61 protein-coding genes, 2 pseudogenes and 1 riboswitch (2 of these 64 only partly in view) are annotated in these 57,484 nt (G+C 41.6%); of the genes and pseudogenes, 60 read left to right on the top strand and 3 right to left on the bottom strand.

Features of this window, described 5'->3' with window-relative positions; all coding sequences use genetic code 11:
* The 28 genes and pseudogenes from JMF81_RS02865 to JMF81_RS02730 form a co-directional block, all read left to right on the top strand.
* On the top strand, positions 1-135 hold the 3' end of the coding sequence (locus JMF81_RS02865; protein ID WP_201309952.1) for a sensor histidine kinase. The gene continues 1,191 nt to the left of window position 1, outside the view; the window shows 135 of its 1,326 coding nt (coding positions 1,192-1,326); its start codon lies off the left edge, out of view; it ends in the stop codon at positions 133-135.
* Positions 128-796, top strand: coding sequence for a response regulator transcription factor (locus tag JMF81_RS02860; RefSeq protein ID WP_201309951.1), 669 nt, complete (start codon positions 128-130; stop codon positions 794-796). The genes JMF81_RS02865 and JMF81_RS02860 overlap by 8 nt, the downstream gene beginning before the upstream one ends.
* A gap of 3 nt (positions 797-799) precedes the next feature.
* On the top strand, positions 800-2,116 hold the full coding sequence (locus tag JMF81_RS02855; protein WP_201309950.1) for an ABC transporter substrate-binding protein: 1,317 nt from the start codon (positions 800-802) through the stop codon (positions 2,114-2,116).
* A 129-nt stretch (positions 2,117-2,245) separates the two neighbouring features.
* On the top strand, positions 2,246-2,680 hold the full coding sequence (locus JMF81_RS02850) for a PTS sugar transporter subunit IIA (RefSeq protein WP_201309949.1): 435 nt from the start codon (positions 2,246-2,248) through the stop codon (positions 2,678-2,680).
* Between the two features lie 12 nt (positions 2,681-2,692).
* The gene (locus JMF81_RS02845; protein ID WP_201309948.1) at positions 2,693-3,190 is read left to right on the top strand and encodes a PTS system mannose/fructose/N-acetylgalactosamine-transporter subunit IIB; all 498 of its coding nucleotides are present in this window, start codon (positions 2,693-2,695) and stop codon (positions 3,188-3,190) included.
* An 18-nt stretch (positions 3,191-3,208) separates the two neighbouring features.
* The gene (locus JMF81_RS02840) at positions 3,209-4,066 is read left to right on the top strand and encodes a PTS mannose/fructose/sorbose/N-acetylgalactosamine transporter subunit IIC (RefSeq protein WP_201309947.1); all 858 of its coding nucleotides are present in this window, start codon (positions 3,209-3,211) and stop codon (positions 4,064-4,066) included.
* Between the two features lies 1 nt (position 4,067).
* Positions 4,068-4,904: a PTS system mannose/fructose/sorbose family transporter subunit IID gene (locus JMF81_RS02835; RefSeq protein ID WP_201309946.1), complete on the top strand. Its 837-nt coding sequence runs from the start codon at positions 4,068-4,070 to the stop codon at positions 4,902-4,904.
* 15 nt (positions 4,905-4,919) lie between these two features.
* A complete protein-coding gene (locus JMF81_RS02830) occupies positions 4,920-5,204 on the top strand; it encodes a hypothetical protein (RefSeq protein WP_201309945.1) in 285 nt (94 codons plus the stop codon).
* Positions 5,205-5,315: 111 nt separating this feature from the next.
* A complete protein-coding gene (locus JMF81_RS02825) occupies positions 5,316-6,128 on the top strand; it encodes a Cof-type HAD-IIB family hydrolase (RefSeq protein WP_201309944.1) in 813 nt (270 codons plus the stop codon).
* A gap of 70 nt (positions 6,129-6,198) precedes the next feature.
* A riboswitch (FMN riboswitch) is annotated at positions 6,199-6,313 on the top strand.
* Between the two features lie 254 nt (positions 6,314-6,567).
* On the top strand, positions 6,568-7,653 hold the full coding sequence (gene ribD / locus JMF81_RS02820; protein ID WP_201309981.1) for a bifunctional diaminohydroxyphosphoribosylaminopyrimidine deaminase/5-amino-6-(5-phosphoribosylamino)uracil reductase RibD: 1,086 nt from the start codon (positions 6,568-6,570) through the stop codon (positions 7,651-7,653).
* Positions 7,635-8,285: a riboflavin synthase gene (ribE, locus tag JMF81_RS02815; RefSeq protein WP_201309943.1), complete on the top strand. Its 651-nt coding sequence runs from the start codon at positions 7,635-7,637 to the stop codon at positions 8,283-8,285. Before ribD ends, ribE begins: the two co-directional genes overlap by 19 nt.
* 51 nt (positions 8,286-8,336) lie before the next feature.
* A pseudogene (gene ribA, locus JMF81_RS02810) lies at positions 8,337-8,912 on the top strand (GTP cyclohydrolase II); the annotation flags it as partial.
* A gap of 20 nt (positions 8,913-8,932) precedes the next feature.
* On the top strand, positions 8,933-9,400 hold the full coding sequence (gene ribH / locus JMF81_RS02805; RefSeq protein ID WP_201309941.1) for a 6,7-dimethyl-8-ribityllumazine synthase: 468 nt from the start codon (positions 8,933-8,935) through the stop codon (positions 9,398-9,400).
* A 12-nt stretch (positions 9,401-9,412) separates the two neighbouring features.
* Positions 9,413-10,960, top strand: coding sequence for an FGGY-family carbohydrate kinase (locus tag JMF81_RS02800; RefSeq protein ID WP_201309940.1), 1,548 nt, complete (start codon positions 9,413-9,415; stop codon positions 10,958-10,960).
* 137 nt (positions 10,961-11,097) lie between these two features.
* Positions 11,098-11,829 carry a GntR family transcriptional regulator gene (locus tag JMF81_RS02795; RefSeq protein ID WP_201309939.1) on the top strand — a complete coding sequence of 244 codons (732 nt, stop codon included), beginning with the start codon at positions 11,098-11,100 and terminating at the stop codon, positions 11,827-11,829.
* Positions 11,830-11,964: 135 nt separating this feature from the next.
* The gene (locus JMF81_RS02790; protein WP_201309938.1) at positions 11,965-12,741 is read left to right on the top strand and encodes a glucose-6-phosphate isomerase family protein; all 777 of its coding nucleotides are present in this window, start codon (positions 11,965-11,967) and stop codon (positions 12,739-12,741) included.
* 11 nt (positions 12,742-12,752) lie between these two features.
* Positions 12,753-14,483, top strand: a complete 1,731-nt coding sequence (locus tag JMF81_RS02785; protein WP_243282523.1) for a class I mannose-6-phosphate isomerase — start codon at positions 12,753-12,755, stop codon at positions 14,481-14,483.
* A 79-nt stretch (positions 14,484-14,562) separates the two neighbouring features.
* Positions 14,563-15,930: an MATE family efflux transporter gene (locus JMF81_RS02780; RefSeq protein WP_201309936.1), complete on the top strand. Its 1,368-nt coding sequence runs from the start codon at positions 14,563-14,565 to the stop codon at positions 15,928-15,930.
* Between the two features lie 76 nt (positions 15,931-16,006).
* The gene (locus tag JMF81_RS02775; protein WP_201309935.1) at positions 16,007-16,741 is read left to right on the top strand and encodes an NAD-dependent protein deacylase; all 735 of its coding nucleotides are present in this window, start codon (positions 16,007-16,009) and stop codon (positions 16,739-16,741) included.
* Positions 16,738-17,103, top strand: a complete 366-nt coding sequence (locus tag JMF81_RS02770) for a NusG domain II-containing protein (protein ID WP_201309934.1) — start codon at positions 16,738-16,740, stop codon at positions 17,101-17,103. The genes JMF81_RS02775 and JMF81_RS02770 overlap by 4 nt, the downstream gene beginning before the upstream one ends.
* A 9-nt stretch (positions 17,104-17,112) precedes the next feature.
* Positions 17,113-17,607 (top strand): Gx transporter family protein, encoded by a 495-nt coding sequence (locus tag JMF81_RS02765; RefSeq protein ID WP_201309933.1) that lies wholly within the window; start codon positions 17,113-17,115, stop codon positions 17,605-17,607.
* A gap of 23 nt (positions 17,608-17,630) precedes the next feature.
* Positions 17,631-18,725 carry an FAD:protein FMN transferase gene (locus JMF81_RS02760; RefSeq protein ID WP_243282522.1) on the top strand — a complete coding sequence of 365 codons (1,095 nt, stop codon included), beginning with the start codon at positions 17,631-17,633 and terminating at the stop codon, positions 18,723-18,725.
* A gap of 124 nt (positions 18,726-18,849) precedes the next feature.
* Positions 18,850-19,404: a helix-turn-helix domain-containing protein gene (locus tag JMF81_RS02755; RefSeq protein ID WP_201309932.1), complete on the top strand. Its 555-nt coding sequence runs from the start codon at positions 18,850-18,852 to the stop codon at positions 19,402-19,404.
* Between the two features lie 544 nt (positions 19,405-19,948).
* Positions 19,949-20,836: a LysR family transcriptional regulator gene (locus tag JMF81_RS02750; RefSeq protein WP_201309931.1), complete on the top strand. Its 888-nt coding sequence runs from the start codon at positions 19,949-19,951 to the stop codon at positions 20,834-20,836.
* A gap of 83 nt (positions 20,837-20,919) precedes the next feature.
* A complete protein-coding gene (gene treR / locus JMF81_RS02745; protein WP_201309930.1) occupies positions 20,920-21,633 on the top strand; it encodes a trehalose operon repressor in 714 nt (237 codons plus the stop codon).
* Between the two features lie 205 nt (positions 21,634-21,838).
* Complete coding sequence (locus JMF81_RS02740; RefSeq protein WP_201309929.1) at positions 21,839-24,508, top strand: glycoside hydrolase family 65 protein; 2,670 nt, start codon at positions 21,839-21,841, stop codon at positions 24,506-24,508.
* Between the two features lie 12 nt (positions 24,509-24,520).
* The gene (gene pgmB, locus JMF81_RS02735; RefSeq protein WP_201309928.1) at positions 24,521-25,171 is read left to right on the top strand and encodes a beta-phosphoglucomutase; all 651 of its coding nucleotides are present in this window, start codon (positions 24,521-24,523) and stop codon (positions 25,169-25,171) included.
* 213 nt (positions 25,172-25,384) lie between these two features.
* Positions 25,385-26,476, top strand: coding sequence for an aldo/keto reductase (locus JMF81_RS02730; protein ID WP_201309927.1), 1,092 nt, complete (start codon positions 25,385-25,387; stop codon positions 26,474-26,476).
* Positions 26,477-26,580: 104 nt separating this feature from the next.
* Here JMF81_RS02730 and JMF81_RS02725 read toward each other — a convergent pair whose 3' ends face one another.
* Positions 26,581-27,483: a LysR family transcriptional regulator gene (locus JMF81_RS02725; RefSeq protein ID WP_201309926.1), complete on the bottom strand. Its 903-nt coding sequence runs from the start codon at positions 27,481-27,483 to the stop codon at positions 26,581-26,583.
* Between the two features lie 165 nt (positions 27,484-27,648).
* Here JMF81_RS02725 and JMF81_RS02720 point away from each other — a divergent pair, with 165 nt between their 5' ends.
* The 7 genes from JMF81_RS02720 (at position 27,649) to JMF81_RS02690 (ending at position 35,901) form a co-directional block, all read left to right on the top strand.
* Positions 27,649-29,388 carry an ABC transporter ATP-binding protein gene (locus JMF81_RS02720; protein WP_201309925.1) on the top strand — a complete coding sequence of 580 codons (1,740 nt, stop codon included), beginning with the start codon at positions 27,649-27,651 and terminating at the stop codon, positions 29,386-29,388.
* On the top strand, positions 29,385-31,250 hold the full coding sequence (locus JMF81_RS02715) for an ABC transporter ATP-binding protein (RefSeq protein ID WP_201309924.1): 1,866 nt from the start codon (positions 29,385-29,387) through the stop codon (positions 31,248-31,250). Before JMF81_RS02720 ends, JMF81_RS02715 begins: the two co-directional genes overlap by 4 nt.
* 115 nt (positions 31,251-31,365) lie before the next feature.
* Positions 31,366-31,851: a flavodoxin gene (locus tag JMF81_RS02710; RefSeq protein WP_201309923.1), complete on the top strand. Its 486-nt coding sequence runs from the start codon at positions 31,366-31,368 to the stop codon at positions 31,849-31,851.
* A 196-nt stretch (positions 31,852-32,047) separates the two neighbouring features.
* Positions 32,048-33,451 (top strand): uracil-xanthine permease family protein, encoded by a 1,404-nt coding sequence (locus tag JMF81_RS02705; RefSeq protein WP_201309922.1) that lies wholly within the window; start codon positions 32,048-32,050, stop codon positions 33,449-33,451.
* A 127-nt stretch (positions 33,452-33,578) separates the two neighbouring features.
* Positions 33,579-34,373: a MerR family transcriptional regulator gene (locus tag JMF81_RS02700; protein ID WP_201309921.1), complete on the top strand. Its 795-nt coding sequence runs from the start codon at positions 33,579-33,581 to the stop codon at positions 34,371-34,373.
* Between the two features lie 2 nt (positions 34,374-34,375).
* On the top strand, positions 34,376-35,191 hold the full coding sequence (locus JMF81_RS02695; RefSeq protein ID WP_201309920.1) for an ABC transporter ATP-binding protein: 816 nt from the start codon (positions 34,376-34,378) through the stop codon (positions 35,189-35,191).
* Positions 35,188-35,901, top strand: a complete 714-nt coding sequence (locus JMF81_RS02690) for an ABC transporter permease (protein ID WP_308805582.1) — start codon at positions 35,188-35,190, stop codon at positions 35,899-35,901. Before JMF81_RS02695 ends, JMF81_RS02690 begins: the two co-directional genes overlap by 4 nt.
* Here JMF81_RS02690 and JMF81_RS02685 read toward each other — a convergent pair.
* Entirely contained in the window at positions 35,884-36,765 is an 882-nt protein-coding gene (locus JMF81_RS02685; protein WP_201309919.1) for a LysR family transcriptional regulator, read from the bottom strand. The genes JMF81_RS02690 and JMF81_RS02685 overlap by 18 nt on opposite strands.
* 120 nt (positions 36,766-36,885) lie before the next feature.
* Here JMF81_RS02685 and JMF81_RS02680 point away from each other — a divergent pair, with 120 nt between their 5' ends.
* The 12 genes and pseudogenes from JMF81_RS02680 to JMF81_RS02625 all read left to right on the top strand — a co-directional run bounded on the left by JMF81_RS02680 (position 36,886) and on the right by JMF81_RS02625 (position 46,372).
* On the top strand, positions 36,886-37,113 hold the full coding sequence (locus JMF81_RS02680; RefSeq protein WP_201309918.1) for a hypothetical protein: 228 nt from the start codon (positions 36,886-36,888) through the stop codon (positions 37,111-37,113).
* Between the two features lie 23 nt (positions 37,114-37,136).
* Entirely contained in the window at positions 37,137-38,105 is a 969-nt protein-coding gene (locus tag JMF81_RS02675; protein WP_201309917.1) for an alpha/beta hydrolase, read from the top strand.
* A gap of 163 nt (positions 38,106-38,268) precedes the next feature.
* Entirely contained in the window at positions 38,269-39,186 is a 918-nt protein-coding gene (locus tag JMF81_RS02670) for an AEC family transporter (protein ID WP_201309916.1), read from the top strand.
* A gap of 136 nt (positions 39,187-39,322) precedes the next feature.
* Entirely contained in the window at positions 39,323-40,252 is a 930-nt protein-coding gene (locus JMF81_RS02665; RefSeq protein ID WP_201309915.1) for an AEC family transporter, read from the top strand.
* Positions 40,253-40,383: 131 nt separating this feature from the next.
* Positions 40,384-40,725, top strand: a complete 342-nt coding sequence (locus tag JMF81_RS02660) for a nucleotide pyrophosphohydrolase (protein ID WP_201309914.1) — start codon at positions 40,384-40,386, stop codon at positions 40,723-40,725.
* Positions 40,726-40,742: 17 nt separating this feature from the next.
* Entirely contained in the window at positions 40,743-41,576 is an 834-nt protein-coding gene (locus JMF81_RS02655) for a TrmH family RNA methyltransferase (RefSeq protein WP_201309978.1), read from the top strand.
* A 34-nt stretch (positions 41,577-41,610) separates the two neighbouring features.
* Positions 41,611-42,183, top strand: coding sequence for a hypothetical protein (locus JMF81_RS02650; RefSeq protein WP_201309913.1), 573 nt, complete (start codon positions 41,611-41,613; stop codon positions 42,181-42,183).
* Between the two features lie 54 nt (positions 42,184-42,237).
* A complete protein-coding gene (locus JMF81_RS02645; protein WP_201309912.1) occupies positions 42,238-42,489 on the top strand; it encodes a hypothetical protein in 252 nt (83 codons plus the stop codon).
* A gap of 542 nt (positions 42,490-43,031) precedes the next feature.
* The gene (locus tag JMF81_RS02640; protein ID WP_201309911.1) at positions 43,032-43,859 is read left to right on the top strand and encodes a helix-turn-helix domain-containing protein; all 828 of its coding nucleotides are present in this window, start codon (positions 43,032-43,034) and stop codon (positions 43,857-43,859) included.
* A 5-nt stretch (positions 43,860-43,864) separates the two neighbouring features.
* Positions 43,865-44,737 (top strand): annotated as a pseudogene (locus JMF81_RS16740) (DMT family transporter); the annotation flags it as partial.
* A complete protein-coding gene (locus JMF81_RS16735) occupies positions 44,732-45,634 on the top strand; it encodes a penicillin-binding transpeptidase domain-containing protein (protein ID WP_308805583.1) in 903 nt (300 codons plus the stop codon). The pseudogene JMF81_RS16740 and the gene JMF81_RS16735, both read left to right, overlap by 6 nt.
* Before the next feature lie 93 nt (positions 45,635-45,727).
* Positions 45,728-46,372 (top strand): CatB-related O-acetyltransferase, encoded by a 645-nt coding sequence (locus JMF81_RS02625; protein WP_201309910.1) that lies wholly within the window; start codon positions 45,728-45,730, stop codon positions 46,370-46,372.
* 68 nt (positions 46,373-46,440) lie between these two features.
* Here JMF81_RS02625 and JMF81_RS02620 read toward each other — a convergent pair whose 3' ends face one another.
* Positions 46,441-47,349, bottom strand: coding sequence for a LysR family transcriptional regulator (locus JMF81_RS02620; RefSeq protein ID WP_243282521.1), 909 nt, complete (start codon positions 47,347-47,349; stop codon positions 46,441-46,443).
* 113 nt (positions 47,350-47,462) lie between these two features.
* Between JMF81_RS02620 and JMF81_RS02615 the strand changes: the two genes are divergently transcribed.
* The 13 genes from JMF81_RS02615 to JMF81_RS02555 form a co-directional block, all read left to right on the top strand.
* On the top strand, positions 47,463-48,581 hold the full coding sequence (locus JMF81_RS02615) for an aldo/keto reductase (RefSeq protein WP_201309908.1): 1,119 nt from the start codon (positions 47,463-47,465) through the stop codon (positions 48,579-48,581).
* A gap of 128 nt (positions 48,582-48,709) precedes the next feature.
* Entirely contained in the window at positions 48,710-49,453 is a 744-nt protein-coding gene (locus JMF81_RS02610) for a LytR/AlgR family response regulator transcription factor (RefSeq protein ID WP_330611441.1), read from the top strand.
* On the top strand, positions 49,450-50,751 hold the full coding sequence (locus JMF81_RS02605; protein WP_201309907.1) for a sensor histidine kinase: 1,302 nt from the start codon (positions 49,450-49,452) through the stop codon (positions 50,749-50,751). Before JMF81_RS02610 ends, JMF81_RS02605 begins: the two co-directional genes overlap by 4 nt.
* 145 nt (positions 50,752-50,896) lie before the next feature.
* Entirely contained in the window at positions 50,897-51,073 is a 177-nt protein-coding gene (locus JMF81_RS02600) for a hypothetical protein (protein WP_201309906.1), read from the top strand.
* Position 51,074: 1 nt separating this feature from the next.
* Positions 51,075-51,782, top strand: a complete 708-nt coding sequence (locus JMF81_RS02595; protein ID WP_201309905.1) for an ATP-binding cassette domain-containing protein — start codon at positions 51,075-51,077, stop codon at positions 51,780-51,782.
* Positions 51,766-52,974, top strand: a complete 1,209-nt coding sequence (locus tag JMF81_RS02590) for a hypothetical protein (RefSeq protein WP_201309904.1) — start codon at positions 51,766-51,768, stop codon at positions 52,972-52,974. The genes JMF81_RS02595 and JMF81_RS02590 overlap by 17 nt, the downstream gene beginning before the upstream one ends.
* Before the next feature lie 180 nt (positions 52,975-53,154).
* Complete coding sequence (locus JMF81_RS02585) at positions 53,155-53,850, top strand: metallophosphoesterase family protein (protein WP_201309903.1); 696 nt, start codon at positions 53,155-53,157, stop codon at positions 53,848-53,850.
* 74 nt (positions 53,851-53,924) lie between these two features.
* Positions 53,925-54,152 (top strand): hypothetical protein, encoded by a 228-nt coding sequence (locus JMF81_RS02580; protein WP_201309902.1) that lies wholly within the window; start codon positions 53,925-53,927, stop codon positions 54,150-54,152.
* A gap of 78 nt (positions 54,153-54,230) precedes the next feature.
* A complete protein-coding gene (locus JMF81_RS02575; protein ID WP_201309901.1) occupies positions 54,231-54,638 on the top strand; it encodes a (deoxy)nucleoside triphosphate pyrophosphohydrolase in 408 nt (135 codons plus the stop codon).
* A 151-nt stretch (positions 54,639-54,789) separates the two neighbouring features.
* Positions 54,790-55,155, top strand: a complete 366-nt coding sequence (locus JMF81_RS02570; protein ID WP_201309900.1) for a helix-turn-helix domain-containing protein — start codon at positions 54,790-54,792, stop codon at positions 55,153-55,155.
* Positions 55,156-55,158: 3 nt separating this feature from the next.
* Positions 55,159-55,962, top strand: coding sequence for an ImmA/IrrE family metallo-endopeptidase (locus JMF81_RS02565; RefSeq protein ID WP_201309899.1), 804 nt, complete (start codon positions 55,159-55,161; stop codon positions 55,960-55,962).
* Positions 55,963-56,898: a hypothetical protein gene (locus JMF81_RS02560; protein ID WP_201309898.1), complete on the top strand. Its 936-nt coding sequence runs from the start codon at positions 55,963-55,965 to the stop codon at positions 56,896-56,898.
* 69 nt (positions 56,899-56,967) lie between these two features.
* Positions 56,968-57,484: the 5' end (the start) of a hypothetical protein gene (locus JMF81_RS02555; RefSeq protein ID WP_201309897.1), read on the top strand. It continues 1,196 nt past the right edge of the window; 517 of the gene's 1,713 nt are visible here — the first part of the coding sequence; its start codon is at positions 56,968-56,970; its stop codon lies beyond the right edge, outside the window.

Raw genomic sequence — 57,484 nt, 5'->3', positions numbered from 1 at the left:
ATCAAAAGCGGTTTCGGACTGATTCATATCCGGGAACGTATCCAGATGCTGAATGGAGAGGTAACCTATGATGGCAGCCATGGATTTCATATAGTTGCAAAAATACCAATACGATGGGGTGAAAATTATGATTAAAGTACTGATTGCGGATGATCAGGAATTGATTCGTCAGAGTCTTCAGATCGTCCTGGAAACGAAAGAAGGAATTGAAGTTGTAGGCACAGCGAAGGATGGACGTGAGGTCATTCAGTTAGTACGCAAGGAAAAGCCGGATGTAATTTTGATGGATATACGTATGCCGGAGATGGACGGTGTCCAGTGTACGAAAATCATCAAAGATATCTATCCAAATATTAAAATCATTATCCTGACGACGTTTGATGATGATGAATTTGTGTTTAGTGCTTTGAAACATGGAGCCAGTGGATATCTGCTGAAAGGAATTTCCATGGATGAGCTGGAAAAGGCCATTCACACGGTTTATAAAGGCGGCGCCATGATCAATCCGGAGATTGCGACTAAGGTAGTGGAGCAGTTTTCAGAGATGGCTCAAAGTAACTATGATGTTTCAATTGAGGCACAGAACGTGGAAGAGTTGACCGATACAGAGTGGGAGATCATTAAATTTGTCGGACGGGGGATGTCTAATAAAGAAATATCCGGCGCAATGAGTTTATCGGAAGGAACCGTTCGCAATTATTTGAGTACGATTTTAAATAAGCTGGATTTAAGAGACCGGACACAGCTGGCAATCTGGGAAGTGCAGTCCGGATCAGGGAAATACAGGAGAAAATAAAGTATGAGCAAAATGGCGGTTTGGTGGAAACGTCTGATTATAGCAGGACTGCTTCTGAGCATAGCAGGGATTTTTTTAATTGTTGCGCCAAAGGAGGAAAAAGTTACGCTGACCTTTGGAATGTTTGCAGGAAATCAGTGGGATGTGCCGGATGATGACTGTTATAAGATTATTGATGAGACCATCGAAGAATTTGAAAAGAAATATCCAAATATTGAAATAAAGTATGACAGTGGAATCTTAAAAGAGGATTATTCCGAAGATCTTTCTCAGAAGGCATTAAAAGGAGAACTTCCCGATGTTTTTATGGTGCTTCCGGAAGACTTCAACATATTTTCTTCTATCGGTGTCTTAAAAAATCTGGATTCTTTTATAAAAAGTGATGCTGGGTTTGATCCGGATGCCTATTATGAAGGAAGCTATGATGCCGGAGAATTTAATGGGAGTCAGTATGCTCTTCCATATGAGAGCGTTCCAACTCTGATGTTTGTCAATAAAACGCTGCTTCAGAAGGAAGGAATCAAGATGCCGGAAAATCAGTGGACTTGGGATGATTTTTATAAAATTTGTCAAAAAGTAACAAAAGACACAGACGGCGATGGAAGAATCGATCAGTTTGGGGTTTATAATTATGACTGGAAAGATGCAGTATTCAGCAATGGAGGAAGATTATTTAATCAGGCTGGCACAGAATGCAATATCACAGCAGATGCAGTGGAAAATGCGATTCTTTTTACCAGAAAGATAAAGGAACTGTCCGGTTATCAGAATCCTACGTCCAATGATTTCGATACGGGAAAGATTGCATTTCGTCCAATGAAGTTTTCGGAGTTTCGTACATATAAGCCATATCCGTGGAAGATTAACAAATATTTTGAATTTCAATGGGATTGTATTCGCCTGCCGGCAGGACCGGACGGCAAAAATGAGACCAGCATGGATCATCTGCTGATGGGAATCAGCAGCGAGACAAAGAATGATGAGATGGCCTGGGAATTTCTGAAAATGCTGACATATAACAAGAACACACAGCAGAAGCTGTTTCAATATTCTCAGGGAATTTCTCCGTTAAAAGAGGTTACGGATTCAGAAGAGACAGAGAAAATTTTTCGGGAAGACATGGGAGAAGATACCGTAGTAAAAGTAGAACTTTTAAATGAAGTAATGGAGCAGGCGGTGGAAACTCAGAAATTCCGGAAATATGATACAGCACTTCAGTTTTTGGATAATGAGGTGGACAGGCTGATGGAAAATGATGAAAATTTTGATGAGAATATTTTAAATATAAAGGGACAGGCTGATGAGATGCTGAATGAGTAAAATGACATTTGTCATATAAAAAGTGGCATTTGTAAATTGTAATTGATGACAATTTGCAGATGTCCTTTTTTTATGGAATTGGTAAGATGACATTGTCAATAAGAAATACGAAGAAGAAAGGAGAAGAGGATGAAAAATCTTGTGTTAGTCAGCCATGGAACGTTTGCTGAAGGCTTGAAGAGCGTTATGCTGATGCTTGCGGGAGAACAGGCGAAAGAGATCATCGCTGTTGGACTTGAAGATGGAATGAGTGCGGAAGAATTTGCAAAGAAATTTGCAGATGCTATCAGTCATATCAAAGAAGAGGATGAGATCATTCTCCTGGGGGATCTGATCGGAGGTTCTCCGTTAACAAACGCTATGGAGCAGATTTCCAATAAAGGAATGCTGGATAAGACCGTGATCTTTGGAGGCATGAATCTGGCAATGGCTTTGACAGCAACACTTATGAAAGACGCGGTAGATATGGACATGCTGAGAGAGAACCTGATCAACGAGGCAAAAGATGCAGTAAAAGAATTTGTAGTAGAACCTCAGGATGAGGATGATGAGGATGATATCTAAGGAGGAAAAGAAATGTCAGTATCATTTTTAAGAATCGACGACCGTATGATCCACGGTCAGACAGTAACAAGATGGTCTTTGGAGTATCCATGTGACGGATTAGTAGCTGTAAATGATAAGGCAGCAACCACACAGGCATTAAAAATGGCATATAAGAGTGCCAGCTCTAAAAAAACATTTGTATGGACATATGAGGCATGGAAGAAGAAATGCCAGAAAGTATTGGACAGCAAGGATAATTATTTCCTGATCACAAAAGATCCAATTCAGATGAAAAAAATCCTTGTAGATGATGGATTTGTTCCAAGTGATGTAAAGAAGGTCATTGTAGGTCCTTGTAATGACCGTCCGGGAGCTGTAAAACTTGGAAATAATCAGTCTATTACCCAGGAAGAAGCAGAAGCTTTGGAAGCAATTTATCAGGCAGGATATGAAGTAGAATTCGCTTTGATCAAGGAAGCATCCATTGGAACCTGGGATAAATTTAGAGGACAGTTTGGTTTTAACTAAAAGAGAGGAGAATGAATTATGACGATCAGTTGGTTACAAGCGGCAATCTTAGGTATTTTTGCCTGCTTATCAAGTATGCCTGGAATGGGAGGTACCTCTATTGGTAACTACACATTAGGAAGACCATTAGTTGCGGGTCTTGTCTGTGGTATCGTTCTTGGTGATATTCAGGCCGGTGTATTAGTAGGTGCCGCAATGCAGGTTGTATATATTGCGCTGGTAACACCAGGCGGAACCGTATCTGCCGATGTTCGTGCCGTATCTTATATCGGTATCCCGCTGGCAATGTTAGCTTTGAATTCTTACGGATTAAGTGCTTCCTCTGAAGAAGGAATCGCAATGGCAACATCTTTCGGAGCCATGGTAGGAACTCTGGGAACTGTATTATTCTATGGAACAGCAACCATCAACCTGGTATGGCAGCATATCGGATGGAAAGCCGTTGAAAAAGGAAACTTTAAGAAACTTTATCTTGTAAATATGGGACTTCCTTGGATTTCACATATTCTCTGCAGTTTCATTCCTGCACTGGTTATGTGTAAATTAGGAGTACCGGTTGTAGAAGCAATCAAAACAGCTCTGCCGATGGACGGACTTGCAATGAAAACACTGTTTACAGTAGGAAGCATGCTCCCTTGTGTCGGAATTGCGATCCTGTTAAAACAGGTTGTAGAAAAAGCGGTAGATTTCATTCCATTCTTCTTCGGATTCACATTAGCAGCAAGTATGGGACTGAATCTGGTATCTGTAACTGTTGTTGCAGGAATGTTCGCAATCATTTACTACAACATTAAGATGATCGGAATCAGGGCAAAAGAAGCAGCGTTAGCTTCCGGAGGCTCTATCGATGATGATGACGATGAGGAGGAAATATAATATGGCAGAGAAAAAGCTATCTAAAAAAGCGTTAAATAAATCATTCCGTAACTGGTATTATGGAAATCTGACATGTTTCTCACAGGAACATATGCAGACATTTGGTTATCTGTGTGCAATGCTTCCTCTGGTGGAAGAATTATATGACACCAAAGAGGAACAGAAAGAAGCAATGAATACATACACCGCTTTCTTCAATACAGAGCCTCAGGTCGGAGCCGTGATCGTAGGTATCACAGCAGGTCTGGAAGAAGCAAAAGCAAATGGAAATGACGATGTAGACGCAGAGACGATCAATGGTATCCGTGCCGGACTGATGGGACCGATTGCTGGTATCGGAGATTCCCTGGTTGTTGGTACTTTGATCCCAATCTTACTTGGAATTGCCTTAGGATTGTCCACAGGCGGATCTGTTGTAGGTCCGATCTTCTACATCATTGCATGGAACCTGATCGTAACATTAGGAATGAAATTCCTGTACACAAAAGGTTATGAACTTGGTGGAAAAGCCGTTGACGTGCTGGTCGGTGAACGAGCGACGGCAATCAGAGAGTCTATCGTAATGCTTGGAACCATGGTTGTAGGATCTGTAGCATCTACATGGGTATCTGTAACAACATCTTTCCATCTGGTAAATGACGCAGGAGAAGAATTCCTGAATCTTCAGAAACAGTTAGATTCTGTATATCCGGGATGCCTGACAGCCGCATTTGTTATCTTCTGCTGGTGGCTGATGGCTAAGAAGAGAGTTTCTCCGGTTGTTACCATGCTGATTTTAGTTGTTATCGCATTCGTTGGAGTTTTAGTTGGATTCTTCAATCCAGGATTAAAATATTAAGAAAGGAAGGTCACAATGACAGTGCAGACGAAACAGCAGCAGTTAAAAGAAATCGAATATCAGACAAAAATGTTAAATAACCTGAAAAAATGGATGCGTAATCTCATTATTTTATCCTCCATCGGAGTTGTAGTCGCATACTGGGCATTAAATCTGCAAAGTGGAATGCCATATCAGATCATAGGGGTGATCGGGGTGATTCTGGCTGCTGTGAGCGTTGTGTTCTGTGCGGTCACAGGCCTTGCTTTTAAGAATGGGAAAGCAAATGTAGAAAAAATCATCAGGATTGTAGAACAGTGACAGATGAGTTCTTTGAACCAAATGATATAAATAAGGGAAAGCAGCGGATCGATTTACAAATTCGCTGCTTTCTTGTAAAATAAAACCAATGAAACAAAAAAGGAGGAAGACATGCTGTACGGTAAGGAATATAAAGCTGTATTCAGCGATATTGACGGGACACTTTTAAACACATCACATCAGATTCCGGAAAAGACCAGAGAGAAAATCATGGATATGAACTGCCATGGAATTCCGTTCGTTCTTGTATCTGCCAGGATGCCGAAAGGAATGAGAGCCATAAGGGATGAACTGGGAAGCCGTAATCCGATGATCTGTTACAGCGGAGCTCTGGTTGTAGATGGGGACGAGAAACCAATCTACAGTGTAGCGCTGAAAGACGGGGAAGCTCAGGAAATCTGCAAAGCGATTCCTGAAATCACACCGGATGTTTCAGTCAATGTATATTCTAATGACAGATGGATGGCAGAAGATCTGAAAGAATACTGGGTAGATCAGGAGATGAAGATTACAGGAGTCAGGGCGGAAGAAGTATCTTTCCAGGATGAAGAGGTAATGAAAGAGGTCCACAAGATTCTTTGTATGGGGCCGGCAGACAGCATCACAGTTTTGGAAAAGAAGCTGCAGGAAAGATTTCCGGATATCCGTATTTATAAATCCAAGGATACATATCTTGAAATCATGTCCATGAAGGCATCAAAATCTGACGCGGTCCATATGCTGGAGCATGTGTTCGGGGTTACAAGAGAAGAGATCATCGCATTTGGAGATGGTCACAATGATATTGACATGATACAGTATGCCGGTCTTGGTGTTGCCATGGGAAATGCTTCACAAGAGGTAAAGAAGGCAGCAGATTATGTGACGGATATAAATGACAGAGAAGGACTTCGGCAGGTACTGGATCAGGCTTTTTCACTCTAAGTGGAAGTTTTGGGAAAAAACAGGGGTTGACAGTATAGAAGAGTCGTGCTATTGTTATACGTGAATTGAATAGTATCTTCAGGGCAGGGTGAAATTCCCTACCGGCGGTACAGCCCGCGAGCCGTAAGGCATGATCCGGTGAGACTCCGGAGCCGACAGTATAGTCTGGATGGAAGAAGATTGAGAAGCGCAAGGCAGATCATATGTCCTGGAATTATTTGTAATTCCAGGATTTTTTTATTCCATAGGAAATCGTGTTGCTATGAAATAAAGATGATCCCTGAAAGCGCGCTGTATATAACTTTATGATGCTAAACTGGCAGAGGAATAAAGAACAGATCCTGAAGATAATTTGGGATCTGTTCTTTTTTTTATCATAAAAAGTTCCTTTTAGAACAGAAAAAGATAAAGGAGATGAAGGCATTTGGAACGAAAATTTATGGAACGGGCAGTCTGGATTGCCAGGAGAGGAGCCGGATGGACCAATCCAAACCCGATGGTAGGAGCCGTCATTGTAAAAGAAGGTGAGATCATTGGAGAAGGATGGCATGAAAAGATCGGCGGACTCCATGCGGAGAGAAATGCTTTAAAAAACTGTAAAAAGGATCCCAGAGGGGCGGATCTCTATGTGACTTTGGAGCCATGCTGCCATTATGGGAAGACGCCGCCTTGCACAGATGCAATCATCCGCAGCGGAATCAAAAGAGTCTATATCGGATGTCTGGATCCGAATCCGAAAGTAGCAGGAAAAGGAGCGGAAATTCTGAAAGATAATGAAATTGAAGTTATGACCGGCATTATGGAAAAAGAATGCAGAGAATTAAATGATGTTTTCTTTTACTATATCCAGCATGATATGCCGTATGTAGCATTGAAATATGCCATGACCATGGATGGAAAGATTGCCACCAGAACAGGAGAATCTAAATGGATTACCGGAGATGAGGCCAGGAGACATACCCACCGGCTGAGACATCGTTATGCTGCGATTATGGCAGGAATCGGAACTATAATTTCAGATGATCCTATGCTGAATGTCCGGCTGGAAAATGGAAACAATCCTGTGAGAATTATCTGTGATTCCCGGCTTCGGATTCCTGAGACGGCAAAAGTGGTAGAGACAGCAAAAGAAATTCCAACGATCATTGCCATATGTTCCGGAGATTTGCAAAAGATCAGACGTCTGGAACAGGCCGGATGTTCCGTCTGGAACCTGCCGGAAGAAAAAGGCCATGTATCGTTAAAAGCAGTCTTAAGAGAACTTCGAAAACAGGAGATTGACAGTGTTCTGGTCGAAGGCGGGGGAATTTTAAATGAGGCTTTGGTTAAAAGCGGCTGCGTTAATTATGTACATACCTACATAGCTCCGAAGATCATCGGCGGGGAATCTGCGAAAACTCCGGTGGAAGGAGAAGGAATTGGGAAATTATCCGAGGCGCTGATACTGGAACATATTAAGATGAAGAAAATCGGCGAGGATGTGCTGCTGGAAGGAAAGGTGAAAAAATGTTTACCGGAATCATAGAAGAACTAGGGAAGGTTGTATCATTAAAAAGAGGAAGCCAGGCGGCAGTTCTTACCATAGAAGGAAACGTGATCTTTGACGATCTTAAATTAGGTGACAGCGTAGCAGTCAATGGTGTCTGTCTGACAGCAAGTCATATCAGCGGAAATGTTTTCCAGGCGGATGTAATGAATGAAACTTTTCACAGAAGCAGCCTGGGAAGCCTGCAGAAAGGCGACCGGGTAAATCTGGAACGGGCCATGGCGGCCAATGGGAGATTCGGCGGTCATATGGTGGCAGGCCATATTGATGCAGCAGGAGAGCTGATCAGCAAAAAGAAGGATGACAATGCCGTCTGGTTTACGGTCAAAGCGCCGCCGCAGGTCATGCGTTACTGCGTGGAAAAAGGTTCCATTGCATTGGATGGAATCAGTCTGACCATTGCGGAACTGGGAGAGGATACCATATCAGTGTCTATGATTCCTCATACGATGGAACATACAAATTTTGCCAGTAAAAAGATCGGTGATCGAGTCAATCTGGAAAATGATATGGTTGGAAAATATGTGGAAAAATTATTGCAGACTCCGAAGGAACAGGAAAAAAAGACTTCAGGGATTACGATGGAAACTCTGCTTCGTGCAGGGTTTTAGAAGGGAGATAGAAACATGAAAAAAATTAACAAAGTTGATGTGGTCTGCCAGGCGGTTACGCCGATGCCGACCAAATACGGAACATTCACAGCCCATGGATATGAAAATCCAAAAACAGGGGAACACCATATTGCGCTGGTAAAAGGTGACATTGCAGACGGTGAACCGGTCTTATGCCGTGTTCATTCTGAATGCCTGACAGGGGACACCTTTGGCTCTCTGCGGTGTGACTGCGGAGAACAGCTGCATCAGGCGCTCCGTCAGATCGAAGCGGAAGGAAGAGGAGTCCTCCTGTATATGCGCCAGGAAGGAAGAGGCATCGGCCTGATTAATAAACTGAAGGCATACGCTCTCCAGGATCAGGGAATGGATACCGTTGAGGCGAATCTGGCGCTGGGATTTGATGAAGACCTTAGAACCTATGACGTGGGAGCCAGTATTTTATGGGATCTGGGAGTAAGAAAACTTCGTCTTCTGACCAACAATCCAACAAAAATCGAAGGATTAAGCGAATTCGGACTGGAGATTGTGGAGAGAGTTCCGATTCAGATAGAACTGACAGACTATGATCAGAAATATATGAAGACAAAGCAGGAAAAAATGCATCATATGACCACATATAAATAAAAGCAGAAAAGGAGATAAAAATGAGAGTATTAGAAGGAAAATTAGTAGCAGAAGGCATTAAAGTCGGAATCGTTGCGGCAAGATTTAATGAATTTATCGTATCGAAACTGGTATCCGGCGCTCTGGATGGTCTGAAAAGACACGATGTGAAAGAAGATGACATTGACGTAGCATGGGTTCCGGGAGCTTTTGAGATTCCGCTGATTGCTGACAAAATGGCGAAAAGCGGGAAATATGATGCTGTTATCTGTCTTGGAACTGTAATCCGCGGAGCAACCAGCCACTATGATTATGTGTGCAATGAGGCGTCCAAGGGAATTGCCCAGGTATCTCTGGCAACCGGCATTCCGGTACTGTTCGGTGTTGTGACAACAGAAAATATCGAGCAGGCAATTGAGCGTGCCGGAACAAAGGCAGGAAATAAAGGTTATGACTGTGCGCTGTCTGCAATCGAGATGGTACAGCTGATCCGTCAGATTGAAGAATAGAAGGTGTCTGCAATGGAAAAATACTATCTGGGATTTGATGCGGGAACACAGAGTGTAAAAGTCGCAGTCTATGATGAAGACATGAAATGTGTGGCATCCTGTGTGAATCCCACAGAACTTTATTATCCTCATCCTGGATGGGTGGAAATGGATGCGGACCAGTACCTGGAAGCGGCGGCAGCCGGGATCCGGGGATGTACGGAACAGATGAAGAAAATGGGGAAAGATCCTGCCGGAATCCGGGCTGTTTTTGGAGATGGTATTATCTGCGGAATCGTAGGTGTGGATGAGAATTTTCAGGCAGTCACGCCGTATATCAATTATCTGGATTCCAGAACGCAAAAAGATGTAGAAGAATTATGCGCCAAAAATCTGGACATCTGGGCAGAAGAAACGGGAAATCCACAGCCAAACTGTATGTTTCCGGCTATGTTTGCCCGCTGGATGATGAGAAACTGTGAGGAATATAAAAAACGCGGAAAAAAGTTTGTTCATAATGCGCCGTATATTCTGGCCCATCTGGCAGGCCTGAAGGCAGAGGATGCGTTTATTGACTGGGGCACTATGTCGGGATGGGGTCTTGGATATTGTGTTCTGGAGAAACGATGGTCCAAAGAACAGCTTGAGATCCTGGGAATTCCGGAAGAAATGATGCCTGCGATAAAAAAACCATGGGACATCATCGGAAATCTTACAGAAGAATTTGCTGAAAAAACAGGACTTGCTGCCGGAACTCCAATCTGCGCGGGAGCGGGAGATACCATGCAGTCCATGATTGGATGCGGTGTTACAGAGACAAACAAGGCTGCAGATGTTGCCGGAACCTGTGCCATGTTCTGTATCGCAACAGACGGGATTAAGCCGGAACTGAGCCGTCCGGAAAACCAGCTGATCTTTAACAGCGGGACTCTGGAAAATACATATTTCTACTGGGGATATATACGGACTGGAGGTCTGGCGCTTCGGTGGTTCCGTGATAATGTATGTGGGGAAACTGGAAATGGCGCATATTTTGATGAACTTACTAAGAAAGCTGAGCAGGTGCCGGCAGGATCCAATGGTGTGCTGTTTCTTCCATATCTGACAGGGGGAATGGATGATATGCAGGATGTATCAGCGTGCTTTTTGAACATGACGATGGATACAGACCAGGGAATCTTATGGAACGCCGTTCTGGAAGCCATTGGCTACGACTATATGGGAGTGACGGACGCCTATAAGGGAGGCGGTATTATCCCGGATGTGATCACGGTAACAGAAGGAGGCAGCAGATCCGGAAGATGGAACCAGATCAAAGCTGATATGATGAATTGTCCGGTCGTAACATTGGAAACGGCAGAAGGAGCCGTGCTGACGGATGCCGCAGCGGCAGCTTATGCAGTGGGAGATATAGGGGATCTGAAAACCGCATTTGAAAATAACCTGAAGGTGAAGGAAACTTATAAGCCAAGACCTGAAAACACTGTGAAATATAGAAAGATTTATGACATGCAGAAAACACTGATTCGAAAAGATATGAGTCAGGCGTTTCGCGTGATGAAAGAAATCACAGCATTGTAGATAAAAGGGCATTTTGCCAAAATCCATGGACAGGAGAGCGGATTTGGCGGAAGCCCTTTTTTCGAAATGTAAAGTTGACAGAGAGGGAAAATTTGTTTATTATATTGTTATAACAATATAAAATGAAGGAGTTTCTTGTGAAAAAATTAGATACATCCAGAGGCGCTGCGCCGCTTTATCTGCAGATCAGCGCCATATTAAAAGAGAAAATATTAAAAAAAGAATATGATTACGGCGATTACATTCCAAGTGAGACAGAACTGCAGAAAATGTATGATGTCAGCCGGATTACAGCGAGACAGGCCATTCAGGAATTAGAAAAAGATGGAATGGTACAGCGGGCCAGAGGAAAAGGAACTAAAGTAATCTATCAGAAGCAAATTGAGGAATACCTGACCAAAATCCGAAGTTTTACCAATGAAATGCTGGACAGGAATATGGAACCCGGCACAAGATCGGCGCATCTGTCGATTGAGGAGGCCAGTCCGGAGGTGGCGGAAATTTTCCATGTGGATCCGGAAACACCGGTGTACCGGCTGGACCGAATCCGTACCGGGGATGGGATTCCGATCGTTGTATTTCGAACCTATCTGTCTCTGAGATTAAATCTGCCGTTAAAGGATGATCTGTATAAAGGAAGTCTGTATGAGATACTGGAAGAAAAAGGATGCGAGCCGGTCAGCGTAACGGAAAAATTTGACTGTATGATGCCGGATGAAGAACTGTGCGCCAGCCTGGAAATCGGGAAGGAACAGCCTATTCTCCGAAGAATCCGTATTTCCTATGACGCAGACCATAATATTGTAGAATATACCATCGGATATTACCGGGGCGATCGTTATGCATATTATATTCAAATGAAAAAATGAGTTGACAAATGACGGAACATGAATTAATATAATGTTATAACAATAGATAAGAGAGCACAAAATAGAGTGTTCTTTTATTACAGGAGTAATTGTTACATCATTCTAACGATATAAATAATAAAGGAAGGAGGCATTATGGAATATTATCCGGGGCTTGATATCAGTACGAAAAATGATGTACTGGGTTTTATTTATGGAGAAGATGTTTATGGTCCGGTGCCGGAAATTCGAAGACTGGAAGATATCAGACAGTCATTGGAGAATCCTGATTGTGACGGGCCCGAGAATTTATATTGTATTTCCATGGATGTAGGAAAGAAAGAAGACAGAGACGAGATTGTAAAAAGGAACTTATTATTTGGTGCGGTAACATATGCTGAAGGAAAGATTGGTGACGGACCGGTTCGGTCTCAGGGACATATTCATGCGGTAAGCCCATCCTGCGGAAGTTCTACACCCGAAGTGTATGAAATATGGGAGGGAGAGGCAGTGATCTATATGCAGGAATCGGCAAAAGACGATGCGGGGAACTGCTATGCGGTTCACGCAAAGGCAGGAGAAGTTGTCATTGTTCCGCCCTTCTGGGCACATGCAACGATCAATGCAGATCCTGAAAGAAAGATGACATTTGGAGCATGGTGTGTAAGAGATTATGGATTTGATTATGATGATATCAGAGAGCATCATGGAATTGCCTTCTTTCCAAAATTCCAGGATGGAAAACTCGTATGGACAAAAAATACAGCATATAAAACAGGGAATCTGGTGGAACAAAATGCAGGGAACTACAAAGAATTTCGGATAAAACCGGGAAAACCGATCTATACCCAGTTCCAGGAGAACAAAGATATGTTTGAATTTGTAACACAGCCGCAGAAATACAGCGGTATCTGGAAAAATTACCGGCCTTAAGGAGGATGACAATGGCAAAATATGATTTATATCCTGAAATTAAAGTAAATCAGTACAGCGGAGCCTGGAGAGGATATCCGCGGATCGTGGAAGAAATCAAAAAAAATATCCGGAAAGAGAAAACAATCATTGCAGTTGAGAGTTATATTGGTGTACATAATGAAGAAATCAAAACGAATCTGGTGGACGCACTGCAGCCGGAACTGGAAATTTTCGCGGATGATCTGGCGTTTGACGGAGATGTGATCACGGAAATGGTCAAGCGGAATCTGACCGATGACAGGGTATTCGGTGTAATGTCACATCAGACACTGGATAAGTTTTACGATAAGGGATCATTGTATCAGGCAGGGATGCAGATAGAACAGGCAAAAGGTCTGGTGGTTATTTACGGAACAGGTGCCTCTCTGATTGCAGAGGCTGATATCCTGATTTACGCAGATCTTGCCAGATGGGAATGTCAGTGCAGATACCGGGCAGGGGGAACTAACTGGAAAGTATCCAATGAGGAAGAAGATCCATTAAAGAAAAATAAAAGAGGATATTTTTTTGAGTGGAGAATCTGTGACCGCTTAAAAGACAATCTGTATCCGAAGATTGATTTTCTGCTGGATACCAATGTGCCGGATGATCCAAAGATGATTTCAGGAGACGATTACCGTTATGGGCTGTCTCAGGCAGTGGAACAGCCGTTTCGGCTGGTTCCGTATTTTGACGCCAGCGTATGGGGCGGCCAGTGGATGAAGGAAAAATTTCAACTGGATCCGGACGCAGACAATTTCGGATGGGCGTTTGACGGTGTGCCGGAAGAAAACAGTCTTTATTTAAGATATGGAGATGTAAGGGTGGAAGTACCTGCTCTGAACCTTGTGCATCAATTTCCAAATGAACTGCTGGGTCCAAGAGTCCACAGCCGTTTTGGAAAGGAATTCCCGATCCGGTTTGATTTTCTGGATACAATGGAAGGAGGCAATCTGAGTCTTCAGGTTCATCCGCTGACTGAATATATTCAGGACAAATTTGGAATGCACTACACGCAGGATGAAAGCTATTATATTTTAGATGCAGGCGAGGACGCAGCGGTATATCTCGGGGTAAAAGATAACATAAAACTGAATGATATGGTCGAAGATCTTAAAAAAGCTCAGGAAAAAAGTGAATATCAGTTCCCGGATGAGAAATATGTAAACCGTTTTCCGGCGAAAAAACATGACCATTTTCTGATTCCGGCCGGAACAGTTCACTGCGGCGGTTCTAATGTTGTGGTTCTGGAAATCAGCGCGACTCCGTATATTTTTACATTCAAATTATGGGACTGGGGACGGATCGGTCTCGACGGAAGACCGCGGCCGGTACACATTGAGCACGGAAAAGAAAATATCCTGCTGGAGAGAAGTACCGAATGGGTAAAAGAGAATCTGATCAACCAGATTCAGGATATATCTGAAAATAGTGTTCATAAAGAGGAACGTACCGGACTTCATGAACTGGAATTTATTGAAACCAGGCGTCACTGGCTGAAAGAAACCATTGAGCTGGAGACAAAAGGAAGCGTGAATGTTCTGAATCTGATCGAAGGGGATGCCGCATTGGTGGAAAGCACAGACGGAAGTTTCGAGCCTTATGAGGTGCATTATGGAGAGACATTTATGATTCCGGCAAAATTAGGAAAATACAAGATAACACCTTTGGAAAATGAAACTGAAACATTCCTCGGTATTATCCAGGCATATGTAAGATAAAATCTGTCTTCCTCTTGCGGGCTTTGTTTTTCAGTGCCATAATATATCTTAAAGAACTTATGATAAAGGAATGAGAAACATGGCAAAAGCTGATAATGATTTTACAAAGGGAAGTATTCCGAGAAATATCCTGAGCATGGCGCTGCCCATGACCCTGGCGCAGATCATCAATCTTCTGTACAATATTGTGGACCGTATCTATATAGGCAGGATTCCGGTCGAAGGGACGCTGGCGCTGACCGGACTGGGACTGACATTTCCAATCATTACGATATTAAGCGCATTTGCGAATTTATTTGGCATGGGCGGAGCGCCTCTCTGCTCCATTGCAAGAGGAAGAAAAGATAACAAACGGGCAGGCGAGATCATGAGATGCTCCTATACCCTGCTGGTGATCACGGCAGTCATTTTAACGGTGGTATGTCTGATTTTCATGAAACCGCTGCTGTACGCATTTGGAGCCAGCGATGCAATTTATCCATATGCCAGAGATTATCTGAGGATTTATCTGCTGGGAACGATCTTTGTGATGATCAGTCTGGGAATGAATAACTTTATTAATTCTCAGGGATTTGGAAAAATGGGAATGATGACAATTCTGTGTGGAGCCGTGGCTAATATTATTCTGGATCCGGTTTTCATTTTTGGGTTTGGCATGGGGGTTCAGGGTGCGGCCATTGCAACTGTGATTTCCCAGGGATTGTCAGCAGTCTTTGCTCTGAAATTTTTAAATAGTTCTAAGGCAATTTTAAAATTGAATCCAATAAAATTTTATTTTAATAAAAAACTGGCAGGGGAGATTACCGCCATGGGAATATCAGGTTTTACACTGGCGGCGACCAATGGAGCCGTTCAGATTGTATGCAATGCTCAGCTGCAGCAGTTTGGAGGAGATCTTTATATCGGAGTCATGACGATCCTGAATTCCGTGAGAGACATTCTTACCATGCCGGTTACGGGAATTACCAATGGCGCACAGCCGGTGCTTGGATATAATTATGGAGCAGGAGAATTTGACAGGGTAAAAAAGAGCATAAAGTTTATGACATTTTTCTGTCTGGCCTATACGGCGCTGGCATGGCTTTGCGTAATTCTGTTTCCAGAGGTATTTATCCATATCTTTAACGGAAGTGCGGATTTGATGGATGCGGGGATCCCGGCACTGCATATTTATTTCTTCGGTTTTATCTTTATGACGCTGCAGTTTGCGGGACAGTCTACATTTGTAGCATTGGGAAAGGCGAAACAGGCGACATTTTTCTCTATTTTCCGCAAGATCATTATTGTGGTTCCGCTGGCTGTAATTCTGCCGTATATAGGAAATCTTGGTGTAGACGGAGTCTTTTTGTCTGAACCGATTTCTAATTTTGTGGGCGGTGTGGCAAGTTTTACGACAATGATGCTGACGGTCTGGAGAAAACTGGAACCGAAGCAAAGAAAAAAATAAGAAAAAGTTTGGAAAGGGCTTCTTTACGAAGAAGCCCTTTTCCTGTAATATAAGAATAAGAATGGAGGATGAAAAGATGGATCAGGAAAAAGTCTTAAAATTACAGGAAATGATAGATGACAGCCACAGGATCGTCTTTTTTGGCGGAGCCGGGGTGTCTACGGAAAGCAATATTCCGGATTTCAGGAGTACGGATGGTTTGTATAACCAGACGTATAAGTATCCGCCGGAGGTTATGGTAAGCCACACCTTCTATATACAGCATACAGAGGAATTTTATGAGTTTTATAAAAATAAGATGCTGTTTCTGGACGCAAAGCCTAATAAGGCTCATAAGAAGCTGGCGGAACTTGAGAAAGCAGGAAAACTGACTGCTGTTGTGACACAGAATATTGACGGACTGCATCAGAAAGCGGGAAGTCATAAAGTATACGAACTCCACGGAAGTGTCCACAGAAATTATTGTGTCAAATGTCATAAATTTTTTGACGCAGAATATGTGGCAGCAGCTGACGGAGTGCCGCATTGCGACGCCTGTGGAGGGGTGATCAAGCCGGATGTAGTCTTATATGAGGAAAGTCTGGACGGCAATGTCATGCAGGGAGCGATCAATGCGATTGCAGGTGCCGATATGCTGATTATCGGAGGAACTTCTCTGGTAGTCTATCCGGCAGCGGGAATGATTGATTATTTCCGCGGGAAATATCTGGTCGTTCTGAACCGGGATGCCACATCAAGAGATAAACAGGCAGATCTCTGCATTACAGATCCGATTGGCGAAGTCCTGGGACAGATAAAGGTAAACAAATGAAGAAAAAAGATTTCATACTGATTGGAATTGTTTTTTTGATCGCACTGGCAGGATTTGGGTTCATACGCTGGACTCAGCATGACGGAACTCAGGTTATTGTAACGGTAGATGGGGAAGAAGTGTACCGCACAGATCTCTCAAAAGATCAGACTTATGAGATTCCGGTGGAAGAAGGAACGAATGTCATGAAAATCCAGAATGGAGAAGTGACGATGAGTAAAGCGGACTGCCCGGATCAGATCTGCAGAAATCATGCGGCCATCAGTCAGACAGGAGAGACGATCGTCTGCCTGCCTCACAAGGCAGTTATAGAGATTACTTCAGAGACAGGAACCACAGAATTGGATGGGATTACACAATAGGAGGAAGACATGGATGCAAAAAGAATAGCGGCAGACGGACTCTTTCTGGCTCTTGCACTGGTTGTTTCCTATATTGAAGTGCTGATTCCCATTCCGGTGGGAATCCCGGGTGTCAAAATCGGCCTGGCCAATGCTGTGATTATGGTGCTTTTGTTTTTCACTACATGGCAGAGAACCCTTTTGATTTCTGTTGTCAGAATTCTTCTGGCGGGATTTCTATTTGGGAATCCGATGACCATCGTGTACAGCCTGGCAGGAGGCATCCTGAGTCTGTTTGTTATGGTGATTTTAAGAAAAATCAGGGGATTTTCTGTCGTTGGAATCAGCGTGGGAGGCGGCGTTGCTCATAATATCGGGCAGCTTTCCGTGGCAGTGCTGCTGATGGAAAATGCAAGGATTTATTATTATGTGCCGGTTCTTTTGATCACAGGAACCATTGCGGGAATTGCCATTGGGGTACTGACAGGAATTTTGATCAGAAAACTTCCAAAGAATTTATTTTAAACGAAAATCACAGGAGAAAGCTTATGCTTATGCGAGGACAGATAAAAAAAGGACTTTTTATGTTTGCCGCACTATCATGGCTGATAATAACAGGCTGTGAACGGCAGCCGGAATCCTACAGTCATACGGATTTTGCCATGGGAACGGTTACCAATATCACATTGTATGGTACAGGTGATCTGGAGGAAAAGGAAAAAAATATCATTAAAGAAGTAAAGAAGCTGGAGGATACCATATCCTGGAGAATTGAAGACTCACAGCTATCAAAGATCAATCGGGAACTGAAAGAAAACAATGGGAAAGCCAAAGCATCCGGGAATATGAAAAACTGGATTTCCCAGGCGCTGCAGATCAGCAGAGACTCTTACTGCGATGGAAGAAATACGGTGGACCCGACCATCGGAGCTTTGACTCAGCTGTGGGATTTCGAGTCAGATGATCCGAAAGTACCATCAGCATCCAGTATACAGAATGCGCTTCAGGGAAATCTGGCGGTCAACAGTTCTCAGACAACCATAGATGAGGAAGGAACGATCACCGCAAAAAATCCGAATACGGTGTTTGATTTCGGAGCTTATGGAAAAGGAATCGGAACAGATGTGATAAAAGAGACGCTGGAGAAAGACGATGATATTTCCGGAGCTATGATTGCTTTGGGCGGAAGTATTTATGTCTATGGAGAAAAACCGGATGGAGAAAACTGGAATGTGGGAATTCAGACTCCGTCAAAGGGAAGCGGAGAAGTTCTGGGAAGCATCAGTACGAAAGGTGATACATTTATCAGTACATCAGGTGATTACGAGAAGTATTTTGTGGATGAGACAACCGGAAAGACTTATTTTCATATTCTGGATCCGAAGACCGGATATTCCGTAGAGACAGATATCACATCCTGCACGATCATATGTGATTCCGGAATCAACAGCGATGGATTATCCACTGCATGTTTTGCCATGGGACCGGAGAAGAGTCAGGAGCTGTTGAAGAAATATAATGCTTCCGCAATTTTTGTAGATAAGAAAAATCATGTTTATGTAAGCGGCGATGTTGATTTTTCTTTATCTGATAAGAATTATAAAGAAGTTTCTCTGGAAGAATTTTTAAAAGCAAATCAGTAAAAATGGAAAAATGCAACTGTCGGTTGACAAATTTCCAGGGGTGCTTGGTAGTTGTCAACCGGCTTTTTTGTTACGATGAGGCCAGATAAAAGAAATGTTCAAGAGAAAATAGGAGGGCACAGATATGAATCTTTCAGAAAAAATCATGAAACATCGAAAAAAGAAAGGCTGGTCTCAGGAAGAACTGGCAGAGCAGCTTAATATTTCCCGGCAGTCTGTTTCCAAATGGGAGAGCGGCGCATCCGTTCCGGATCTCGATAAAATCCTCCGGTTAAGTGAAATTTTTAAAGTCAGCACAGATTATCTGCTGAAGGATGAAACAGAAGAAGAGGAGAAGAAAGAGGAGCCGGAACCGCGAGGAGGGAAAACAAAGCCGGCAGAGAAGGAGCGGGAAATATCCGGAGAGGAGGCAGCGGATTATATAAAAATAACTGTCCAGGCAGCCTGGAAAATCGCGGCAGGTGCTGCAGTGTGTATTCTGTCTCCGGTTTTTCTGATTCTGTTTGCCGGGATGGCAGAAAACCATGCAATTTCTGTGGCAGAAGATACCGCAGGGGGGAATCGGAACCGCAGTGCTTCTTTTTATGATCACTGGCGCTGTGGTTATTTTCATCATGGAAGGAATGAAGCTGGGGAAATACGAGTATATCGAAAAAGAATTGATTGTTATGAAGGATGAAACCAAAGACATGGTACGAAGAGAAGAAGAACGGTTTTATCCGGTTTATAAAAATTCCATTGCAATGGGAGTCGCAGTCTGTATTATAAGTATTGTTCCGATGATCATTGCGGGTGCATTGACCAAGGAGGAGATCATTTATATCTGGTGTGCAGCATTTTTCTTAATGCTGATTGCTGCCGGTGTTTTTTTCATGGTGCGGTCCGGTATTGTATACGGAGGATATCAGAAACTCTTATGTGAGGGAGATTATACCAGTGAAAAGAGAAGGGAAAATAAAAGAAATGAAAATCTGAATACAGCCTACTGGTCTCTGATTACTGTAATCTATCTGGGAATTAGCTTTTATACGGGGGAATGGGGAAGAACCTGGATGATCTGGCCTTGTGCCGGTATATTGTTTGGTGCTGTCTGTGCCGTGCGAGCGATGATTTCAGGAAAGAAATAGGCATAGCAGAGACATTTTGTTATCTGAAAAGCATATTTATGATATACTGAAAGGGACGAAACCGATAAAACGGACAATACTGGCAGGAGGAACAGCATGGAAATTCGGGTGTTAAGATACTTTTTGACGATTGTAGAGGAGAAAAGTATCAATAAAGCAGCAGGAGTTCTTCATATTACACAGCCGACGCTGAGCCGGCAGATCGCCCAGCTGGAAGATGAAGTAGGGGTTAAGCTGCTTCAGTGGGGAGGCAGAGGCATTACGCTTACGGAAGAAGGAATCCTGCTTCGAAGAAGGGCGGAAGAAATTCTGCAGCTGGTGGACAAGACCGAACAGGAGCTTCAGGAACAGGATGAATTAATTGAGGGGACCATTACCATCGGATGCGGAGAGACAGCGGCAGTTGAGACATTGATTGATACGCTGCGGGAATTTCATGAGAAACATCCGATGGTAAAGTTTGACATTTTTACGGCAAATGCTGATTTGGTAGCGGAACAGATGGATCAGGGACTGGTGGACATTGGTCTTTTGATGGAGCCGGTCGATGTAAAGCAATATGAATTTATCCGTCTGGGAATCCAGGAAAAATGGGTGGCTGTCATGCGGCCGGATGATCCTCTGGCAGAAAAGGAAGTGGTGACAGCAGAGGATCTGACAGGGAAGAAGCTGATTCTTCCCAGAAGAATGAATCTAAGAAACGAAGCAGTAAGCTGGTTAGGAGACTCATTTAAGGACTCTTCTGTTTACTGTACCTGTAATTTGAGTACCAACAGCTCCATTATGGTGGAGAAAGGGATGGGATATTCTCTGGTCGTGGAAGGATCTCTTCCGTTTCTGGATCATACAAGGATTACGTACCGTCCGCTGTCACCGGAGATTTCATTTACCAGTGTTCTTGCGTGGAAGCGGCAGCAGCCCTTCAGTCCGGCGGCTTCAAAGCTGATTGAGCATTTTAAGCACAATTCAGGCAGCAGGCAATAAAATATTTTCTTCGTTATCCCGAAGCGGATATTTTATGGAAAGTTTAGTTAACAAGATGTACAGTCAATATAAGGAGAGACAACATGCGCACAAGTAAATATCAGTCTATTTTTCAGCATATCAGAGATAAGATTTTGAATGGAGATATACCAGCGAATACATACCTGCCAAGCGAGAGTGAATTGCAGCAGCAGTTTAACGCATCAAGGGATACGATTCGAAAAGCGCTGGATCTTCTTCTGCAGAATGGATACATTCAAAAAGAGAAAGGAAAGGGATCTCTTGTTTTAGATACAGATAAGATCAGTTTTCCGATTTCCGGTGTTATGAGTTTTAAGGAACTCAAAGAGACCATGCACGAAGATGTCATAACACATGTACATAAGTTTGTGAAATATCCTGTGACCCCGAGGATGAAGAAAGAATTGGGCATGGATGAGGGAGATGTCTATGAGGTTGTAAGAATCCGGGAGATTGATGGGAAAAAAGTCATCATTGATACGGATTATCTGAATGCCCAGGTAATCCCAGGGCTGACGAAAGAACATGCAGCGAACTCACTTTATGAATATATTGAGGGAACATTAGGGCTGAAAGTCAGCTTTGCCAAAAAAGAGATCGTTGTGGTTCCGGCCAGCGAAGAAGAAAAGGAACTGCTGGATATGTACGAGTATGATCTGCTGGTATGTGTAAAATCTTATACTTACCTCGAAGATGCCACTCTGTTTCAGTACACAGAATCAAAACACAGGCCGGATAAATTCAGGTTTGTGGATTTTGCCAGAAGAACCGTCTAGAGCCAGATAGAATAAAGTTAATTTTAAGATCAGATGTGTGAAAATACATCTGATTTTTTTGTGGTCTTTTATAAAATAAGCGGATAAAGAATCGGCCTCCAAATTTTCCATAAAAATATATAATTTTCTATTGACATCATGTACGTACAGGCGTATAGTAAAGACAAAAGGAACATATACGTACAAGTCAGAAAGGAGAGCAAGAGTGAAACATTTAAATTTGCTTTGGGATGATCAGAAAATTGTCATAACTGATCAGCAGACAACAAAAGAGATTCCGAACGGATCTCAGTCCCCATGTTTGGATGTGGTAAAGCAGATTACAGACTGTCTGCCGCAGTTTCAGGATTACGAAGGCATTGTCGTAAATAATCTGAATCAGCCTGTCTTTGAGGAAGAGGGAAAAACATACGATGTTGCCCAGTTATTATCCGAATCATCCCATCAGGTGTGTGTGTTGGCCGGTGAGAATGATGACGCTGAAGCTTTGTTAAAGAGCGCCAGAGAAGATTTCGTATGGAAGATGAAATATGTAGGATATCATCCTGGAAAAGATGAATATTCCGTGGAATCTTTATTGACTGTAGGAAATGGATACTTTGGTCTGAGAGGAACTCTTCCGGAAATGAAAATTTCCGATGGACATTACCCGGCAACATATTTTGCTGGTTTATACAATCAGGCAAAATCAAAAGTAGGGGATGCAGAGATTTTCAATGAAGATTTTGTAAATGCTCCAAATGGACAGTATATCAGCGTAAAAGTCGATGGAGAGCTGGTGGATGTATCATCTCAGAAAGTGGTATCTTTAACGAGAACGCTGAATCTGAAAAATGGTTTGTTTGAGTCTCATATGGTAATTGAGCTTCAGAATGGCAGACAGCTTCAGATTGATACTTCCAAGATCGCAAATATGGAGAATACAAGAGAGTACGCAATCCGGTACAGTGTAACTCCATTGAATTTCTCCGGCGAAATGGAAATCATTTCAGAAATTGATGGTTCTGTATATAACTATAATGTAGAACGTTACAGAAGTCTGGAACAGCATCATCTGGATGTACTGAAAACAGAAGCAGAACAGAACAAAGCGCTGCTTGTTGCAAGAACCAGACAGTCACAGTTTACGATTATTGAAAAATCTGAACTTATGGGAGATGCCGTAAAAGCCGCAGAGATCGAAAATGAGATTCAGGGCGAAAAAGTAATCCAGACAATGAAAGTTCAGGTACAGGAAAATCAGGCAGCAGTGATTGAAAAATATGTTCATATGGAATGTCTGACCAATGAGCAGCTGGATAAAGTGGAAGAACATGTACAGGCAGAGGTACAGCCGAAGAGTTTTGAGGCCATGATGGATGAGACAGCAAAAGCCTGGAAAGAATTATGGGAGAAGACAGACATTACCATTGAAGGTGATCTGATGTCCCAGAAACTGATCCATTTACACACATTCCATTTACTTGTCTCCGCGTCACCGAATGGCAATAAGGGGCTGGATGCTTCCATTACAGCGAGAGGACTGCATGGAGAGGCATACCGCGGCCATATTTTCTGGGATGAGATTTTTATTCTTCCATTTTATATCATGCATTTCCCAGGGACAGCAAAACAGATTTTAATGTATCGTTATAAACGTCTGGGTGCGGCAAAAGAAGCTGCGAAGGAAGCAGGATACGAGGGTGCGATGTTCCCATGGCAGTCCGGACTGGATGGAACAGAACAGTCTCAGGAGATCCACTTAAATCCGATGACTGGAAACTGGGATAAGGATTACAGCCGTCTGCAGAGACATGTTTCTCTGGCAGTAGCCTATAATATCTGGTTATACTGGAACAACACACATGACAAAGAATATATGGAACAGTACGGTGCGGAAATCCTGATGGAAATTGCACGCTTCTGGGAAAGCGCTGCAGCTTATGATGAAGAGAGCGGAAGATACAGCATTGACAAAGTGATGGGGCCGGATGAGTTCCATGAAACATATCCGGGAACCGAAGAAGGCGGATTAAAGAATAACGCATACACAAATATGATGGTAGTATGGTTATTTGAATTCATCGATCAGTTAAAGACGATCATTTCTGAGGATGCGTTAACGTCCATTATGGAAAAAACAGAGACAAAGCAGGACGATATTGCATTAATGGATGATATCAAAACGAAACTGGCTCTGGACATTGACGAGGACGGAATCATCGGCCAGTATGAAGGATACTTCCAGTTAAAAGAAGTAGACTGGGATTACTATCGTGAAAAATACGGCAACATTTATCGAATGGACCGAATCCTGCGTGCAGAGGGATTATCTGCAGATGACTACAAAGTTGCAAAACAGGCTGACACATTAATGATTTTCTACAATTTCTCCAAGGAAAAAGTAGATGACATTTTATCTGACTTGAAGTACGAATTACCGAAAAATTATCTTACAAAGAACCTGCAGTATTATTTAGACAGAACATCACATGGTTCTACATTATCAAGAGTTGTTCATTCACAGTTAGCGGCTATGGTAGGAAATGACGACCTGGCATGGCAGTTATATCAGGAAGCTTTGTATTCTGATTATCAGGATATTCAGGGTGGAACAACAGCAGAAGGTATCCACGCCGGTGTAATGGCAGCAACCATTTATATCACTTTGACGACATTTGCCGGAATTGATATTAGAGAATCCAAACTGCATGTCAATCCGCATCTGCCAGAACAGTGGACGCAGATCAAATTTAATATTGATCTTGACCAGATCCATTACACATTTGATATGACTCAGGATACATGCTGTGTAACAGCAGACAGGGATACAGAGATCATTTACAAAGATCAGGTTGTAACATTAACAGCAAACCAGCCACAGGAATTGAGATAAGAAGGAGAAAAGATGAAAAAAGGATTTGCATTTGATTTAGATGGTGTTATTACAGATACTGCAAAGTTTCATTATGTCGCATGGAAAGAACTTGCTGATTCTATCGGCATTACCATTGACTTACAGTTTAATGAGCAGTTAAAAGGAATCAGCCGTATGGATTCACTGGAAAGAATTCTGGCTTATGGCGGAAAAGAAAATGATTACACAGCAGAGCAGAAAGAAGAAATGGCGGCAGATAAGAACGCAAATTATGTAAAACTGCTGGATGATCTCTCACCAGCTGACCTGCTGCCAGGTGTCAAAGCATTTCTTGACGCTGCAAAGGAAATGAATGTGCCATGTTCCTTAGCGTCAGCATCTAAGAATGCTCCGTTTATCTTAAAGAAATTAGGCGTGTATGATTATTTTGACGCAATTGTAGATCCGGCAACTCTGAAAAAAGGAAAACCGGATCCGGAAATTTTCGTAAGAGCCGCAGAGCTGATCCATATCGATCCTTCTGAGGCGGTCGGTTTCGAAGACGCACAGGCTGGTATTGAAGGAATCAAAGGTGCCGGAATGTATGCAGTCGGAGTCGAAGGAAATGAGCCGCTGACAGAGGCGGACATGACAATCAAGAGTTTTGAGGAACTGAATGTCAGTGATTTGTTAAATTTATAATAAGGTTTTAGAGATGAAAGCCGTTGTATCTTCTGATCAGGAAGGTATGGCGGCTTTTCTGCAAACAGGATTCTTGTTGTCAGGAGAGAAAATCCGAATATTCAATGCCTTTTAAGCATAGGACGGCAGGACAGATTAAGCATTAGATGAAAAGAACAAAGCGTTCTATAATATAATTACAAGACTGGGATTGAATAAGAACAGGAGGATATTATGGAATATAGAAAACTTCCACATGGCGGGGAAGCCATCAGCGTAATCGGTCTGGGCACCAGTTCGATTCAGGCGTCCAGTGAAAAAGAAATTCAGGAAACAGTAGAGACAGCAGCAGAACAGGGAATCAATTATTTTGATATGGCGTCTGCAGAGTCCAAGCCATTTGCGGCATATGGAAGAGCATTATCCGGACGAAGAGATCAGGTATATTTCCAGATTCATTTCGGAGCGGATTATCATACAGGAACCTATGGCTGGACGACTGATCTGGATACTGTGAAGAAATCGATCGACTGGCAGCTTCAGATGCTGCAGACAGATTATATTGATTTTGGATTTATCCACTGCATTGATGAAGAAAGTGATCTGAGAACAGTGGAACATGCCGGGATTCTTTCCTATATAGAAGAACTGAAGCGTCAGGGAATCGTGCGGCATATCGGTTTATCATCCCATACGCCGGCACTGGCTCAAAAGGTGCTGGATATGGGAATTTTGGACATGATGATGTTTAGTATTAATCCGGCATATGATTACCGAAAAGGAGAGTATGGCATTGGTAATGTTGAAGAGCGGATGGCATTATACCGCCGCTGTGAAAAAGAAGGAATCGGAATTTCTGTAATGAAGGCTTTTGGGGCAGGACAGCTGCTGAATGAAAAAACATCACCGTTTGGAAAGGCATTAACAGAATATCAGTGTATCCAATATGCGCTGGATAAGCCGGGAGTTGTGACGGTTCTTCCGGGAATCAGAGGGAAAGAGGATCTGAAGCGGATTCTGAAATTTTTTGAGGCAGGGCCTGAGGAAAAAGATTATTCTGTTATCGGAACGTTTACTCCACAGGATGCAGAAGGAATCTGTGTTTACTGTAATCATTGCCAGCCTTGTCCAAAAGGGCTGGATGTCGCTTTGATTAATAAATATTATGATCTTGCCAGGGCAGGAGATCTTCTGGCTGCAGATCATTACCGGAATCTGAAGCAAAAGGCAGGAGACTGTATCCAGTGCGGTCACTGTAACAGCAGATGTCCGTTTCATGTAGACCAGATGGCCAGGATGAAAGAAATAGAACAGTACTTTAAGTAAGACAGGATAAAAGAGATGAAATGCCGCCGTATTTTTCTATGAAAGAAAGATACAGCGGCATTTTAATGGTACCAGTGAAAATTAATTGGAATGCTGTCTGGGACTTAGGAACGGGTCTCAAATATAATAGAAGAAACTCGTTTCATAAACCAGCGGATGAAATCATGTTTCTCGTTTTTCTGACAGACAATGCCATAATTCACCGGCAGTTCTTCTTCAGGATTCATCGGAAGAACGAGAAAATCTTCCAGATGGTCCGGAAGATAAAAATCCGGAAGGATCGCGGCTCCGTATCCGCATCGCGCGAGGAAAGATGCTTCATGGATATTTTCACAAACAATGTTAAAATATGCCTGAGAATACAGGGCAAGTTTTTCCTGAAGCTGATTTCCATTTTGAAATGGGATCAGTTTTGGATGCAGTGTGATCAGAGTTTCCTCTTTCAAATCATCAAAAGTCAGAGATTTTTTATTCTTCAGCGGAGAATCTTTCGGAAGAAGAACAAAAGTGCGGGAATGGCGCAGTTTATGAAAAAAGCAGTCGGAAATCCCGCTGATCATTTCACTTGTAGCAAACATCAGATCAATTTGGTGGCTCTGCAGCAGGTTTTTCAGGGTATAGTAATTTTGAATCGTCAGACGAGGGTAGACATGAGGATACTGCTTGCGCATTTCTTTTAAAACCGGCAGAAAAAAAGAAGTTTCTTCATAGCTGGTACATCCAATCTGAAAAAAAGAAATATCTTTCTGAGCGATCTTTTGGATTTTCTTTTCTGCAATATCAATTCGGGATAAAATATCCTTGGCATCGGTATAAAACTGCTGTCCCGCTTCTGTCAGTTTTACCATTTTGGAAGTGCGGATAAACAAAAGGGTATTTAACTCATTTTCCAGATTTTTAATGTGATGTGTTACGGTAGGAGCAGACAGATACAGTTCTTCTGCAGCCTTAGTAAAATTCAAATGGTCCGCAGCGCAGACAAAGCATAATAACTGCTGTGTATTCATGATTATCCTCCTTTCTTTTAGTGTATGTTAAATAAAGAAAAAATTCAATACTGCATTAGATGATTGCTAATGATATTAAGTTTTTTCAAATTCAGTTTCAGAGAAAAGAATGATAGAATGGCAGACAGAGGTTCAAAAAAAGAACCAGGAGAAAGGAGAAAAGAAATGATTCAAAAACTGGCCCGGTCTATCCGGGAATATAAGAAAGCATCCATTTTGACTCCTGTATGTGTTGTGATAGAAGTCCTGATGGAAATTTTGATCCCAATGGTTATGGCAGTCATGATCGATCAGGGAATTACGGGACAGGACCCGGACACACTGCTTCGCTTAGGAGGCATCCTGATTGTATGTGTGGCTGTTGGAATGGTGTTTGGAGTATTGTCAGGAGGCTTCTGTGCGGAAGCATCGGCAGGATTTGCGAAGAATCTCAGAAAAGACATGTATTATAAAATCCAGGAGTATTCTTTTGCGAATATTGATAAATTTTCAACCTCAAGCATTGTAACCCGTCTGACAACAGATGTCACAAACGTACAGATGGCTTATATGATGATCATAAGAGTGGCAGTTCGCGCCCCGATCATGATGGCATTTTCCATTGCTGCATCCATTATGATCAATGGCAGCCTGACGGCTACATTTTTGATCGCAGTGCCAATCCTTGGAATCGGTCTGTATCTGGTTGTCTCAAAATCTCATCCATATTTTGAAAAGGTGTTCCGCATCTATGACGATTTGAACGGAGTGGTTCAGGAAAATCTTTCAGCCATTCGTGTAGTGAAATCTTTTGTCCGGGAGAAATTTGAAATCAGCAAATTTGGAAAAGTATCGGAAAAGATCTATAAAACATTCAGCACAGCAGAAGGTATTGTCGCTTTTAACATGCCTTTGATGCAGTTTGCGGTTTATACCTGTCTGCTGTTATTATGCTGGTTTGGGGCAAGACTGATTGTTTTGAGCCATGGAACAACGATGACAACGGGAGAACTGTCAAGTCTGATCGCCTATGCGATGAACATCCTGAACTGTCTGATGATGTTGTCCATGGTGCTGGTAATGATTAATATGGCAAGGGCGTCAGCAGAAAGAATCGTAGAAATTCTGGATGAGGAAAGTTCTCTGAAAAATAAAGAAAATCCGTTGTACGAAGTAAAAGATGGAGAGATTCGGTTTGAAAATGCAGCGTTCAGCTATCAGGATGATGAGGAGAAAGAATCTATCCGCCATATCTCACTGACCATCCCGTCCGGCTCAACGCTGGGGATTATTGGCGGAACGGGAAGTGGGAAAAGTTCCCTTGTGCAGCTGATTCCAAGACTATATGATGCAACGGAGGGAACGGTAAAGATTGGCGGAAAAGATGTAAAAGACTATGATTTGTTTACTCTTCGAAATGAAGTCGCCATGGTGCTTCAGAAAAATCAGCTGTTTTCCGGTACGATCAATGAAAATCTCCGCTGGGGAAATAAAGACGCAACAGAGGAGCAGATCCGGCATGCCTGCAGACTGGCTCAGGCGGATTCTTTCGTAGAAAGTTTTCCGGATCAGTATGAAACTTACATTGAACAGGGAGGAACCAATGTATCTGGAGGACAGAAGCAGAGGCTGTGTATTGCCCGCGCACTTTTGAAAAAGCCTAAGATTCTGATTCTGGATGATTCTACCAGTGCAGTAGATACGAAAACGGATGCAATGATTCGAAAAGCATTCCGGGAAGAAATTCCAAACACAACGAAGATTATCATTGCACAGAGGATTTCTTCTGTGGAAGACGCAGATCAGATTATTGTTATGGATCAGGGAGAAATCAACGGGGCAGGAACTCACGAAGAACTGCTGAAAAATAATGCAATCTACAGAGAAATCTATGATTCTCAGACGAAAGGAGAAGATGCGGCATGAAGAAAGGGACCGATATATTAAAAGTATGCAGACGGCTGATGTCTTATATTATCGGAAAACATAAGCTGATGTTTGCTGCAGTAGTCATTTGCATTCTCGTAAGTGCCGGAGTTGTTGTTGTCAGTTCTCTGTATCTTCAGATGCTGATTGATGATTATATTACACCGATGATGACACAGAGTCATCCGGTATTTGACGGACTGCTGCGGTCAATCCTGACAATGATGATCATTTATATTATGGGAGTGCTGGCCACATTCATTTATAATCGTCTTATGGTAAAAATATCTCAGGGAACATTAAAAATGATTCGTGATGATATGTTTTCTCACATGCAGACGCTGCCAATCCGGTATTTTGACACTCATACCCATGGAGATATTATGAGTCATTATACCAACGATACAGATACTTTGAGACAGTTTATTTCCCAGGCTCTGCCGCAGTTTATTTCTGCTGTGGTTACGATCGTTGTAATTCTGGGATCTATGCTGGCAAGCAGTGTTCCGCTGACCATACTTGTACTGGTGGTGACTGTGATTATGGCTCTGGTAACCAGAAAGATTGGGGGAGCCAGTGCGAAATATTTTATGAAGCAGCAGGAAACTCTGGGGGATGTAACCGGATATGTTGAAGAGATGATCAACGGACAAAAAGTTATCAAAGTATTTTGTCATGAAGAGGAAGCAAAGAAACAGTTTGACAAAGAAAATGATCAGCTGTGCGGGGATGCGACCATGGCAAATAAGTTTGGAAATATTCTGATGCCTGCTATCATGCAGATTGGAAATCTTCAGTATGTGTTAATCGCACTGATCGGCGGTATGCTGGCAATGAATGGGATAGGAAATATCAGTGTCGGAATGATCGTGGCATTCTTAACATTGTCAAAAACTTTTTGTATGCCGGTGTCCCAGATTGCCCAGCAGATCAGTATGATGGCTATGGCGCTGGCAGGTGCGGAGAGAATTTTCCAGCTGATTGATGAAGAATCAGAGACGGACAATGGATATGTTACCCTTGTCCGGGTTCATAACCGAAATGGAAAATATGAGGAAACAGACGATATCACCGGAATCTGGGCGTGGAAACATCCGCATCATGATGGAACACTGACCTATCAGCCTCTGACTGGTGAAATCGAGTTCCTTGGAGCAGATTTTGGCTATACCAAGGAAAAACTGGTGCTTCATGATATTGTCCTGAACGCAACGGCAGGAGAAAAAGTTGCCTTTGTTGGCGCCACCGGAGCGGGAAAGACGACGATCACGAATCTGATCAATCGTTTTTATGATCTGGCAGATGGAAAAATCCGCTATGACGGCATAAACATCAATAAAATAAAGAAGCCGGATCTGAGGCATTCCCTTGGAATTGTCCTGCAGGATGTCAATTTATTTACAGGAACGGTCATGGAAAATATCCGGTATGGAAAACTGGATGCTTCAGACAATGAATGCATTGCAGCGGCCAAATTGTCCAATGCCCATGAGTTTATCAGCCGTCTTCCGGATGGATATGAGACAATGCTGACTCAGAATGGTTCCGGTCTGTCCCAGGGGCAGCGTCAGCTGATTTCCATTGCCCGGGCAGCGGTGGCAGATCCTCCGGTTATGATCCTGGATGAGGCAACCTCATCGATCGATACCCGTACGGAGGCGCTGGTTCAGGCAGGAATGGACAATCTGATGCAGGGAAGGACGGTATTTGTCATTGCCCACAGGCTTTCAACTGTCAGAAACTCAGATTCTATCATTGTTCTGGACCATGGAAGAATCATGGAACGGGGGAATCATGATGAATTGATTCGGAAAAAAGGTATGTATTACAGTTTATATACAGGTGCATTTGAATTGGAGTAGGAGACCAGGATGTGAAATATAATTTCACATCCTGATTTTTGTGCTTGACTTAAAGTCCACTTTAAAGTTTATCATAGAGATAAGAACAAGATACAGAGTCAGAAGGAGGAACATTATGAGTAAGAAAAGTCTTGTAGCATATTTTTCTGCCAGCGGTGTTACAGCCCGGGCGGCGAAGACTCTGGCAGAAGCGGCAGGAGCGGATCTTTATGAGATTAAACCTAAAATGCCGTATACAAAAGCAGATTTAAACTGGATGGACAAAAATGCAAGGAGCAGCATTGAGATGAAAGATCCTTCTTCCCGGCCGGAACTTGCGGATGAGAATGCAGATATTGCGTCTTATGATGTAATATTTTTAGGATTTCCGATCTGGTGGTATGTTGCCCCGACGATCATTAACACATTTCTCGAAGCATATGATTTTTCAGGAAAAACGATTATTCTGTTTGCTACATCCGGCGGCAGCGGGTTAGGAAAGACTGTAGAAAAATTGAAACCATCTGTGTCTGATACCACTGTCATAAAGGAAGGAAAGCTTTTAAATGGACAAGTAACAAAGGAAAATCTGGAAAACTGGCTGAAAACATTCAATCTTTAAAAATAGTATGAAACCGGATGATGCAAAGGATGTGTCATTCGGTTTTTTGCTGCACAAAAACGGCGTTCTCCTGACATAAAAATATTTCATAAGAATCACACTGCGGCGGACTTTACGAAAAAGACGAATATCGGTATAATTTAGACAAAGGCTCAGAGAGTTTCAAAAGGAAAGATAGAAAAGAGAGGTCAAAAAAATGAATCCTGACAAAGAAGAGAGAACTGCTGCGGTCAGTGAAGAGAATATTTATAAACTCAACGGCAGAGTTCCTTTGCGCAAGGCAATTCCATTTGGGCTTCAGCATGTGCTGGCTATGTTTGTATCCAACCTGGCACCGGTTTTAATTGTATGCAGTGCGGCTCTTGTAAGGGGTTCCGGAGATCATCTGACATCCGCCGAAATCACTCAGCTGCTGCAGTGCGCCATGTTTGCTGCTGGAATTGGCACCTGTATGCAGCTGTATCCAGTCTGGAAAATCGGATCGAAACTTCCGATCGTCATGGGGGTAAGTTTTACATTTCTGGGAAGCCTGCTGATCATATGTACAAATCCGGAACTGGGATATGAAGGAATGATCGGAGCGGTCATAGCAGGAGGTATTTTTGAAGGACTGGTAGGATTAAGCGCAAAATATTGGAAACGGTTTTTGACGCCGGTTGTATCGGCCTGCGTGGTCATTGCCATTGGCTTATCTTTATTGTCCGTAGGAATGGATTCCTGGGGCGGCGGCAGCGGAGTTGAGGACTTCGGAGCCTGGTATCATCTTGTGGTTGGCGTATTTACTTTGATTGTCTGTTTAGTATCACGGTATCTGTTAAAAGGAGTCTATAAGAATCTGAATATTCTGGTGGGATTGATTTTTGGTTATATTTTATCCATTCTTTTCACGGCAGCCGGCATTGCGCCAATGATTGATTTTTCTGGAATTTCTCAGACCATAGAAGAAGTCGGATTTTTCAGTCTGCCCAAACTGGTCTTTTTTACGAGTCATAAGCCGGTCTTTGATCTGGGAGCTTTCTTTACAATTGCCATTGTGTTTCTGGTTTCTGCAGCGGAAACTACAGGTGCCACAACCGCAGTATGCACAGGAGCACTGGGAAGAGATATCAAGATGGAAGAACTGCAGGGTTCTCTGGCAGTTGATGGATTTTCCAGCGCGATTTCCGGGTGTTTTGGATGTCCTCCGCTGACATCCTTCAGTCAGAATGTAGGCCTGGTTACGATGACAAAGGTTATTAACCGGTTTACTATTTTTATAGGAGCGCTGATTCTGATTCTTGCGTCTCTTTTCCCGCCGCTGGGAGCGTTTTTTAATTCTCTGCCGCAGGCGGTGCTTGGAGGCTGTACGGTTATGATGTTTGGTTCCATTATGTATGAAGGCATTAAGATGCTCAAAGACTGTGTGTTTGATGACAGGACAATGATCATCGTATCTCTTTCATTTTGCATCGGAGTGGGGCTGACACAGACATCCGGCAATTTCTTTTCCGCGTTTCCTCAGGCAGTCGGTGATATTTTCAATGGAAATGCGGTAGCCGGAGTTTTTGTGATCTCGCTGTTATTAAGTCTGTTTCTGCCGAAAGAGAAGAAAACAAAATAAAAAAGAAAAGAGAATCCTCGCGGGGGGATTCTTTTTTTGTTTCATAGAGATCTTCTCTCATTCGATCAAAAAACTTCTTGTTTGTGACGCAGGGTCATGAGCTATACTGAAATCAGGAGGTAGTTAAATGCAAAAAGACATAAAAACAGCATCAGAATATATGACGGTAGGAGAGACAGCTAAAAAGATGGGAACTACGGTAAGGACGCTGCAGTACTATGACAAGAAAGGCCTGCTGTCGCCCTCTGCGGTCAGTGAAGGCGGCAGAAGACTGTATACTTATAAAGATATGGTCAGGCTGCACGAAATTATGTCGCTGAAGACTCTGGGATTTTCTCTGGAGGATATCAAAAAGAATCTGTCATCTCTGGAAACGCCGAAAGAGGTCGTACAGGTATTAACAGATCAGGAAACAAAGTTAAAAGAGGAGATTCAAAGGCTGTCACAGTCGCTGACTGCCATGGAAGCTCTGAAACAGGAAGTCATGCAGATGGATGCAGTTGATTTTAAAAAATATGCCGATATTATCGTAAACCTCAGAATGAAAAATGACTATTACTGGCTGATCAAATATTTTGATGATGAGATGCTGAATTATATCAGAAAACGTTTTGATCAGAAAAGCGGTCTGAGTTTTATGAAGAGATTTCAAAGAGTGATCGATCACGCGGTCAGTATGAAAGAAAAGGAAATTCCATATGACAGTAAAGAGGCAGAAGAGACAGCCAAAGAATTCTGGAATCTGATCATGGAATTTATAGATGGCAATCTGGAAATGCTTCCGCAGTTAGTTTCATTTGGCGGTAAAAATAAAATTGGAAACCAATGGGGACAGAGGCAGGCAGCGGCAAATGAATATTTAGGAAAAGCACTGGAGGCCTGGTTTATGAAGCAGGGAATAAATCCTTTTGAGGAGGGATAAGAATGAATCCGGTCGTAACGATAAAAGATCTGGACAAACAATATGGAAATCACAAGGTATTAAACCGCCTGAATCTGCAGATTTATCAGGGAGAGATTTTTGGAATTCTTGGAATGAATGGAGCAGGCAAAACAACGCTGCTGGAATGTATGGAAGGGCTGAGAGATTATGATTCCGGTATCATAGAAATACAGGGAACCATTGGAATCCAGCTTCAATCAGCGTCACTTCCTTCCTATATTAAAGGAAAAGAAGCAGTTTCATTGATTGCCGGATGGAGAAAAATCGGAAAAGATAATGAAATCCTAAGAGAAATGGGAATTTGTGAATTGGAAGAAAAAATATATCATGAAATGTCCACAGGACAGAAACGAAGGCTTCATCTTGCGCTGGCTCTGATTGGAAATCCGGATCTTATATTTCTGGATGAACCTGCAGCAGGTCTGGATGTCGAAGGGCAGATCCTTCTGCATCAACAAATCCGTCAGTTAAAGCAAAGGGGAAAAACCATTCTTCTGGCAAGCCATGATATGCGGGAAGTAGAAGACCTCTGTGACCGGATCATGGTTCTGTACCAGGGGAATGTTCTTTTTTGCGGGACTGTAGAGGAATTATCCAGAAAAACAGGGGCTTGTTATCAGATACAGATTACGACAGCAGAAGGGATAAAAAAGTATGAGGCGAAGGATATCGAAGGATCTGTGCTGAAGATTCTGGAAGACTGTAAAAAGAGACAGCTTAAAATCCAGGACATGCAGATCAGCCGGGGATCTCTGGAACAGCATTTTATGGAACTGATGAAAGGAGAAGAAAAATGATGAGAAGATTTTTTTATGGAATTATCCTGCAGTGGAAAATGGATCTTCGCAGTAAAAATATGCTGATTACGTGTTACCTTGTACCTCTTTTATTTTTTGTGCTGGTTGGTGAAATCTTTCTGTCAGTTATGCCGTGGACAAAAGAAACTCTGATTCCGACGATGACCATCATGGGAGTTTGTATGGGCGCTGTGATCGGAATGCCGCCTTCCCTGGGAGAAATTTATAGAACGGATATCAGGAAAATGTACAAGGCAGGACAGATTCCGATGTCTTATGGAGTTCTTTCCTCTGCCGCTGCCTCGCTGATACATCTGATGATTTTGAGTGGGATCATCTGCCTTTCAGCGCCTGTGATTTTTGATGTATCTCTGCCGGAACATCTGGCAGAATATTTTGGAAAAGTAATAGTATTTGCTGCGGTATCTTTAAGCATCGGCGCTGCGATCGGGTGCGGGATTTTGGATCAGGCAAAAATTCCAATGGTTTCACAGATGGTATTTCTGCCGTCCATTATGCTGTCTGGTATTATGTTTCCGGCAGGTTATCTTCCAAAGACGCTCAGAATGGCGGGCGGTCTTTTCCCAGCGTCCTGGGCATATCGATGGATCACGGGAGAGGGGAGTTTTATGGAAAATTTTCTGCCGATGTGCCTGATTTTTGCAGTAATGTGCGTTTTATGCGCATGGAGATTACGGAGTCTGAAATGAACGGCGGATCTCCTGAAGAAATCGATCTGCGATAGGCGTAAAAATCTGATATTTTTTCCAGATCAGATACATATGAGCTTCAAGTTTCGGAGCTAAAGGACGAAAGACGAGGCCGTTTTCAGGACTGGTATTGATCAGATACTGATAAGTAAGGAGACATCCGAGTCCTTCTCTTGCAAAAATAGATCCGTTGTAGGAAAGCCGGAAAGATCCTTCCAGATGAAGCTCATCGATACGGCCATTGGCCCAGCGGGTAATTTCTGTTGTCCAGCCCTGTTCGGAACAAAAGAGAGGAACGCCGGTCAAGTCATCCAGATGGATGGCTTTTTTCTTTGCCAGAGGGTGATCCAAAGGCATTACAAGTCCCCATGTATCAGACTCTGGGAAACAGATACAGTTGTATTTTGCAGGGTCCGGCTCTTCTGCGAGAACAGCAAAATCAAGAAGACCTTTGTCCAGCTTTTCTGTTACCTGTTCGGTATCCCCGCTGGTAATATGATAGTGGAGAGAAGGATACGATTCTTTGAATTTCCGGATTTCTCTGGCCAGATACCGAATCTGGTAAGATTCTGCAAGTCCGAGATACAGTTCTCCTCCGGTAATATCATCCAGAGAGAGAAATTCCTGAGAAATCTTATCTGCCATCCGAATCAGATCTTCTGCTCGTTTTCGAAGCAGAATGCCTTCCTCTGTCAGCTGGATATTAAAGCTGTGCCGGATAAATAATTTTTTCCCCAGTTCGTGTTCCAAAGATTTCATTTGTTTTGACAAAGCCGGCTGAGTGACATGAAGAGACTCAGCTGCCCGGGTCATATTTTCTTCTCTTGCTATTGCAAGAAAATAGCGAAGTGTTCGAAGTTCCATATAGTACGCCGCCTTTCTGTGATATTTCCAAAATTCATATCATGATATAAATAATAACCATTAGCGGAAAAGAATGCAAGAGCCTATAATAAAGGCATAAAAAGAAAGGAGGAGGTCCATATGAAGAAAATGGAGGATATCATTCAAAATCTTAAAGATGCCGGATGCAGCGAACGGCAGATGAAAGATATCTGCCGTATGTATGAAGCCGGACGGATTCAGGATGTGATCCGGTCTCTCAGATGTTACCGGTGCCATTTGATGGATCAGCTTCATGAAAGCCAGAGTAAGGTGGACTGCCTTGATTTCTTAGTTTACCAGATGGAAAAAGAACGAAAAATCAGATAAAAAGGAAAGGAAGGAAAAGTAAAATGGCAGAATTAACATTAACACAGGAATGGGACAAAGTTTTTCCAAAAAGTGAGAAAGTTAATCATCGTAAAATAACATTCCATAATCGTTATGGAATTACACTGGCAGCAGATTTGTATGAGCCAAAAAACGCAGAAGGAAAACTTCCGGCAATTGCAGTATGCGGACCGTTTGGAGCGGTGAAAGAGCAGGCATCCGGACTTTATGCGCAGATTATGGCAGAAAGAGGTTTTTTGACAATTGCTTTTGATCCATCATATACGGGAGAGAGCGGCGGTGAGCCTCGTTATGTAGCGTCTCCGGACATTAACACAGAAGATTTTTCTGCGGCAGTCGACTTTTTGTCTGTACAGGAAAATGTAGATCCGGAACGTATCGGAATCATCGGAATCTGCGGATGGGGCGGCATGGCTCTGAATGCGGCGGCAAATGATCCAAGAATTAAGGCAACGGTAACTTCCACTATGTATGATATGAGCCGTGTGAATGCGCAGGGATACTTTGATTCAATGGATGCAGACGCACGTTATGAACTCAGAAAAACACTGAACGCCCAGAGAATCGAAGATTATAAAAATGGAAGTTATGAAAGAGCCGGAGGAGTCGTAGATCCTCTCCCGGAGGATGCGCCATTTTTTGTAAAAGACTATTATAACTATTATAAAACAGAGCGCGGATACCACAAACGTTCTTTAAATTCCAACGATGGATGGAATACGACATCTGCACTTTCATTTATGAATATGCCGATTTTAAGCTACAGTGATGAAATCCGCAACGCAGTGCTGATGATCCATGGAGAAAAAGCACACTCCTGTTATTTCAGCAAGGACGCATTCAAAAAACTGAAAGGAGATAATAAAGAACTGATGATCATTCCGGATGCAGTTCATACGGACCTGTATGATCAGACAGATATTATTCCTTTTGATAAGATAGAAGAATTCTTTCATAAATATTTAGGATAAATTTGAAAAAGAAAAACCCAGAAGAAATCTTATGTTGAGATTTTCTTCTGGATTTTTTTGTAAGAAAAGCAAGATAGAGGTTACACAAGGAAAGTACGGGTGATACAATATAGCGTAGAGAAATGATAAAATTAGATAGAAAGGCGTATTCAGGGAATTAAAAATGTCGGGTGTAGTCGTTGAGAAAATCATTGAAATGTTTATTATTATGATAGGAGGGTTTACTGCTTTTAAGACAAGGCTGGTGGATGAAAATACAACCAAGAAGATGTCAGATCTTTTGCTGATGCTGATTTCTCCTCTGTTAATTTTCCAGTCCTATCAGATTGATTTTAATATGAAATATTTTCTGGGACTTTTGTGGACCTTTCTGGCGTCTGTGGCAACGTTTGCTTTTATGATCGTTCTTTCCGGGGTTTTGTTTAGAGGGAAAGATGAGAGGATACCGGTGGAAAAAGTCGGAGCTATTTATTCCAACTGTGGATTTATCGGAATTCCGCTGGTAGATGGCATTTTGGGCTCCCAGGGAGTCTTTTATCTTACGGCATATCTTACGGTGTTTAATATTTTGGTATGGACCAATGGTATCTGGATCATGGGAGAAGGCGGAGAACTAAAATCTGCATGGAAAAATCTGATTTCACCGGCGATCATAGCCGTCTTTGTTGGTATACTGTGTTTTCTGCTGCAGATTCGTCTTCCTGAAATCGTGTCAGAGCCGATTCAGATGGTGGCAGATATGAACACTCCTCTGGCAATGATCATTGCAGGCGCGAATCTTGCCCAGGCCGATTTAAGAAGCAGTCTGAAAGATCAAAGACTCTATTTTGTATGTTTGATACGGCTGATTGTGTTTCCGATTCTGTGTGTGATTCCATTGTATCTGATGCATCTGGAGTTTCAGATTGCATTTACTGTTTTTATCGCAACCGCCTGTCCGGCAGGAGCAACCACGATTATGTTTGCAGAACGATATGGAAGAGATGCCAGATATGCCTCAGAAATATTTACGGTCACCACTATTTTATCGGCAGTGACGATTCCTTTATTGTCTATGGCAGCGGCAAAAATTCTCGCATAAAAAATTTTTCTTAAAAGTGCAGGGAGAAATCAGAAAAAGATTTTTCTGCACTTTTTTGTATTATGCTGCAGAAAAATATTGTCTAATGTATACAACTGGTGGTAAAATATGCCTTAGACTAAAAATTGGGAGGAATTTGAAAAATATTATGAATGCTGTTGTATTAGAAAAAATCGTTGAAATGTTTATTATCATGATGGGAGGTGTGATTGCCTGCAAAACAGGGCTGATTGATGAAAATACCACGAAGAAAATGTCCAATTTACTGCTGATGCTGGTATCTCCACTTCTGATCTTCCAGTCATATCAGATGGATTTTAATATAGAATTCTTTTACGGATTATTATGGACACTGCTGGCTTCGATCATCGCATTTATCATCATGATCGTTCTGGCTAATATTATTTATAAAGGAGATGACCACCGCCTTTCTGTGGAAAAGATGAGTACGATCTACTCCAACTGTTCTTTTATTGGAATTCCACTGGTAGATGGAATTCTGGGGGCAGAAGGCGTATTATATCTGACTGCCTATGTTACAGTATTTAACATTCTGGTGTGGACCAATGGCGTCTGGATCATGGGAGGCGGAAGTGATTTAAAATCCGCGTGGAAGAATCTGGTCTCTCCGGCGATCCTTTCCGTATTTATCGGTGTTTTTTGTTTTGTTATGCAGATTCATCTTCCGGAAATTGTGTCAGAACCGGTTCAGATGATAGCAGATATGAATACACCGCTGGCAATGATCGTTGCAGGATCCAATCTTGCCCGGACTAATATTTTAAAAAGTCTGAAAAATGTAAGGCTGTATTCTGTAAGTTTTGTAAGGCTTCTGCTGTTTCCGCTGACTAGTGTAGCAGTCTTGTATTTGATGCATCTGGAATTTTATATTTCTTTCACGGTCTTTATTGCAACCGCCTGTCCGGCAGGAGCAACAACCATTATGTTTGCAGAGAAATATGGAAGAGATGCCAGATATGCATCGGAAATATTTACAGTTACTACAGTGCTGTCAGCAGTGACAATCCCACTGCTTTCGATGATGTCGGTTTCACTGCTCGGATAAAACAAAACTCCTGACCAACTATGAAAGATTCTTCTGAAAATCAGTTTTTTGAAGAATGTATCATAGGAAGGTCAGGAGTTTTTTCTTATACCGGGATATGATAAAATAAAAATCAGAATAAGGAGGGAAAAATGAATCAGGAAACGATCGATCAGGTATTAAAATTCAGGGATGACAGAAACTGGAAGCAGTTTCATAACCCAAAGGATCTGGCAATATCTATCAGCCTGGAAGCTGCAGAACTGCTGGAAATATTTCAGTGGAGCGGCGAAGATGTATATTGTAAAGAAAAGATGGATCAGATACGGGAAGAATTAGCAGATGTATTAAATTACAGCATTCTGATGGCAGATGCCTGCGGGCTGGATCTGGATGAAATCATAAGAGACAAAGTAAAGAAAAATAATGAGAAATATCCGGTAGAAAAAGCATATGGAAGCAAAGAAAAATATACGGAGTTGAAAAGAAGATGACAAACAAAGGACAGTGTATGGGTAATATTGTAAAAATTGAAAATCTGCAGACACCGGAATTAGATATCTACGCCCGGCTGTCAGAGGGACAGCTGCTGCATTATTATGAACCGGATACGGGAATCTTTATCTGCGAAAGCCCAAAAGTAATCAAGCTTGCGCTTGACGCAGGATACGAACCGCTTTCGATTCTGATGGAAGAAAAGGATATTACAGGACAGGCAGAAGAAATTATTGAGCAATGTGGAGATATACCGGTATATACGGGAGAATTTGAACTCCTTAAAAATCTGACAGGATTTCCTTTGACGAGAGGAATGCTCTGCGCCATGCGCCGCAAAGAACTGCCGGCGGCAGAAGAAGTATGCAGAAATGCACGAAGAATCGCAGTTTTGGAAAATGTTATGAACCCTACCAATGTTGGAGCGATTTTCCGTTCTGCGGCAGCCTTAAATATCGATGCGGTTTTACTGACATCAGGATGCAGCAATCCGTTGTACCGGCGTGCAGCCAGAGTAAGCATGGGAACGGTCTTCCAGATTCCGTGGACATTTTTTGACAAGAAACAGTCCTGGCCGGATCAGGGAATGGAAATTTTGAAAAAGGAAGGATTTAAGACAGCGGCCATGGCATTAAGTGATCATTCTATTCGTATTGATGATCCAGAACTGGCAGCGGAAGAAAAGCTGGCGCTGATTCTTGGAACAGAAGGAGATGGGCTGGCGGCAGGAACCATAGCAGAATGTGATTATACCGTAAAAATTCCAATGGCACATGGTGTGGATTCATTGAATGTGGCGGCAGCAAGCGCAGTGGCATTCTGGGAATTAGGGAAAAATAAAATTTTGTAATATAGGTGAGGATAAAAGGATGCTGAAAGCATTCATGAAAAGGCTAGAAGAGAAAAGAAGGGATCCTATATCTTCAGGAATCACAAAAGAAGGGAAATCCAGACTTACGATTCCCATTCCATGGGAGCAGACAGCACATGCAATGAATATGCTGATGCCAAATGTTTATCTCTCCAGAGAAGAAGTGTCTGATCCGGAGATTATGAAATATCTTATATCTCATACCAAAGTCAGAAGCTGTTATATTTTTAAGTTTTTGGAAAACTATGAATTTCTTTCAAATTTTGCAGAAATGGAAGATTTAGAAATATATAGAGGGAATCATATCACATTGTTGTCTTTTATGCGGAATATGAAATCATGGATGATGTTCCACATAGAAAATGCCAGATTGAAGAATCTGACAGAAGCATTTCTGGAAGACAGAAAAATAGATTTCTTTCTGCAGGTGCGTCTGTCTCTACAGGCATGTGAAGTGGGAGAATTAAAAGAGGCTGTGGAATTTACCCGGAAGAAATCATTGGCAGAATTGATCATATGCCGAAAAAAATCTCAAAGAGATGAAAGAGAACAATGGAAAGAAGTAAGGACAACAATGTACCGGTAGTATGTTTTAAAGGAAGAGTTTGCCATAAAAGATAAATAAGAGAAAGGAAAATCAATGAGTAAACGAAGGAAAACAGGATATAAGATAGATAGTGAATACTTTGCACAGCTGGATTATTTAGGAGCAGAGTATTCCGCCGCTTTGGAAAAGATTGAAGAACAAAATAAAGATATCAGAAAATTGATTGCTTTATTGGTTGAACATGATGTGCCAATTCCCGGCAATATAATAGATCAATACATTAGGCGAGCCCCGGAGGAAACGCATGATATACAGGAGGTCGAGAAAGAACTTCCATTTAATTGATTTACGAGAGAAGAGAATGAAAATACTGTTAGGGAAATATGTAAATTACTGATTAAATTTTTTCTTGAGTCAGAGCTAATATTAGATGAAGTAGAAGTAATAAGTGAGACGAAAGACTGGAACTAAACAAGGTGATCTAAGGTCTTGATTATTTCAGGAATTCTCTTTCTGTTTCTTGGAATTATATAAAGTGGTGCGAACAATAAGCAATCAGAAATTTCTAGAGAGAGTCGCACCGTTATATATGAGTGAAAATAAGTAATAGAAAGGACGTGATATACTTATAAAAAATAAGATATATTAATAAATTTAATTAATTAGTGATATGTAACAAAATGAACCAATGATAATTGGTTATATTTGCAGTCGCTCCCCTCGCGGGAGCGTGGATTGAGATCTTAACATACCAGTTGCAAATATAAAGAAATTACAAATCAAGTTATTGATATAAAAAGAAAAATTTCTGATTAAAATATATGAAGATATTTTACAAGACTTTTCTCTCTACGCATGTTAAAATATTCCCCTGTAGGAGCGATAACATGAAGAAAGAAGTAAGGACAATCGTATACGATAAAACATTGAGGCTGGAAGCATATCGTCTGACAGGCATTGCCCGGCCTTTTCCTGAGCATTTTCATGATCACTATGTATTCGGACTGATGGAAGACGGCAGCAGGAGCCTTTCCTGTGACGGCAGAGACTATATAATCACAAAAGGTGATATGATCATATTTCATCCTTATGACAATCATGCCTGTACGCAGAAAGGCCGGAATCTTCTTGATTACAGGGGACTGAACATACCTGAATCAGTGATGCTTGATCTGTCAGAGGATATGACCGGAGAACGAAAACTCCCAAGATTTTCAAAACATATTATGTCAGATGCACAAATTATCCGCAGCTTCCGCTTATTACATGAAATGATAATGGATCAGGAAAAAGCTTTCGTGAAAGAAGAAAAAATTTTAACGGTTTTATCAGCTCTGTTTGAGAAATACGAACCGAATTTTTATAAAAATATTCCGGCATGCAGAGAAGAAGTGGAAAAAGCCTGCAGATTTATGGAAGAAAACTTTTCGGAGCACATCAGCCTGGAAGAAATCAGCAGGTATGCGGGTCTTAGCAAATCGACGCTGCTGCGTGCGTTCGCAAAGGAAAAAGGTATCACGCCGTATCGATACCTGGAAACAATCCGAATTCATCAGGCCAAACAGATGCTGGGAGAGGGAATGGCACCGGCAGAAGTAGCCATAAAGACAGGTTTTTCAGACCAGAGTCATTTTACAAACTATTTCAGCCGCCTGATCGGAGTTGCTCCGGGAGCCTACCGCCAAATCTTTTATAGAAGAAAAGAAGGGAAATGAAAAAGATGAAAAATAAAGATTACATAGGTCATGGAGCTGCGCTGCTTACAATCCTCATCTGGGGAACGACCTTTATATCAACTAAAATACTGCTTGTGGAATTTAAGCCTATTGAAATCCTGGTATTCCGGTTTGTAATGGGATTTCTTGCCCTTTGGATCATCTGTCCGAAATGGTTGAAAACTGCCGGCTGGAAGCAGGAAGTCGTATTTGCGGCAGCGGGTCTGTCAGGAATCTGCCTGTATTATCTGCTGGAAAATATCGCGCTGACTTACACGCTGGCATCCAATGTTGGTGTGATTATTTCAGTTGCACCATTTTTTACGGCGATTCTGGCTCACATTTTTATTGGCTCAGAAGAAAAATTCCGGGTTAATTTTTTCGCTGGTTTTATCATTGCCATGGCAGGAACTGTTATGATCAGTTTAAATGGCGCAAAGCTTCAGCTGAATCCGATGGGAGATTTTCTTGCAATCCTTGCGGCAGCTGTCTGGGCGATTTATTCTATTTTAACAAAGAAGATCAGCGGATTTGGATATCCGGTTGTTCTGGCAACACGAAGAACTTTTTTCTATGGAATTTTATTTATGATACCGGCGGCATGGATTTTTGATCTGCGCTTTGATGTTACAGGGTTTGCAGACCCTAAGAATTTATTAAATATTTTATATCTTGGGCTCGGCGCATCTGCGCTTTGCTTTGTTACCTGGAATATTGCGGTGAAAAAACTGGGAGCCGTAAAAACCAGTATTTATATCTATATGACACCAGTTATTACAGTTATCACTTCAGTATTGATTCTTAGCGAACGGATTACATGGATGTCAGGATTAGGGGTTATTTTTACATTATTAGGATTGATTATTTCAGAAATGAAGATGAATCCCAGGAAGCTGAAAACCATTGGCATTTTTCTGGTCTTCCTGATTCCTTTTCTTTTTACCGGGTGTTCCGGCGGAAATCATGAATCTTCCAATTCGAAATCTGCAGAAACAAAAGAAAAAGAACCAGAAACAAAGATTGAGGAAAAAGACTGGTCCGATGATTTTGCCGGGTTAAATGGCGCCGCCGTCATTTATGAACCGGAGGAAAATCGTTATCAGATATATAATCAGGATCTGGCGAAGACACGGCGATCTCCCTGCTCCACTTTTAAAATCATATCTTCTCTGACTGCTTTGGAAAACGGAGTGATTGATCCAGATCATTCTGTCCGCGAATGGAGTGGAGAACAATTCTGGAATAGCGGCTGGAATCAGGATATTTCTTTTGAGGAAGCATTTCGTGTGTCCTGTGTCTGGTATTTCAGGGAAGTCATTGACGATATAGGAAAAGAACGGATGCAGAAAGAACTGGACAAGCTGTCCTATGGGAATTGTGATATTTCTGACTGGGAAGGGAAGCAGAACACAAACAATAATAACAGGGCACTGACTGGATTCTGGATTGAATCATCCTTGAAAATATCTCCAAAAGAGCAGACAGAAGTAATGGAAAGGATCTTTGGGGATACATCATCTTATTCAAAAGAAAGCCTCAGTCGGTTAAAGCAGGTAATGCTGACATCACAGGATAAAGAAAAAGATATTGCAATCTATGGGAAAACCGGCATGGGGAAAGATAATGGAATTACGACAGACGCATGGTTTACAGGATTTGCAGATGTTTCCGGCCAGCGGAAGTATTTTTGTGTTTATCTTGGAAAAACGAATGGAGCAGATGTTACAAGCACCAAAGCAAAAGAGATTGCAATCCAGATTATTTCTGATCTATAATAGTCTGTGAAGAGGTGATTGCAATGAAACGCTGCAGTGCATTATCTGGAATGGTTGTATCAAAAGTAAATGAAGTATTACAGGAGGGTGAATATGACGATTCCAGAGAAACTGATATATCCGAGGACAGGGGATAAAGAGACCATTTATCTGAAACCTGTCATTCAAAATCCAAATATCACGGTCGGAGATTTTACGATGTATAATGACTTTGTAAATGATCCGGTGCTGTTTGAGAAAAATAATGTATTATACCAGTATCCAATCAATCATGATAAGCTGAAAATCGGGAAATTTTGTTCTATTGCGTGCGGGGCAAAATTTCTTTTTAACAGCGCAAACCATACATTATCATCATTATCTACTTATCCATTTCCATTATTTTTTAAAGAATGGGATCTTCTGAAAGAAAATGTCACACAGGCATGGGATAACAAAGGGGATATTGTAATAGGGCATGATGTGTGGATTGGATATGAGGCTGTCATTCTTGCTGGAGTGACCATTGGAGATGGAGCGATTATCGGAACCCGAGCGGTGGTTACAAAGGATGTGGAGCCATATACGATTGTTGGGGGGATTCCGGCAAAACCAATCAGAAAACGATTTTCAGATGAAGTGATTTCTGCATTAGAGGAAATCAAATGGTGGGACTGGCCGGAATATAAAATTAAGGAAAATCTTCCGGCAATTCAGAATGGAGATATGATGCAGCTGAAAAAGGCCGCAGGAAAATAGAATCAAAATAATAAATAGAAAACCACTGGCAGCAGAATGAGCCGGTGGTTTTCTGCGTAATAGGCAATCTATTTTTCCCTAACGATTTCTTCTTTTATGATTTCTATGAAGTTTTTTACATCGCTGGAAGGATTTTTTGGATAAAGAATTCCATATGGAATCTGATAATCCCACTGCACAGGCAGTGTTGTTAAAAACGGATGGATATCAGACCATGCATCTAATGTAAGAAGAAACATACCGGTCTGTTCGCACATATTAAAGGTATCCATATCATAGTAATATCCGGCATCTGTGATCATGATTTGAGGATGCGTCATATTCAATATAGTGCGGAAATAATCCAGAAGTTCGGTATCTCCGCTTTTGATCATGACAAGCCGTTCTCCGTGAAGATCTTGAAGAGACAGTTTCTTTTTGGAACACAGGGGGTGCCCTTTGGGTACGGCCACGCAAAGCTGATAATTTCCCAGATGCAGGTAATCCGCCATTTTCAGCATAGCTCTGGAATTAAAGCAGCCGACTAAAACATCCATTCGTTCTCCGAGAGACCCGATCACAGACAGAATCTGTTCCTTCCTATCTTCATATGGGACAATGCGAAACTTATACTGGGGATATTTTTCACGAAGCGGTGCCCAGAGATTCGACAAGACACTGCTTGGATTGAGGAGGGAAGAGCCGACTCTTATGGTAATTCCATCTGAAAGTTCTGCATTTCTGGCTCTCGCAATAGCATTTTCTGCATCAGCGAACATCCTTTTTCCATCTTCGTACAAGGATTTTCCAGCAGCTGTCAGCTGAATACCATGATTGCTTCGTTTTAGAAGAGTCATACCCAGGCGGTTTTCCAATGTGTTCATGTGCTTCATAACAGAAGCCGGTGTTACGAGAAGCCGCTTGGCAGCTTTAGAGAAACTGCCAGCATCTACTACCTGAAGAAAAATCTGCAATTGTTGACTGAGTATAAAGGTCACCTCTTTTTGCGTTTACTTTGAGTAAATACAGCGTAGCATTTTTGGTTATTCCATGTCAAGGAAAATGAAAATATAATAAAAAATGGAAAATACAGAAAGCAAGGAGGAAAGACATGGGATATTTAGGTGAAGACATTAAAAAACTTGGTTTTGGTCTGATGCGCCTTCCGCAGAAAGACGGAGCGATCGATATCGAACAGACAAAGACGATGGTTGATATGTTCATGGATGCCGGATTTACATATTTTGATACGGCCTGGGCGTATGCAGGCTCTGAAGACGCCATTCGACAGGCACTGGTAGAACGTTATCCGAGAGAAAGTTTCCAGCTGGCAACAAAGAATGCGGCATGGATCAACTGCAAGACAAGAGAAGAGGCCATCCAGCAGTTTGATACTTCTCTGAAGCAGACAGGAGCAGGCTATTTTGATTTCTATCTGCTTCATAATCTGGGTGAGACCCGTACGAAATATTTTGATGACTATGATATGTGGAACTGGATCAAAGAGAAGAAGGAAAGCGGACAGATCAAACATATGGGATTCTCTTTCCATTCCACACCGGAAGAATTGGAAGAAATCCTCAACCAGCATCCGGAAATGGAATTTGTTCAGCTGCAGATCAACTATGCTGACTGGGAAAATCCTGCGGTTCAGTCCAGAGCATGTTATGAAGTGGCACGTGCCCACGGAAAATCTGTGATTATCATGGAGCCGGTCAAAGGAGGAATGCTTGCCAATCCTCCGGAATCTGTACAGAAGATTTTCAAGGAAGCAGAACCGGAAAGTTCCGTTGCATCCTGGGCAATCCGTTTCGCGGCTAATTTAGACGGACTGATTACAGTTCTTTCCGGTATGAGCAATGTAGAACAGATGGAAGACAACTTATCTTACATGAAAGACTTCCATGGACTTACAGATGCACAGAAAGAAACACTGAAAAAAGCACAGGAAGAATTGAACCGGATTCCGTTGATTCCATGTACCACATGCAATTACTGTGCAAAAGTCTGCCCGAAGGAAATTGGAATCTCCGGATCCTTCACGGCCATGAACTATCTGACATTATACGGAGATGTGGCAGCAGCTAAACATCAGGAAGAATGGCTGGTAGGAGCCCATGGAAGAAAGCCTGCGGCAGAATGTATCAAATGTGGAAAATGCGAAGCAGTCTGTCCACAGCATATTAAGATCAGAGACGAACTTGTAAAAGTAAGCGAAGCATTAAAATAAGAAAAAAAGTATAAGAAGGGCCTGTTCTTTGCGGCTGCGAAGAACAGGTCCTTTTGTAATGTTGCAGGAAAGATAACAGGTGTAGTAAAATAAATATCAGAGAAGAACTGGATTTTTTCATATCAAGGATGAAAGAGAAATGGGGTGACGGAATGCTGAAGATTGCGATTTGTGATGATGACATTGCAGCTGTCAGACTGCATAGGGAAATTGCAGAAGACTGCTTAAGGCAGTGCGGCAGTGCCGGAGAGATAGAAGAGTATACCACCAGCGACAATTTACTGTATGATATCACAGAAGACCATTTTTTCTACGATCTGATCTTACTGGATATTGAAATGCCGGGAAGCAGCGGCATGGAGATTGCAGAAAAAATAAAACCCTTTCTTCCAAGCATAAAAATTATTTTTATAACATCCCATATCGAATACGCAATTGATGCATTTGAATTATCAGTGTTTCGCTATGTGCCAAAAGATGACATCGACAAACGGCTTCCATCCGCAATTAAAGATGCAGTGAAACTGATCGAACTGGAAGAAGGAAGAAATTACATCATTCAGACCAACAGCCGTTTGGAGAAAATCCCTTATAAATTGATTTATTATATTGATCGTGACGGAAAAAACGCAAATATTGTAACGGAAAACGGCAGCTCGAAAGTGCGCAAAAGTCTGGCACAGGTTTATGATGAACTGAATGCGGAGGAATTTATCTATATCGACAGAGGCTGCATTGTCAATCTCATCCATATTATGCAGATAAAAAACGGAATGGCAGTCCTGAAAAATGGAACTTCTCTTTCCATCAGCCGCTCACATTTGCAGAAAGTAAAAGAACAGATCAATCGATATTGGGGGATGCATATATGACAGACTGGATTTTTATTATCTCAAATATTGCAGCAGCATGGGTGCGGGCTGCTGCAGGTTTATATCTCATTTCACGAATTCTGTCGACAGAAAGATTAGGCTTGAGGACTATAACGGCAGCGTGGACCGGTATGACAGTGATTTGTCTGATTTTCCATTTTACGAGCCTGCCGGAGTTCTATCGTTTTGCACTGGAAGCTGTCTGGATTACAATCTGTTCCAGACAGCTGCAGCATACAGATACGAGACTCAGTCTTTTTCTTGGGATTTTTTATGAAATTGCGGCAGCCTTCTGGCAGTTTCTGGTTTCCGCGTGGCTGGGCGTGCTGTTTCACTCCAGCAAATTTCTGGACGTTCAGACGAAGCAGGGCCAGACTGCAGTCTGGATATTTTATGTCATTTTAATATTTCTGATTCTATATCTTTCCAGAAAGCAGGATATGACGGAGAAAGCAGGATTTCGCATAGCTTCTGCAATCGGTGTGGCAGGTTTTCTCGGAATTGTGACTCTAACGGAACAAGAGACTTTGTTTATTGAGGATGAGACGCTGGATATGTGGATGATTCTGGCTCTTGTCTTTATGATGGCAGTGCTGATTTATAATATGAGACGACAATATGAAATGGAGAAAGAATTGGCAAAATTAAAAACAGAGCAGGCGGAGTTATTAGAGCGGGATTATATCACATTGAACCGGGCCTATGAAATGAATGCAAAACTATTTCATGATTTCCATAATCATATTGGAATTCTGAGGCAGTTTCTCTCCCGCGGGAAAACAAAAGAGGCAGTTGAGTACCTTGACGAACTGCAGGCGCCGGTTCGGAAAATGACAGACGCTGTATGGACGGGAGATGAAACGGTAGATTACCTGATCAGCAGCAAGGCAGCGGCAGCAAAGGACAACGATATTCAATTTACAGTGCAGGTGGAATTCCCAAAACATATGAATATAAAAAGCATTGATCTGTGTGCGATTCTCGGCAATCTGCTGGACAATGCGCTGGAAGCGGCCGGGCAGGCATCAGACCCGAAGCGAAAATGGATCCGGCTGACAATCCGCCGGATTCATCAAATGCTGGTCATAAAAATAGAGAATGGTCTTGAGACCACATTAAAACAGGAAAACGGCAGCTTAAAAACGACAAAGGAAGAAAACGGACTGCATGGATGGGGATTAAAAAGCGCCCAGACCGCAGCTGAAAAATATGAAGGCATGGTACAGACTTCCCATACAGAAGATACATTTTACGCAGTCGCAACCCTCTCTTATCAGGCTGTATCCGTTGAAACATAAGATTTACAAACCACGAGGCAGAATGAACGGTCTTGTGGTTTTTTCATGGTCAAAAACCTGCTGATTGCGGACATTCCCGCAGAGCTGCAGTTTCCGGAGTATGATAAAGACAGAAAAAGGAAAGAGCGAAAAGGAGGGAAACACGATGAGACATGTATATATTCGGGGAATTTTAGCATTGATCTGGTTTGTATGTGCAGTCGTATGTGTGATATCCGGGAACTTTGAAATGATAATTTTCTATCTTGCCATGGGAATTGTCTTCGCATATTCTGCATATACCACGTGGAAGAAAGAAAAGAATCATAAAGGAGGCAGGTAGTATGAAATGCCCTCTTCTGGAAATCAGAAACCTGAGTGCGTGGTATCAAAAAGACAGGAAGGTGTTATCAGAATTATCTTTAAAATTATATGAAAACGAGGTGACCGGGCTGATCGGATTAAATGGAGCAGGAAAGACAACATTTTTAAAGGTCCTGTCCGGTCTTCTGCCTTCGTATCGCTGTGAAGGCATCTGGTTTCATAATACACCTGTAAAACCGAGGGAAAGCAGCTTTAAAACATGCCGTTATACGGTATTTGCCGAAGACAATGCATTTCAATATTTTACATTCTGGGAGTACCTGTCTTATGTCTTTGGGGCTTATGGAAGAGAAATACCGGACGTAACAGATTTGATCCATGGCTTTCATTTTGAAAACCATGCGGAAACGCTGATCAAAGATCTTTCCACTGGCAGTCGAAAAAAAGTATTCCTGATCACGGCATTTGCTTTGAAACCCAGACTCCTGCTTCTGGATGAGCCGGTGGGAGCGCTGGATTTTCAAAGTACAGAATATCTGTATCAGCAGATTGCAGGCTATAAAAAATATGGAACTGTCCTATTTTCCTCTCACATACTGGAAAGCATCACGATGACCTCAGACCGTGTTTTTGTTCTGGAAGAAGGACGGATCCGGCAGACGTTTGAAAAGGAACAGATAGACGCCGCAAAAATCCGGGAGGCGCTGCGTTATGAAAATGATATTTAAATGTTACGCAAAAAAATTATTTGGAGCAAAATATGAGAGAGCCCTGCGGAATCTATTTGTGATTTTCATTTTATATTGGGGACTGCATCAGGCGGAAATCAGTATAACAATCGCTCCGTCTATCCTGTATTTTATGATAAGCTTTCTGACTGCCGGCGTTATGTGGCAGGTTCTGGCGGCGGAGGCCGAAGCTGCCCAGATGCAGAATATGATGATGCTTCCTCTGGACGGGAAAAAATTTGTTCTTGTCTATACCGCAGCCCTTGGTCTGTATACGATTTTTTCCAGAACCGCTGTTTTACTGGCGGTGATTTTGGCAGTGTCAGAACAGGAATGGCAGGAAATCATACACACGATTTTTTGTATGATAAACGCAGTACTGGTAACTGCAGTTATCTTTTCTCTTAAGAAATATCACGCTGCAGGTATTCTATGCGCCGCAGAGATAGCAGCGGTGATTTTTCTTGGATGGAACAAAAATTGGTTCATAGGTATGCTGCTGATGATTGGAGTTACAGCTCTGTCATTGCTGCAAAATACGGACGCCTATTCTTTTTACGGGCCGGAAGGGGAAAAGAAACGGACGCCGAAAACACATCGGCATGGTTCTGTGCGGTGCTATTTCCTTCGATATTTAAAAGATCACAAAAATTATCTGGCAAATACAGAAATCATGTGGTGCGCAGCCTGTATACTGCCGATGATCTTCAGACAAATGGAGAGTATGTTTGCTGTTCTGATCGGATTTGCTGTTTTAACACTTAATACACCAATTTGCATTTTATTGTCCTGTGATCGCTCTCTGGAACAAGCGGTTCGGTTCCTGCCGGGACAGAAGCAGGCGTTTTGTATTCCTTACTGCCTGTTTATTTTTTCATGCAATGTGACAGCAGACATGATCTTTCTCTGCAGCTGGCAGATTCAGGCAGGAGGGGCCACTGCATGGATGTTCATAACAGCTGTCTGCTTTTCGCTGCAAAGCGCCATATGCTCTGTTCTTCTGGAGTGGTTTTATCCCATCCGAAAATGGAAAACAGAGAGTGACTTGTGGCACCATCCACGGAAATATGTGGTACCGGGATTTATGATGCTGGCGGGAATGATTGGAACGATTCCTGAAGCGACGATTCTTTTTTTGATTTTGTTGGGAATAGAGATGATAAGTTTAGTGATATTATGGCGAAAAGCTTAGAAAATGATAAAAAGCAGGGAAATGAGATATAAAACTCCTTTTCCTGTTTTTTATACTGTTATAAATATGAAAAGTATAGTAAAATATATATTGAATGGATATTTGTGAGAAGTAAAAAATTAGGATGGCAGAGAAGAGCGAGTGTGTATGATATTATGATTTGTTGGAAAGGAGATTGACATGATTTATGTGACAGGAGATACACATGGAAAATTTCAACGGATTACTGATTTCTGTGAACATGAGAAAACAAGCTGTGAAGATATTATGATTATTTTAGGAGATGCAGGGATCAATTATAATGGATGGGTTTTAGATCGGGAAAAGAAAGAGCTTTTAAAGACTTTGCCAATTACATTGTTTTGTATTCATGGAAACCACGAACAGAGACCGGACACGATCGACAGTTATGCGGAAAAGAGATGGCACGGCGGCATTGTATATTGGGAGGAGGACTACCCGAATCTTTTATTTGCAAAAGATGGAGAAATATTTGATTTGGATGGGAAACAGACCATTGTGATTGGCGGAGCGTACAGTATTGATAAAATGATTCGAGTCATTTATGGATACGGATGGTGGGCGGATGAACAGCCATCCGATGAAATCAAGCGGTATGTGGAAGAACAATTGGAGAAAAGAAATTGGAAGATTGATGTGATCCTGAGCCATACAGTGCCTCTAAAGTATGAGCCGAGAGAAATGTTTATGACGGGAGTAGACCAGAGCAGTGTAGATAAATCCACAGAAGAATGGCTGGATTGGATAGAAGAAAAGCTGGAATATCAAAAATGGTACTGCGGACATTATCATACAGAAAAGAAAATAGGAAAAGTGGATATGAAGTATAAAGAGATTGAAAAATTTTTATTATGAGGTGAAATATATTGGAGAAAAATAAGAGAATATTTGGAAGAAGTTGAATGGATAAAAAAGGAAGGGCAGACAGCATGAAAAAGGAGAGATACAGTTTTTGTACAGAATGCCGGAAAGAATGTTTGTACACACTGCAAAAAATTGAGCGGCAATATGATATCAAAGGAAAGCAGTATAATATGGAGGTAACTATTGCTATATGTGAGAATTGTGGTGAAGAAATAAATATTCCGGGCATTATGGATCTTAGAGCAAAAGAGGTTGAGGAACAATATCGAAGAGCAGAGAACATTAGATATTAATTCTACAAAAAAATCAGACTGAAAAAAGGAAGATACAATGATTTAAGAAAAACTAATTGTTAAAGGAACTGGTATATAATGAAGACAATAAAAGTAGTGGCGGCAATTATTATACATAATGGAAGCGTATTTGCAACACAGCGCGGATACGGTGAATTTAAAGATGGATGGGAATTTCCAGGAGGAAAAGTAGAAGTCAATGAGTCCCTGGAAGATGCGCTGATCAGAGAAATTAAGGAGGAACTGGATACAGAAATCGAAGTAGGAGAATTATTGGATACCGTAGAATATGATTATCCTGATTTTCATTTGTCAATGGCATGTTTTATCTGTACTGTAAAATCAGGAGATTTAATTTTGAAAGAACACGAAGCAGCAAAATGGCTGAATCAAGATAATTTGGACAGTGTAGAATGGCTGCCGGCAGATCAGGGACTGATAGGAGAAATTCTGAGCTATCTAGATTCGACTAATTCCATTAAATGAGAATTTATATTATATTTCGCAAAATAGAAACAAATAAAAATAATTAGAACAATAACAAATCTCGTATAATAAGATTATAGTGTTGTATCGGAACCGAAAGTGTGTATAATATAAATTAGAGGTAGAAATGTAGAGAAAGGATGTGTACAGTATGACAAAATATATTAAGAATGTGAATGCTTATTTGTCACAGATGAAAATTAAACAGACGTATATTAGTTTAAAGACCGGGATAAATCAAAAAAAATTATCACGTATTCTGACAGGTGCACAGGATATAACCAGCATAGATATGGAGAAAATAGCGAGTGCTTTGGGACAAAAAGTTGAATTTTTTCTGAGTGATTCTTTTCAAATACCGGTAATTGATGAATATGGACCGGAAAAGATTGCTTTTTATGCAGGGAATCCCACAAAAAAGCAGGAGGAGCTGGCGCAAAAACTTGTCAAATTTGTAGAAAATATAGACGAGATTTTAAGCGCGGATTATCGGTTCTTGAATATATCGGAGGAGTAGCAGATGGATATAGAACGTTTAAGAAAAATAATGGAATATAGTAATTCACACAGAGATGAAATTGCATTAAAAGTAAGAAAGTTCTATGCATTTTCGGATATGAGCAGTGATACCGAAGTTATAAATATTATGCAGATTGCAAGATCGGCATTTCAAAAAAAGGGCTATCTGATTTTTGAAATGCCACTTTCAGATAAAGAAATAGGTGCACTTTGTTATAAGGGAGATGCTCTGGGGTATATTATGTTAAATTCGTCTTTGCCAAGAGTAAATATAAATTTTGCTGTGTGCCATGAGCTGTATCATGTATTTTATCAGGAAAATGAATTCGGATCTAAAGTAGAATTTGCAATCGATAAGTATTATGGGGAGGAAGAATTAGCGGCAAATTTGTTCGCTGGGATGCTTCTTATGCCGGAAGTAAGTTTTCGGTCTATGTATAAAAAATTTAAAGGTGAATCCGAAAATAGAGAGATGCATATATTGATTCGTTTAATGAACTACTATCAGGTGCCATATATGGCAGTTTTGATTCGATGTATTGAGTTGAATCTGCTGAATTCAGACATTTATTTGGATGATTTGCTCAATATAGATTATCAATGTATTAGAAGTGTATTCGCAGATCTTTGGCTGGATGAAAGTATACTGGATGCGACAAAAAAAGACGATTATGTCAGAATTCAGAAATTAGTAAATGACCTTGGGAACAGGTACATTGAAAATGATTATATTAATAAAAGAACGATGCAGAAAGTACTTCGGAATATGGAGAAACTTTATTTGGAGATAAAGGGGGAGTCATAAATGGCGGATGGCTATACAGATATACCTCAGAATATGTCGGCGATTGCTCCATACGTAACGGTGGACAGAAAAACAATTACAGAACAAATTTTAAATCATGAAAGATGTTTTTTCTATGATGCTTGTTCGTTTCAAAGACATGCGAATTTGAAACCGGGGGATGCGGAATATTTATTAAGATATATACGATTTAAGGATGGAGTTGTGATTATTACCAGATGTATTTTAATGGAACTGGCTGCCCGGAAGGGAGTATTGGATCAAAGATATGTAAAATATATAAAACACGTTAAAGATGCAGGCATTATGATTTTAATTATCTATGAAGAGGATTTGTTTTCAATCATGGAAACGTGTTTCAGTACTAACATAGTAATTAATCAATATTTATCCTGGGCAGTACGAATGGCAGCAGGACCAGTTAGTACAATTACAGAAATGCTGGAAGAGAACCAGATAATTTATAATCAGCTTATAAGGGGCAGGAATTTAAATCAAAAAAATGTCTATCAATGTTTTTTTAAAACAATGAGAGAAAAAAAGGAATCTGGAGATAATTTAGGAGAAGAACTGCTGGCAGTATGTCTGCATATTTTGTCTCATATACCGGGTGAAAAAGATGGGAAATTTTGTGTGATTACAGATGATAAAGGAGCGGCAAGTAAAATAGATTTACTTTTAAAAAAAACAGCAAAACAATATAAAGGAAAGAAAGTTATTATATTTAGCACACCAAAGTTTGTCCAGACTTTATATAGAGAAAATATTCTAAGAGAAAAAGATAAAATCGAGGCAATCCTGAAGACAGGAGTCAGTGGAAATATTAAAATATTGGGAATGAGAATTTTTGATTTGAGACGAAAAGAGATTTCTATGAGTGTTAGTGAACTTACAGACTATATTATGCAGCCTGATGGGATTCATATAATTTTTTGAAAAGACAATCCTGAAAGATTATCATAAATAGAGCGAACATAAAGTGTAGTTTCACAAAGGAAGAATAGCATGGATTTTAAAACCTATATTACAAAAGTAGAAGATCAATTAAATCAAATGTCAGAGAAACAGAAAACAGAGTGGATTTTTAATCAGGCAAGAACTGTGGAGGAGAAAGACAGAGAGAAATTTTTAAACCGATTATCTGGAAGGACAGATGTCTATGCAGAGAAAGGGTTGACGAAGGACAAATTGAAAAATTGGTTTCGGCAGGTAGATGAAGGAGAAATTTACTTCGGTATGGAAGAATATGAACAATATAACGAAGGAGAATGGACATGGGATCCGGATTGGGTCACAGAGTATTATGATATTTTTGATATCATTCCGATGCTCATAAAAGTAATCCGCTTGTCTCACCAGTTGATGCTGCAAAGAGAATATCGGGACTCCTTTGATATTTTGGATCGGGTTTATAGAATAGAATTTTACGCAGACTCGGAATATGGCGACGCCGAAAGAATATCCCTGATGGAATTGGCAGAAGAAAAATTAATTAATTTGAATTTTCGCAAAATATCTTTGA

It is taken from the genome of Anaerostipes butyraticus (assembly GCF_016586355.1).
GTDB classification, from domain to species: domain Bacteria; phylum Bacillota; class Clostridia; order Lachnospirales; family Lachnospiraceae; genus Anaerostipes; species Anaerostipes butyraticus.
The sequence above is the reverse complement of the archived record's forward strand: the minus strand, read 5'-3'. Positions and strand labels throughout refer to the sequence as shown.

Excerpts from the sequence above, each read along its gene's own strand:
- JMF81_RS02860 (WP_201309951.1), top strand. The coding sequence starts at position 128 with ATGATTAAAGTACTGATTGCGGATGATCAGGAATTGATTCGTCAGAGT.
- JMF81_RS02855 (WP_201309950.1), top strand. The coding sequence starts at position 800 with ATGAGCAAAATGGCGGTTTGGTGGAAACGTCTGATTATAGCAGGACTG.
- JMF81_RS02850 (WP_201309949.1), top strand. The coding sequence starts at position 2,246 with ATGAAAAATCTTGTGTTAGTCAGCCATGGAACGTTTGCTGAAGGCTTG.
- JMF81_RS02845 (WP_201309948.1), top strand. The coding sequence starts at position 2,693 with ATGTCAGTATCATTTTTAAGAATCGACGACCGTATGATCCACGGTCAG.
- JMF81_RS02840 (WP_201309947.1), top strand. The coding sequence starts at position 3,209 with ATGACGATCAGTTGGTTACAAGCGGCAATCTTAGGTATTTTTGCCTGC.
- JMF81_RS02835 (WP_201309946.1), top strand. The coding sequence starts at position 4,068 with ATGGCAGAGAAAAAGCTATCTAAAAAAGCGTTAAATAAATCATTCCGT.
- JMF81_RS02830 (WP_201309945.1), top strand. The coding sequence starts at position 4,920 with ATGACAGTGCAGACGAAACAGCAGCAGTTAAAAGAAATCGAATATCAG.
- JMF81_RS02825 (WP_201309944.1), top strand. The coding sequence starts at position 5,316 with ATGCTGTACGGTAAGGAATATAAAGCTGTATTCAGCGATATTGACGGG.
- ribD (WP_201309981.1), top strand. The coding sequence starts at position 6,568 with ATGGAACGGGCAGTCTGGATTGCCAGGAGAGGAGCCGGATGGACCAAT.
- ribE (WP_201309943.1), top strand. The coding sequence starts at position 7,635 with ATGTTTACCGGAATCATAGAAGAACTAGGGAAGGTTGTATCATTAAAA.
- ribH (WP_201309941.1), top strand. The coding sequence starts at position 8,933 with ATGAGAGTATTAGAAGGAAAATTAGTAGCAGAAGGCATTAAAGTCGGA.
- JMF81_RS02800 (WP_201309940.1), top strand. The coding sequence starts at position 9,413 with ATGGAAAAATACTATCTGGGATTTGATGCGGGAACACAGAGTGTAAAA.
- JMF81_RS02790 (WP_201309938.1), top strand. The coding sequence starts at position 11,965 with ATGGAATATTATCCGGGGCTTGATATCAGTACGAAAAATGATGTACTG.
- JMF81_RS02785 (WP_243282523.1), top strand. The coding sequence starts at position 12,753 with ATGGCAAAATATGATTTATATCCTGAAATTAAAGTAAATCAGTACAGC.
- JMF81_RS02780 (WP_201309936.1), top strand. The coding sequence starts at position 14,563 with ATGGCAAAAGCTGATAATGATTTTACAAAGGGAAGTATTCCGAGAAAT.
- JMF81_RS02775 (WP_201309935.1), top strand. The coding sequence starts at position 16,007 with ATGGATCAGGAAAAAGTCTTAAAATTACAGGAAATGATAGATGACAGC.
- JMF81_RS02770 (WP_201309934.1), top strand. The coding sequence starts at position 16,738 with ATGAAGAAAAAAGATTTCATACTGATTGGAATTGTTTTTTTGATCGCA.
- JMF81_RS02765 (WP_201309933.1), top strand. The coding sequence starts at position 17,113 with ATGGATGCAAAAAGAATAGCGGCAGACGGACTCTTTCTGGCTCTTGCA.
- JMF81_RS02760 (WP_243282522.1), top strand. The coding sequence starts at position 17,631 with ATGCTTATGCGAGGACAGATAAAAAAAGGACTTTTTATGTTTGCCGCA.
- JMF81_RS02755 (WP_201309932.1), top strand. The coding sequence starts at position 18,850 with ATGAATCTTTCAGAAAAAATCATGAAACATCGAAAAAAGAAAGGCTGG.
- JMF81_RS02750 (WP_201309931.1), top strand. The coding sequence starts at position 19,949 with ATGGAAATTCGGGTGTTAAGATACTTTTTGACGATTGTAGAGGAGAAA.
- treR (WP_201309930.1), top strand. The coding sequence starts at position 20,920 with ATGCGCACAAGTAAATATCAGTCTATTTTTCAGCATATCAGAGATAAG.
- pgmB (WP_201309928.1), top strand. The coding sequence starts at position 24,521 with ATGAAAAAAGGATTTGCATTTGATTTAGATGGTGTTATTACAGATACT.
- JMF81_RS02730 (WP_201309927.1), top strand. The coding sequence starts at position 25,385 with ATGGAATATAGAAAACTTCCACATGGCGGGGAAGCCATCAGCGTAATC.
- JMF81_RS02725 (WP_201309926.1), bottom strand. The coding sequence starts at position 27,483 with ATGAATACACAGCAGTTATTATGCTTTGTCTGCGCTGCGGACCATTTG.
- JMF81_RS02720 (WP_201309925.1), top strand. The coding sequence starts at position 27,649 with ATGATTCAAAAACTGGCCCGGTCTATCCGGGAATATAAGAAAGCATCC.
- JMF81_RS02715 (WP_201309924.1), top strand. The coding sequence starts at position 29,385 with ATGAAGAAAGGGACCGATATATTAAAAGTATGCAGACGGCTGATGTCT.
- JMF81_RS02710 (WP_201309923.1), top strand. The coding sequence starts at position 31,366 with ATGAGTAAGAAAAGTCTTGTAGCATATTTTTCTGCCAGCGGTGTTACA.
- JMF81_RS02705 (WP_201309922.1), top strand. The coding sequence starts at position 32,048 with ATGAATCCTGACAAAGAAGAGAGAACTGCTGCGGTCAGTGAAGAGAAT.
- JMF81_RS02700 (WP_201309921.1), top strand. The coding sequence starts at position 33,579 with ATGCAAAAAGACATAAAAACAGCATCAGAATATATGACGGTAGGAGAG.
- JMF81_RS02695 (WP_201309920.1), top strand. The coding sequence starts at position 34,376 with ATGAATCCGGTCGTAACGATAAAAGATCTGGACAAACAATATGGAAAT.
- JMF81_RS02690 (WP_308805582.1), top strand. The coding sequence starts at position 35,188 with ATGATGAGAAGATTTTTTTATGGAATTATCCTGCAGTGGAAAATGGAT.
- JMF81_RS02685 (WP_201309919.1), bottom strand. The coding sequence starts at position 36,765 with ATGGAACTTCGAACACTTCGCTATTTTCTTGCAATAGCAAGAGAAGAA.
- JMF81_RS02680 (WP_201309918.1), top strand. The coding sequence starts at position 36,886 with ATGAAGAAAATGGAGGATATCATTCAAAATCTTAAAGATGCCGGATGC.
- JMF81_RS02675 (WP_201309917.1), top strand. The coding sequence starts at position 37,137 with ATGGCAGAATTAACATTAACACAGGAATGGGACAAAGTTTTTCCAAAA.
- JMF81_RS02670 (WP_201309916.1), top strand. The coding sequence starts at position 38,269 with ATGTCGGGTGTAGTCGTTGAGAAAATCATTGAAATGTTTATTATTATG.
- JMF81_RS02660 (WP_201309914.1), top strand. The coding sequence starts at position 40,384 with ATGAATCAGGAAACGATCGATCAGGTATTAAAATTCAGGGATGACAGA.
- JMF81_RS02655 (WP_201309978.1), top strand. The coding sequence starts at position 40,743 with ATGGGTAATATTGTAAAAATTGAAAATCTGCAGACACCGGAATTAGAT.
- JMF81_RS02650 (WP_201309913.1), top strand. The coding sequence starts at position 41,611 with ATGAAAAGGCTAGAAGAGAAAAGAAGGGATCCTATATCTTCAGGAATC.
- JMF81_RS02645 (WP_201309912.1), top strand. The coding sequence starts at position 42,238 with ATGAGTAAACGAAGGAAAACAGGATATAAGATAGATAGTGAATACTTT.
- JMF81_RS02640 (WP_201309911.1), top strand. The coding sequence starts at position 43,032 with ATGAAGAAAGAAGTAAGGACAATCGTATACGATAAAACATTGAGGCTG.
- JMF81_RS16735 (WP_308805583.1), top strand. The coding sequence starts at position 44,732 with ATGAAGATGAATCCCAGGAAGCTGAAAACCATTGGCATTTTTCTGGTC.
- JMF81_RS02625 (WP_201309910.1), top strand. The coding sequence starts at position 45,728 with ATGACGATTCCAGAGAAACTGATATATCCGAGGACAGGGGATAAAGAG.
- JMF81_RS02615 (WP_201309908.1), top strand. The coding sequence starts at position 47,463 with ATGGGATATTTAGGTGAAGACATTAAAAAACTTGGTTTTGGTCTGATG.
- JMF81_RS02610 (WP_330611441.1), top strand. The coding sequence starts at position 48,710 with ATGAAAGAGAAATGGGGTGACGGAATGCTGAAGATTGCGATTTGTGAT.
- JMF81_RS02605 (WP_201309907.1), top strand. The coding sequence starts at position 49,450 with ATGACAGACTGGATTTTTATTATCTCAAATATTGCAGCAGCATGGGTG.
- JMF81_RS02600 (WP_201309906.1), top strand. The coding sequence starts at position 50,897 with ATGAGACATGTATATATTCGGGGAATTTTAGCATTGATCTGGTTTGTA.
- JMF81_RS02595 (WP_201309905.1), top strand. The coding sequence starts at position 51,075 with ATGAAATGCCCTCTTCTGGAAATCAGAAACCTGAGTGCGTGGTATCAA.
- JMF81_RS02590 (WP_201309904.1), top strand. The coding sequence starts at position 51,766 with ATGAAAATGATATTTAAATGTTACGCAAAAAAATTATTTGGAGCAAAA.
- JMF81_RS02585 (WP_201309903.1), top strand. The coding sequence starts at position 53,155 with ATGATTTATGTGACAGGAGATACACATGGAAAATTTCAACGGATTACT.
- JMF81_RS02580 (WP_201309902.1), top strand. The coding sequence starts at position 53,925 with ATGAAAAAGGAGAGATACAGTTTTTGTACAGAATGCCGGAAAGAATGT.
- JMF81_RS02575 (WP_201309901.1), top strand. The coding sequence starts at position 54,231 with ATGAAGACAATAAAAGTAGTGGCGGCAATTATTATACATAATGGAAGC.
- JMF81_RS02570 (WP_201309900.1), top strand. The coding sequence starts at position 54,790 with ATGACAAAATATATTAAGAATGTGAATGCTTATTTGTCACAGATGAAA.
- JMF81_RS02565 (WP_201309899.1), top strand. The coding sequence starts at position 55,159 with ATGGATATAGAACGTTTAAGAAAAATAATGGAATATAGTAATTCACAC.
- JMF81_RS02560 (WP_201309898.1), top strand. The coding sequence starts at position 55,963 with ATGGCGGATGGCTATACAGATATACCTCAGAATATGTCGGCGATTGCT.